General features: G+C 67.9%; 54 protein-coding genes (2 of these 54 running past the window's edge). 27 read left to right on the plus strand and 27 right to left on the minus strand.

Features of this window, described 5'->3' with window-relative positions; all coding sequences use genetic code 11:
* The 4 genes in view from ACPTTC_RS17470 to ACPTTC_RS17485 are tightly spaced (at most 56 nt apart) and all read right to left on the minus strand, a layout consistent with a single transcriptional unit that may run on beyond the window.
* Positions 1–667, minus strand: the 5' portion of a protein-coding gene (locus ACPTTC_RS17470; protein WP_423393207.1) for a multifunctional CCA addition/repair protein. 575 nt of this gene lie to the left of the window's left edge; the window shows 667 of its 1,242 coding nt (coding positions 1–667); its start codon is at positions 665–667; its stop codon lies beyond the left edge, outside the window.
* Positions 664–1,311 carry a glutathione S-transferase family protein gene (locus ACPTTC_RS17475; protein WP_423393208.1) on the minus strand — a complete coding sequence of 216 codons (648 nt, stop codon included), beginning with the start codon at positions 1,309–1,311 and terminating at the stop codon, positions 664–666. The genes ACPTTC_RS17470 and ACPTTC_RS17475 overlap by 4 nt, the downstream gene beginning before the upstream one ends.
* 47 nt (positions 1,312–1,358) lie before the next feature.
* Positions 1,359–2,318: a complex I NDUFA9 subunit family protein gene (locus ACPTTC_RS17480; protein ID WP_423393209.1), complete on the minus strand. Its 960-nt coding sequence runs from the start codon at positions 2,316–2,318 to the stop codon at positions 1,359–1,361.
* Between the two features lie 56 nt (positions 2,319–2,374).
* Entirely contained in the window at positions 2,375–4,327 is a 1,953-nt protein-coding gene (locus ACPTTC_RS17485; RefSeq protein ID WP_423393210.1) for a transglycosylase SLT domain-containing protein, read from the minus strand.
* An 8-nt stretch (positions 4,328–4,335) separates the two neighbouring features.
* Here ACPTTC_RS17485 and ACPTTC_RS17490 point away from each other — a divergent pair, with 8 nt between their 5' ends.
* Positions 4,336–4,944 carry a 5-formyltetrahydrofolate cyclo-ligase gene (locus ACPTTC_RS17490; RefSeq protein WP_423393211.1) on the plus strand — a complete coding sequence of 203 codons (609 nt, stop codon included), beginning with the start codon at positions 4,336–4,338 and terminating at the stop codon, positions 4,942–4,944.
* Between the two features lie 72 nt (positions 4,945–5,016).
* On the opposite strand, the gene ACPTTC_RS17495 is transcribed toward ACPTTC_RS17490, so the two are convergent.
* Positions 5,017–5,529, minus strand: coding sequence for a winged helix DNA-binding protein (locus tag ACPTTC_RS17495; RefSeq protein ID WP_011546427.1), 513 nt, complete (start codon positions 5,527–5,529; stop codon positions 5,017–5,019).
* Positions 5,530–5,677: 148 nt separating this feature from the next.
* Between ACPTTC_RS17495 and pxpB the strand changes: the two genes are divergently transcribed.
* The 3 genes from pxpB to pxpA all read left to right on the plus strand — a co-directional run bounded on the left by pxpB (position 5,678) and on the right by pxpA (position 8,236).
* Complete coding sequence (pxpB, locus tag ACPTTC_RS17500) at positions 5,678–6,334, plus strand: 5-oxoprolinase subunit PxpB (RefSeq protein ID WP_226198606.1); 657 nt, start codon at positions 5,678–5,680, stop codon at positions 6,332–6,334.
* Complete coding sequence (locus tag ACPTTC_RS17505) at positions 6,331–7,398, plus strand: biotin-dependent carboxyltransferase family protein (RefSeq protein ID WP_423393212.1); 1,068 nt, start codon at positions 6,331–6,333, stop codon at positions 7,396–7,398. The genes pxpB and ACPTTC_RS17505 overlap by 4 nt, the downstream gene beginning before the upstream one ends.
* 73 nt (positions 7,399–7,471) lie before the next feature.
* Complete coding sequence (gene pxpA, locus ACPTTC_RS17510) at positions 7,472–8,236, plus strand: 5-oxoprolinase subunit PxpA (protein ID WP_226198608.1); 765 nt, start codon at positions 7,472–7,474, stop codon at positions 8,234–8,236.
* 560 nt (positions 8,237–8,796) lie between these two features.
* Here pxpA and ACPTTC_RS17515 read toward each other — a convergent pair.
* From ACPTTC_RS17515 to ACPTTC_RS17560, 10 genes are all read right to left on the minus strand, one after another.
* The gene (locus ACPTTC_RS17515) at positions 8,797–9,942 is read right to left on the minus strand and encodes a TraB/GumN family protein (RefSeq protein ID WP_226198609.1); all 1,146 of its coding nucleotides are present in this window, start codon (positions 9,940–9,942) and stop codon (positions 8,797–8,799) included.
* The gene (locus ACPTTC_RS17520; protein ID WP_226198610.1) at positions 9,935–10,951 is read right to left on the minus strand and encodes a peptide ABC transporter ATP-binding protein; all 1,017 of its coding nucleotides are present in this window, start codon (positions 10,949–10,951) and stop codon (positions 9,935–9,937) included. Before ACPTTC_RS17520 ends, ACPTTC_RS17515 begins: the two co-directional genes overlap by 8 nt.
* Positions 10,948–11,943: an ABC transporter ATP-binding protein gene (locus ACPTTC_RS17525; RefSeq protein ID WP_226198611.1), complete on the minus strand. Its 996-nt coding sequence runs from the start codon at positions 11,941–11,943 to the stop codon at positions 10,948–10,950. The genes ACPTTC_RS17520 and ACPTTC_RS17525 overlap by 4 nt, the downstream gene beginning before the upstream one ends.
* Before the next feature lie 2 nt (positions 11,944–11,945).
* Entirely contained in the window at positions 11,946–12,863 is a 918-nt protein-coding gene (locus ACPTTC_RS17530) for an ABC transporter permease subunit (protein ID WP_226198612.1), read from the minus strand.
* A gap of 4 nt (positions 12,864–12,867) precedes the next feature.
* Positions 12,868–13,878, minus strand: coding sequence for an ABC transporter permease subunit (locus tag ACPTTC_RS17535; RefSeq protein ID WP_423393213.1), 1,011 nt, complete (start codon positions 13,876–13,878; stop codon positions 12,868–12,870).
* A 110-nt stretch (positions 13,879–13,988) separates the two neighbouring features.
* Positions 13,989–15,617: an ABC transporter substrate-binding protein gene (locus ACPTTC_RS17540; protein ID WP_423393214.1), complete on the minus strand. Its 1,629-nt coding sequence runs from the start codon at positions 15,615–15,617 to the stop codon at positions 13,989–13,991.
* Between the two features lie 319 nt (positions 15,618–15,936).
* Complete coding sequence (locus ACPTTC_RS17545; protein ID WP_423393215.1) at positions 15,937–17,244, minus strand: MFS transporter; 1,308 nt, start codon at positions 17,242–17,244, stop codon at positions 15,937–15,939.
* A 191-nt stretch (positions 17,245–17,435) separates the two neighbouring features.
* Positions 17,436–17,747, minus strand: a complete 312-nt coding sequence (locus ACPTTC_RS17550) for a high-potential iron-sulfur protein (protein ID WP_175015387.1) — start codon at positions 17,745–17,747, stop codon at positions 17,436–17,438.
* 139 nt (positions 17,748–17,886) lie between these two features.
* Positions 17,887–18,996, minus strand: coding sequence for an NAD(P)/FAD-dependent oxidoreductase (locus ACPTTC_RS17555; RefSeq protein WP_423393216.1), 1,110 nt, complete (start codon positions 18,994–18,996; stop codon positions 17,887–17,889).
* Positions 18,997–19,156: 160 nt separating this feature from the next.
* A complete protein-coding gene (locus tag ACPTTC_RS17560) occupies positions 19,157–20,137 on the minus strand; it encodes an AAA family ATPase (protein ID WP_423393217.1) in 981 nt (326 codons plus the stop codon).
* 226 nt (positions 20,138–20,363) lie between these two features.
* On the opposite strand from ACPTTC_RS17560, the gene ACPTTC_RS17565 reads away from it, so the two are divergent.
* The 10 genes from ACPTTC_RS17565 to ACPTTC_RS17610 all read left to right on the plus strand — a co-directional run bounded on the left by ACPTTC_RS17565 (position 20,364) and on the right by ACPTTC_RS17610 (position 30,107).
* Entirely contained in the window at positions 20,364–21,083 is a 720-nt protein-coding gene (locus ACPTTC_RS17565) for a nitroreductase (RefSeq protein WP_423393218.1), read from the plus strand.
* A 146-nt stretch (positions 21,084–21,229) separates the two neighbouring features.
* Entirely contained in the window at positions 21,230–21,718 is a 489-nt protein-coding gene (locus ACPTTC_RS17570; RefSeq protein WP_423393219.1) for a hypothetical protein, read from the plus strand.
* 5 nt (positions 21,719–21,723) lie between these two features.
* Complete coding sequence (locus ACPTTC_RS17575) at positions 21,724–22,539, plus strand: endonuclease/exonuclease/phosphatase family protein (protein WP_175971029.1); 816 nt, start codon at positions 21,724–21,726, stop codon at positions 22,537–22,539.
* Positions 22,540–22,653: 114 nt separating this feature from the next.
* Positions 22,654–23,301, plus strand: coding sequence for a LysE family translocator (locus ACPTTC_RS17580; RefSeq protein ID WP_423393220.1), 648 nt, complete (start codon positions 22,654–22,656; stop codon positions 23,299–23,301).
* Positions 23,302–23,535: 234 nt separating this feature from the next.
* Positions 23,536–24,306, plus strand: coding sequence for a ferredoxin--NADP reductase (locus tag ACPTTC_RS17585; protein ID WP_059812432.1), 771 nt, complete (start codon positions 23,536–23,538; stop codon positions 24,304–24,306).
* A 414-nt stretch (positions 24,307–24,720) separates the two neighbouring features.
* The gene (rqpS, locus tag ACPTTC_RS17590) at positions 24,721–25,536 is read left to right on the plus strand and encodes a quorum system sensor histidine kinase RqpS (RefSeq protein ID WP_423393221.1); all 816 of its coding nucleotides are present in this window, start codon (positions 24,721–24,723) and stop codon (positions 25,534–25,536) included.
* A gap of 7 nt (positions 25,537–25,543) precedes the next feature.
* The gene (gene rqpR, locus ACPTTC_RS17595; RefSeq protein WP_107312671.1) at positions 25,544–26,200 is read left to right on the plus strand and encodes a response regulator transcription factor RqpR; all 657 of its coding nucleotides are present in this window, start codon (positions 25,544–25,546) and stop codon (positions 26,198–26,200) included.
* Between the two features lie 216 nt (positions 26,201–26,416).
* Positions 26,417–27,823 (plus strand): amino acid permease, encoded by a 1,407-nt coding sequence (locus ACPTTC_RS17600; RefSeq protein WP_423393222.1) that lies wholly within the window; start codon positions 26,417–26,419, stop codon positions 27,821–27,823.
* A 545-nt stretch (positions 27,824–28,368) separates the two neighbouring features.
* Positions 28,369–28,872: a hypothetical protein gene (locus ACPTTC_RS17605; protein ID WP_175971034.1), complete on the plus strand. Its 504-nt coding sequence runs from the start codon at positions 28,369–28,371 to the stop codon at positions 28,870–28,872.
* A 209-nt stretch (positions 28,873–29,081) separates the two neighbouring features.
* Positions 29,082–30,107, plus strand: a complete 1,026-nt coding sequence (locus ACPTTC_RS17610; RefSeq protein WP_085041961.1) for an XdhC family protein — start codon at positions 29,082–29,084, stop codon at positions 30,105–30,107.
* A gap of 110 nt (positions 30,108–30,217) precedes the next feature.
* Here the strand turns inward: ACPTTC_RS17610 and ACPTTC_RS17615 are convergent, their stop codons facing one another.
* The 6 genes from ACPTTC_RS17615 to fliE form a co-directional block, all read right to left on the minus strand.
* On the minus strand, positions 30,218–30,952 hold the full coding sequence (locus tag ACPTTC_RS17615) for a PepSY-associated TM helix domain-containing protein (RefSeq protein WP_423393223.1): 735 nt from the start codon (positions 30,950–30,952) through the stop codon (positions 30,218–30,220).
* 269 nt (positions 30,953–31,221) lie between these two features.
* Positions 31,222–31,539 (minus strand): EscU/YscU/HrcU family type III secretion system export apparatus switch protein, encoded by a 318-nt coding sequence (locus ACPTTC_RS17620; RefSeq protein ID WP_226198621.1) that lies wholly within the window; start codon positions 31,537–31,539, stop codon positions 31,222–31,224.
* A complete protein-coding gene (locus ACPTTC_RS17625) occupies positions 31,536–32,864 on the minus strand; it encodes a flagellar hook-length control protein FliK (protein WP_423393224.1) in 1,329 nt (442 codons plus the stop codon). Before ACPTTC_RS17625 ends, ACPTTC_RS17620 begins: the two co-directional genes overlap by 4 nt.
* A 129-nt stretch (positions 32,865–32,993) precedes the next feature.
* Entirely contained in the window at positions 32,994–33,326 is a 333-nt protein-coding gene (locus ACPTTC_RS17630; RefSeq protein WP_226198623.1) for a flagellar protein FliT, read from the minus strand.
* The gene (fliS, locus tag ACPTTC_RS17635) at positions 33,323–33,757 is read right to left on the minus strand and encodes a flagellar export chaperone FliS (RefSeq protein ID WP_205788887.1); all 435 of its coding nucleotides are present in this window, start codon (positions 33,755–33,757) and stop codon (positions 33,323–33,325) included. The genes ACPTTC_RS17630 and fliS overlap by 4 nt, the downstream gene beginning before the upstream one ends.
* Positions 33,758–33,951: 194 nt before the next feature.
* Positions 33,952–34,296, minus strand: coding sequence for a flagellar hook-basal body complex protein FliE (gene fliE / locus ACPTTC_RS17640; protein ID WP_011353512.1), 345 nt, complete (start codon positions 34,294–34,296; stop codon positions 33,952–33,954).
* 249 nt (positions 34,297–34,545) lie between these two features.
* On the opposite strand from fliE, the gene fliF reads away from it, so the two are divergent.
* Genes fliF through ACPTTC_RS17670 form a run of 6 tightly spaced genes read left to right on the plus strand, consistent with a single transcriptional unit; the run spans position 34,546 to position 41,365 of the window.
* Entirely contained in the window at positions 34,546–36,309 is a 1,764-nt protein-coding gene (gene fliF / locus ACPTTC_RS17645) for a flagellar basal-body MS-ring/collar protein FliF (protein WP_423393225.1), read from the plus strand.
* Positions 36,299–37,294, plus strand: a complete 996-nt coding sequence (gene fliG / locus ACPTTC_RS17650; protein ID WP_011353514.1) for a flagellar motor switch protein FliG — start codon at positions 36,299–36,301, stop codon at positions 37,292–37,294. The genes fliF and fliG overlap by 11 nt, the downstream gene beginning before the upstream one ends.
* Positions 37,287–37,970 (plus strand): flagellar assembly protein FliH, encoded by a 684-nt coding sequence (gene fliH / locus ACPTTC_RS17655; RefSeq protein WP_226198625.1) that lies wholly within the window; start codon positions 37,287–37,289, stop codon positions 37,968–37,970. The genes fliG and fliH overlap by 8 nt, the downstream gene beginning before the upstream one ends.
* Before the next feature lie 32 nt (positions 37,971–38,002).
* Entirely contained in the window at positions 38,003–39,526 is a 1,524-nt protein-coding gene (gene fliI, locus ACPTTC_RS17660; RefSeq protein ID WP_423393375.1) for a flagellar protein export ATPase FliI, read from the plus strand.
* Between the two features lie 5 nt (positions 39,527–39,531).
* A complete protein-coding gene (gene fliJ, locus ACPTTC_RS17665) occupies positions 39,532–39,990 on the plus strand; it encodes a flagellar export protein FliJ (protein WP_423393226.1) in 459 nt (152 codons plus the stop codon).
* Between the two features lie 31 nt (positions 39,991–40,021).
* Positions 40,022–41,365, plus strand: a complete 1,344-nt coding sequence (locus tag ACPTTC_RS17670; protein ID WP_423393227.1) for a flagellar hook-length control protein FliK — start codon at positions 40,022–40,024, stop codon at positions 41,363–41,365.
* Between the two features lie 21 nt (positions 41,366–41,386).
* On the opposite strand, the gene ACPTTC_RS17675 is transcribed toward ACPTTC_RS17670, so the two are convergent.
* Positions 41,387–43,027: a GMC family oxidoreductase gene (locus tag ACPTTC_RS17675; RefSeq protein WP_423393228.1), complete on the minus strand. Its 1,641-nt coding sequence runs from the start codon at positions 43,025–43,027 to the stop codon at positions 41,387–41,389.
* Positions 43,028–44,014: 987 nt separating this feature from the next.
* On the opposite strand from ACPTTC_RS17675, the gene ACPTTC_RS17680 reads away from it, so the two are divergent.
* Complete coding sequence (locus tag ACPTTC_RS17680) at positions 44,015–45,457, plus strand: coniferyl aldehyde dehydrogenase (protein WP_175951266.1); 1,443 nt, start codon at positions 44,015–44,017, stop codon at positions 45,455–45,457.
* Positions 45,458–45,529: 72 nt separating this feature from the next.
* On the opposite strand, the gene ACPTTC_RS17685 is transcribed toward ACPTTC_RS17680, so the two are convergent.
* Both ACPTTC_RS17685 and ACPTTC_RS17690 read right to left on the minus strand, forming a co-directional pair.
* Positions 45,530–46,552 carry a serine/threonine protein kinase gene (locus tag ACPTTC_RS17685; protein ID WP_423393229.1) on the minus strand — a complete coding sequence of 341 codons (1,023 nt, stop codon included), beginning with the start codon at positions 46,550–46,552 and terminating at the stop codon, positions 45,530–45,532.
* 58 nt (positions 46,553–46,610) lie between these two features.
* Positions 46,611–46,823, minus strand: a complete 213-nt coding sequence (locus tag ACPTTC_RS17690) for a hypothetical protein (protein WP_004198969.1) — start codon at positions 46,821–46,823, stop codon at positions 46,611–46,613.
* Positions 46,824–47,614: 791 nt separating this feature from the next.
* On the opposite strand from ACPTTC_RS17690, the gene ACPTTC_RS17695 reads away from it, so the two are divergent.
* On the plus strand, positions 47,615–48,496 hold the full coding sequence (locus ACPTTC_RS17695; RefSeq protein WP_423393230.1) for a DMT family transporter: 882 nt from the start codon (positions 47,615–47,617) through the stop codon (positions 48,494–48,496).
* Between the two features lie 302 nt (positions 48,497–48,798).
* Positions 48,799–48,984, plus strand: coding sequence for a hypothetical protein (locus ACPTTC_RS17700; RefSeq protein WP_011353526.1), 186 nt, complete (start codon positions 48,799–48,801; stop codon positions 48,982–48,984).
* A 110-nt stretch (positions 48,985–49,094) separates the two neighbouring features.
* Here ACPTTC_RS17700 and mgrA read toward each other — a convergent pair whose 3' ends face one another.
* Entirely contained in the window at positions 49,095–50,138 is a 1,044-nt protein-coding gene (gene mgrA / locus ACPTTC_RS17705) for an L-glyceraldehyde 3-phosphate reductase (RefSeq protein WP_423393231.1), read from the minus strand.
* 193 nt (positions 50,139–50,331) lie between these two features.
* Between mgrA and ACPTTC_RS17710 the strand changes: the two genes are divergently transcribed.
* A complete protein-coding gene (locus ACPTTC_RS17710) occupies positions 50,332–50,538 on the plus strand; it encodes a DUF3185 family protein (RefSeq protein ID WP_011353528.1) in 207 nt (68 codons plus the stop codon).
* A gap of 147 nt (positions 50,539–50,685) precedes the next feature.
* On the opposite strand, the gene ACPTTC_RS17715 is transcribed toward ACPTTC_RS17710, so the two are convergent.
* Complete coding sequence (locus ACPTTC_RS17715; protein WP_175951262.1) at positions 50,686–51,459, minus strand: phytanoyl-CoA dioxygenase family protein; 774 nt, start codon at positions 51,457–51,459, stop codon at positions 50,686–50,688.
* 352 nt (positions 51,460–51,811) lie between these two features.
* Between ACPTTC_RS17715 and ACPTTC_RS17720 the strand changes: the two genes are divergently transcribed.
* Entirely contained in the window at positions 51,812–52,153 is a 342-nt protein-coding gene (locus ACPTTC_RS17720; RefSeq protein WP_226198633.1) for a hypothetical protein, read from the plus strand.
* A gap of 130 nt (positions 52,154–52,283) precedes the next feature.
* On the opposite strand, the gene metK is transcribed toward ACPTTC_RS17720, so the two are convergent.
* Positions 52,284–53,471, minus strand: coding sequence for a methionine adenosyltransferase (gene metK / locus ACPTTC_RS17725; RefSeq protein WP_011353531.1), 1,188 nt, complete (start codon positions 53,469–53,471; stop codon positions 52,284–52,286).
* Between the two features lie 265 nt (positions 53,472–53,736).
* On the opposite strand from metK, the gene lpxL reads away from it, so the two are divergent.
* Together lpxL and dapF are read left to right on the plus strand one after the other, a co-directional pair.
* Complete coding sequence (gene lpxL / locus ACPTTC_RS17730) at positions 53,737–54,621, plus strand: lauroyl acyltransferase LpxL (protein WP_423393232.1); 885 nt, start codon at positions 53,737–53,739, stop codon at positions 54,619–54,621.
* A gap of 263 nt (positions 54,622–54,884) precedes the next feature.
* Positions 54,885–54,913 carry the 5' portion of a diaminopimelate epimerase gene (dapF, locus tag ACPTTC_RS17735; RefSeq protein ID WP_423393233.1) on the plus strand. Its footprint extends 841 nt past the window's final position, so the window shows 29 of its 870 coding nt (coding positions 1–29); the start codon lies at positions 54,885–54,887; its stop codon lies beyond the right edge, outside the window.

Raw genomic sequence — 54,913 nt, forward strand, 5'->3', positions numbered from 1 at the left:
GCTGCGGCACGCCCCACAACGCATCGACTTCGGGCAGCACGCGCGCGAGCGCACCGCATTCGCGCAGCACCGCGAACATCCGCGACGGCTTCGCCTCCATCAGCCCGCGCGCGATTTCCTGCCACACGCGCTCGGGCACGAGCGCGTCGACCTCGCCCGCGTCGACCATCCGCCGCATCAGCGCGAGCGTTTCATCCGCGACCGTGAAATCCGCGAACCGCGCGGCGAAGCGCGCGATGCGCAGGATCCGCACCGGATCCTCGACGAACGCATCGCTCACATGTCGGAACACGCGCGCGCGCAGGTCGGCCTGCCCGTCGAACGGATCGATCACGGGCCCGACCAGTTCGCCCTCCGGGCTCACCTCGCGCGCCATCGCGTTGATCGTCAGGTCGCGCCGCGCGAGATCCTCGTCGAGCGTCACGTCCGGCGCGTAGTGAAACTGGAAGCCGTGATAGCCGGCCGCCGTCTTGCGCTCGGTGCGCGCGAGCGCGTACTCCTCCTGCGTCCGCGGATGCAGGAATACCGGGAAATCCTTGCCGACCGGCCGGAAACCCTGCGCGGCCATCTGCTCGGGGGTCGCGCCCACCACCACGTAGTCGCGGTCCTGCACGGGCATGCCGAGCAATGCGTCGCGGATGGCGCCGCCTACAGCGTAGATATTCATGGCGTCGGCTCGTACTCGGCAATCACGCTCGTTTCGCGGCGCGCGGCGTCGATCCAGCGCTGGACGGCCGGCAGCGCCGTCACGCGGGCCGCATAACCGGCCGCTTCCGGCGACAGGCCCGGCGCGTACGTATTGAAGCGCATCACGACGGGCGCGTACATGGCATCGGCGATCCCGAATTCGCCGAACAGGAACGGCCCGCCCGACGCCTCGAGACACGCGCTCCACAGCGCATCGATGCGTGCGACATCGGCGAGCGCGTCGGGCGTCGCACCGCGCCCCGGCATCGACGCGCGCACGTTCATCCCCATCTGCGTGCGCAGCGCCGCGAAACCCGAATGCATCTCGGCCGCGACGCAGCGCGCATGCGCGCGCTCGAGCGGGTCGGCCGGCCACATCGGAAACTGCGGATAGCGTTCGGCGAGCGTCTCGGCGATCGCGAGCGAATCCCAGATCGCGACGCCGTGGTCGTCGACCAGGCACGGCACCTTGCCGGACGGCGAATACTCGCGGATGCGTGCGGCCGTGTCATCGCGGCGCAGCTCGATCGCGATCTCGTCGAACGGGATGCCGAAATGCGCGAGCAGCAGCCACGGGCGCATCGACCACGACGAGTAGTTCTTGTCTCCAATGACGAGTTTCATGACGGTGTTCCGGATAACGCGAAGGTGGAAAGGAAGACGCTGCCGGCCTAGCGGCGCGAGCGGAACCAGTCGAACCGGGAGCGCTGCGCGGCCTGGCCGAGATACGCGGGCGCGATGCTTTCGAGACTCGCGGGCGAGATCCCGAGCTCCGGCGCGAGCGGCCCCGACAGCACGTTCGGCACCGACATCGTCGCGAGGTTGTCGCGCGTGAGCACGGGCTCGCCGGGCAGGCATTCGAACACGCTCGCCTGCAGCCGCGCGAGCGCGTCGGGCAGCCGTACGATGCGTGCCTGCCGGCCGACCAGCGTGCCGCAATAGCGCACCAGCTGCTCGAGCGTGTAGACGGTCGGGCCGCCGAGTTCGTAGGTCTTGCCGTGTGCGGCCGCGAGATCGAGCACGTTGACGAACGCGCGCACGACATCGCCGACGAAGACGGGCTGGAAGCGTGCGTCGGGCATCGCGAGCGGCAGCACGGGCACGGTGCGCTGCAGGTTCGCGAACGTGTTGAGGAACGCATCGCCGGGGCCGAACACGACCGACGGGCGGAAGATCGTCAGCGCGAGCGAGTCGGTCGCCGCGATCGCATGCAGCGCGGCCTCGCCGTCGCCCTTCGAGCGCTGGTACATGCTCGCGCCGCGCGAATCGGCGCCGAGCGCGCTCATGTGCAGTACGCGCTGCACGCCCACCTCGGTGCAGGCGGTCGCGAGCGCGGCCGGCAGCGTGACATGCGCGCGCTCGAAGCCGGGCCCGTACGGCGTACCGCGGCCGCCGTGCAGCACGCCGACCAGGTTGATCGCCGCATGCGCGCCGGCGACGAAGCGCGCGAGCGTGCGCGTGTCGAGCGCTTCGAGCTCGACGATTTCGACCGGCAGCATCTGCAGGTGGCGCGCGTGGTCGCGCCGGCGCGTGCCGATCCGTACCTGCTTGCCGGATTCGATCAGCGCATTGACGAGCCGGCTGCCGATGAAGCCGGTGCCGCCCAGCAGCGCGACGGTCTGGCGATCCATGTTCGAGGCCTCGAAAGAACACTGCCGCGTCTCGCGCGGCAGTGTGAAGTTGCGTATCAGGGCGAGATCATGCCTAGACGTTTCTTCAACGACTGCGGCTTGCCCTCGAAGAGCGCCGCGTAGTAGACGGTGTTCGACAGCACGTTCTTCACGTAGTCGCGCGTCTCGTTGAACGGAATCGTTTCTGCGAAGATCGCGCCTTCGACCGGCTGCGTCAACACCTGGCGCCACTGGCGCGGCCGGCCCGGGCCCGCGTTGTAGCCGGCCGTGGCGAGCACCGGCGAGCTGTCGAAGTTGTTGTAGATGTCCGCCAGATACCAGGTGCCGAGCTGGATGTTGGTATCGATGTCGTGCATCTGCGTGCGCGAGATCGTGCCCAGGCCGAGCTTTTTCGCGACCATCTGCGCGGTGGCCGGCATCAGCTGCATCAGGCCGCCCGCGCCCACCGACGAACGCGCGCTCGTGATGAAGCGCGACTCCTGGCGGATCAGCCCGTACGCCCATTCGGTGTCGAGGCCCGTCGACTGCGCGTAGCGTTCGACGATATTGCGGTACGGCGACGGGTAGCGCAGCGTGAAGTCGTGCTCGGCTTTCGTGCGGTCGGCCGTGTTGACCGTGCGGTCGAGCAGGTCGACGCGCTTGCCGTATTCGGCCGCGGCCAGCAGCTGGCGATCGGTCATCCCGCGCAGCGGCCAGTTCCATTCGCGGTTGCCTTCGAGGCGCAGGTTCAGCGCATAGAAACGCTGCGCAAGCGCGAAGCCCGGAATCTTGCTCATCGCGTCGATCTCGGCGTCGCTCACCTTCGTGCGCGGCGGGATCGTCGTGCGCTGGCCGAGCTCTTCGCCGGCGAGCTGCCCGTAGAAGTTGAACTGGCCCGCCACCTGCTCGAACTCCTGGTTCGCCTGCAGCGTGTCGCCGCTCTGCTTGAGCGCGCGCGCATGCCAGTAGATCCAGGCCGGATCGTCGCGCAGCGACGGCGGCATCTGCTCGATCGACCAGCGCACCATCGGCCAGTTGCCGGCGAGCAGCGCGGCGCGCGTGCGCCATTCGTAGCCCGGGTTCGACAGCGGCGCATTCGCGGATTTCGCATACCAGACCGATGCGAGCGGCGAGCGCTTGATCGCGCCCTGGTAGCCGATCGCGCCCCACGCGATCGCCTGCTCCTGCTTGGTCAGCGAGGCGGCGACCGACGTCAGCATCCCGGCTGCCGCGTCCGGATCGTTGCGCGCCATGCGGCCGAGCGCGATCAGCGCGAGCTGGTGCGAGGTCGCGTCGGGGCCGACGCCGCGCGCGAGGTACAGCGGCGGCGCGCTCGTCGCCTGGTCGAAGCCGACCGGGCGCGGGCCGAGCGCATCGACGATCTTGCCGCCGAGCGTCGTGTAGTTCTGCTCGTACGCGAGGCGCGCCTGCTGCCACACGTCGTCGCTCGTGAACTGCTGGTTGACCGTCAGCGCGGTGATCAGGTCGACGCACGCGTCGCCGTAGTTCTTCGGCTCGACGAGCAGCGCGCGTGCCGCATCGGCGACGTTCTCGCCGCGCGCCGCGCGCGATTCGAGCGCATAGCACTTGACCTGCGTGTCGTCGTCGAGCACGAAGCGCTTGTATTGCTCGTCGAAGTTGCGCCAGTCGTGGCGCGCGCCGAGCACGAGCAGGTAGTCGTTGCGCAGGCGGTCGGCGATCGCCTGGCCGTCGTAGCGCTGCAGGAACGACTGCACGGGCGCGTCCGGCGCGTCCACGCGCGCGCGGCCCGTCGAATCGAACAGCTGCGGCTTGATCTGGAAATACTCGACGTAGGACGGTACCGGATAGTTCGGGATCATCGACGCGAGCTGCGCGGCTTTCGCAGCGTCGTTGCGACGCGCGGCTTCACGAAGCTGCACGAAGGTCTGGTCGTCCCCGGCGACCGTATCGTCGTTCGGCGCGGCGCACGCGGCCGTGCCCGCGACGAGCGCGGCGGCCGAAAGCGTCAGCGCGACCGCGCGATATACTCGGAAAAGGCTGTTCGACATCGATTTGAATGGAGCACGAAGTGAGCGAAAGCATAGCACGCAACCCTGTGCCAAACCCGAAGGTTGCGCTACGCAAAACGCTGTCCGGCGCACGGCGCGACGCCGCGTCGCAACCCGCCGCGAACGGCGCGCTCGACGCGCGGCTGCGCACGCTGCTCGAGCGGCTCGCGCCGCGCACGGTCGGGTTCTACTGGCCGCTGCCGGGCGAATTCGATGCGCGCGATGCGGTGCTCGCGTGGTGCGCGGCCGGCGCCGGCAGGCAGGCCGCGCTGCCCGTGATCGACGAGCGGCACACGCCGCTCGAGTTCCATGCGTGGGACGCGCACACGCCGATGCGCGAAGGTCATCACCGGATTCCGGAACCGGCGTCGGGAATCGTCGTCGTGCCCGACCTTTTGCTGATTCCCTGCGTGGGATTCGATCTGCAGCGCTACCGGCTCGGCTACGGCGGCGGCTACTACGACCGCACGCTCGCCGCATGGCCGGGCAGCGAGCCGCCCGTGACGGTCGGCATCGCCTATGAAGCGTGCCGGGTCGATGCGCTGCCGGCCGAAGCGCACGATCTCGCGCTGCGCTGGATCGTGACCGACGGCGCGCTGTACCCGGCCGCCGGATGATACGGCGGGCGGCGCCGCATCGGTCGTCGCCCCGCCCGTCCGCGCACCGCCGCGCGCCCCCGGCGCAACCGTTTACAGCGACGCCGCCGCGCGCGCGGCCGTGTCGTAGAGGCCCGATGCGTGGCGCAGCAACTGCGCCGCGTCGCCGATCTGCTCGTTGGTGAGCCCGCTGTCCTTCAGCGTCTCGATCAGGCAGTGCTCGCGCACCTCGCGGTACTTCAGGCACAGGTCGCGGCCCGCGTCGGTCGCGAAGAAGAACACTTCCTTGCCGCTCTTCTCGCTCTTCACATAGCCGCGGGCGATCAGTTTTTTCAGCGCATAGGTCGCGACGTGCGTATCCTCGATGTTGAGCACGAAGCAAATGTCGGCGAGCTTCTTCTTGCGTTCGCGATGGCTGACGTGATGCAGCAGCGACACCTCGACCGCCGTCATGTCCTTCGCGCCGGCCGCCGACATGCAGCGCACCATCCACCGGTTGAACGCGTTGCCTGCCATGATGAGCCCGTATTCGAGTTCCGACAGCTCCGCGCTCGAATCGGAAACGAGGTGTTCGGATGACACGATCTTGGTCGCAGGACGCTTCATGGAAAGGCGGAGCAAGCCGGTTGACAGGGTGTGCCGAGTGTACGCCAGAAGCCCCGGCATACGGGCTAGGCGAAAACGCTTATTGGGAAGTTGTCGATATTTTATTGACAATGTGCGCTAACATTGCCGTCCGAACCGTGCCAGTCCGATGACGCAACCCCGCATTTATCCGCTCGGCGATGCCGCCCTCGTCTGCGAGGTGCCGCCGCCCGCCACGCTCGATTGCCAGCGCCGCGTCTGGGCCGTTGCCGCGGTCGCGCGCGCGTGGCCCGACGTGATCGACGTCGTGCCCGGCATGAACAACCTGACGATCGTATTCGACCCGCTCGCCACGACGGCCGAGTCGCTCACGCCGGCGCTGCGCGACGCGTGGGAGACCGCCGACGTCGAACACGCGGACGGCCGCGAGGTCGAGATCCCGGTCGAGTACGGCGGCGCCGCCGGCCCCGATCTGCCGGCCGTCGCCGCCCATACCGGCCTGTCGGCCGACGAGGTCGTCGCGCGCCACGCCGCCGGCGCCTACGTCGTGTTCTTCGTCGGGTTCCAGCCGGGCTTCGCGTATCTCGGCGGGCTCGACGCCGCGCTGCACATGCCGCGCCGCGCGGCGCCGCGCCTCGAGGTGCCGGCCGGCTCGGTCGGCATCGGCGGTGCGCAGACGGGCATCTACCCGACCACGTCGCCCGGCGGCTGGCAACTGATCGGCCGCACGTCGCACGTGCTGTTCGATCCGGCGCGGCCGCAGCCGACGCTGCTGCTGCCCGGCGACCGAGTCCGCTTCACCATCGCGGGAGTCGACGCACGATGACCCAGAGCAACGCACCGGGCACCATCGAGGTGGTGCGAGCCGGCCCGCTGACCACCGTGCAGGATCTCGGGCGCCGCGGCGCGCGCCATCTCGGCGTCGCGCAGGGTGGCGCGCTCGACGGCCTCGCGCTCGAAGTCGGCAACCGGCTGGTCGGCAACCGCCCCGATGCGGCGGCCATCGAGATCACGATCGGTCCGGCCGCCTTCCGCTTCACACGCGCGACCCGCATCGCGATCACCGGCACCGAGTTCGGTGCAACACTCGACGGCCGGCGCGTATATTCATGGTGGAGCCTGCCGGTCGAGGCCGGGCAGACGCTCGTGCTGCCCGCCGCGAAACGCGGGATGCGCGGCTACCTGTGCATCGCCGGCGGCATCGACGTGCTGCCGATGCTCGGCTCGCGCAGCACCGATCTCGCATCGCGCTTCGGGGGCCTCGGCGGCCGCGCGCTGCGCGACGGCGATCGCCTCCCGGTCGGCGTGCTTCCGGCCGGGATGGGTTGCCTCGCGGCCGACGCACCCGAATTCGGCGTCAAGGCGCCGGCATGGTGCGCGTTCGTGCGCGTCGACGAGCCGCCGCGCCGTCACCGCCCTGCGCATGCGCCGTGGGCGATGCCCGTGCGCGTGCTGCCGGGCCCCGACTACGCGTCGTTCGCCGCCGATTCGCAGCAGGCGTTCTGGGACGAGGAATGGCTTGTCACGGCCAACAGCAACCGCATGGGCTATCGGCTTGCCGGCGTCGAACTCGTGCGCGAGCGGCCGGCCGAGTTGCTGTCGCACGCGGTGCTGCCCGGCACGATCCAGGTGCCGCCGAACGGCCAGCCGATCGTGCTGATGCACGATGCGCAGACCACCGGCGGCTACCCGAAGATCGGCACGGTGATCCGTGCGGACCTGTGGAAACTCGCGCAGGCGCGGCTCAACCTGCCGATCCGCTTCGTGCGCACGACACCCGACGCCGCGCGCGCCGCGCTGGCCGCGGAACGTGCCTATCTGCGGCAGATCGACGTCGCGATCGACATGCGCGAGGAAGCGCGCCGCCGCGCCCACTCGCGTGCGGCGTGACAATAGCGGTAGCAATACCGAACGCAGTAGCAGTAGAGAGGACGGGCCACGCAATCCGTGGACGAGGAACATCATGGAAATCGATCTGAATGCCGATCTCGGCGAAGGATGCGGTTCGGACGAGGCGCTGCTCGACCTCGTGACGTCCGCGAACATCGCATGCGGGTGGCATGCGGGCGGGGCGAACGCGATGCGCGATTGCGTGCGCTGGGCCGTGCAGAAAGGCGTGGCGATCGGCGCGCACCCGAGCTTTCACGATCCGGAGAATTTCGGCCGCAAGGAAATGCAGTTGCCGGCCAGCGACATTTACACGGGCGTGCTGTACCAGCTCGGCGCGCTGTCGGCGATCACGCAGGCCGAAGGCGGGCGCATCGCGCACGTGAAACCGCACGGCGCGCTGTACAACCAGGCCGCGCGCGACCCGATGATCGCCGATGCGGTGGTGTCCGCGATCCGCGATTTCGATCCGTCGCTCGCGGTGTTCGGGCTCGCGAACAGCGTGTTCGTCGCGGCCGCGCGGCACGCGGGGCTCGCCGCGGTGGAGGAAGTGTTCGCCGATCGCGGCTACCGCGCGGACGGCTCGCTCGTGCCGCGCAACCAGCCCGGCGCACTGATCGACGATGAGGACACGATGATCGCGCGCACGCTGGACATGGTGCGCAGCCGGCAGGTGCGTGCGATCGACGGCGAATGGGTGATGCTCAATGCGCAGACCGTCTGCCTGCACGGTGACGGGCCGCATGCGCTGGTATTCGCGAAACGGATTCGCGCCGCGCTCGAGGCGGTGGGCGTCGACGTGGTCGCACCCGGCATGCTGCAGGCCGACGAACGCGCGTGATCCGGCCGATCCTGCAAGCGGGCGCACCATCCGTCGTACAAAAGAAAAAAGCGCCCTCGTGGCGCTTTTCCGTTGGCGCAATCGCTGCGGCTTCGCCGTCTGTCGATTCGCCCCCCGAAACCGTCTTGCGACGGTGACCGGAAATATATTCCGGATTAAAAAACGTCCGCCGCCGCCCGATTACTGCCTTTCCCCGGTGGGACGACGGAACGTCGATTATCCCGCAAGTCGGCCTGCATGCCTTGTTGTTGTCCGACGATGATTGGCCCCGCCGTGCATGCAGACACTTCCGCGGCCGGCACGTGCATCACGTGCCGGCAACGCGCTAACCCCGCGCTTTATTTTCTGCTACCCCGTAGAACTTTTTCTATTCTTTTCATTTTTTCAACTTGTGGATCGAAGGATAGATATTGGCAGATCGGGATGTCAATCGTTTGAAACGCTATTTTCTGACGATTTGAGGGTTTTCCTTATCGAACAGCGTGCCCATACAGGCGTTTGAGCCGGGCGCACGACGTCAATCAAACAGGGGAAGATCGGTTCGGGCGCGGCGGCGGCGATCAGTTCGCGTCGACGCTGTAACCTTGTTGACGCAACAATTCGAGCACGCCGCGCGGGCCGCCCAGATGCAGCGCGCCGATCGCGACGAACAGCGGCCGGTTCGGTGCGGCGATTGCCGTCATGCGTGCAACGAAGCGGCGGTTGCGCTCGTACACGATCTTGTTGTCGATCGACGCCGACAACGCCTTCGAACGCGCGAGCCGCTCGCCCTTCGCGACCGCCCACGCCGAGATCGCATCGGCGTCGCCAATTCGCCACAGTCGGTGCAGCGCCTTGATGTCGTCGGCGTTCTGCGCGGGCGTCTGCACCATGTCCTGCGCGAGCATCTCGCGCTGCTCGGCAAGCGTCAGCCCGGTGAACGCGCGCATCTGTTCGGCGAGCGTCTCGAGCCCGATCACGCGGCCGCCCTTCTTCTTCAGGAACACGTTCTGCAACTGCGCCTCGGTGCCGTATTCGGTCTGCAGGCCGGCCGACAGCGAATCGTAGGTCTCGACGACGAGCGCCGCGAGCCATGGCCGCATCTTGCGGATCTCGGCGAGCGCGGCCGGATTGCCGCGCAGGCGCGCCGCGAGCCGCTGCCACAGCGGCTCGGGCAGCAGGCGCTGCAGGCACGGGTAGCGGCATACGCCGTACTTCGACACGTCGTCCTGCGATTCGAGCAGGTCGTCGGGCGACAGCTCGAGCGCGAGCGTCGGCGACGCGGCGAGCGCGGCGAGGATGCGCGGCCGGAACGGCTGCGCGCTCGGGTAATCGGATGGGTCGCCCGTGTGTAGCGTGCCGAGCACGTAGAGCGTGACCTTGCCCTTGGTCGCCACGTAAAACGGCATGCGCGCGGGCTGCACGCGCACGGTGCCGCGCGACACCGTGCCGTCCGACACGGCGGGCGCGTGGAAGCCCGGCAGGCTCATGCCGGGCGGCGGGACTTGCGACGGATGGATCGGTGAAGTGGCCGGCGCGCGCCCTTCGGCGCGCGCGGATTCGACGGGAACCACGAGGCTGGCCGCCACGCACGCGCCGGCCAGCGCCGCGCCCGTGACGGTACGCACGCTCCAGCGCCGCGCGTAGCGGTACGCGCGCATCACGCGTGCGCTGCTTGCCCCCGCACGGCGCACGCCGGACGCGCGCGCCGCCAACGCTTCAGGCATTCGCCTCCCCTACCTCCTCGGCCCGATGGCAGGCTACGCGCCGGCCGTCGACCTCGCGCAACTGCGGCTCCTCCGCACGGCAGCGCTCGACCGCATACGGGCAGCGCTGGTGGAACGCGCAGCCTGACGGCGGATTGAGCGGCGACGGCAGTTCGCCCTGCAGCTTGATCTGCACGCGGCGGTCTTCCTCGAAGATCGCCGGCGTCGCCGACATCAGCGCGCGCGTGTACGGATGACGCGGCCGGGCGTAGATCGTTGCCTTGTCGCCCAGCTCCGCGACGCTGCCGAAGTACATCACCATCACGTCGTCCGCAACGTGCTCGACCACCGACAGGTTGTGCGAGATGAACACGTAGCTCGTCTTGAACTGCTCCTGCAGATCCATGAACAGGTTCAGGATCTGCGCCTGAATCGACACGTCGAGCGCGGACACCGGCTCGTCGGCGACGACGATGCGCGGATCGAGGATCATCGCGCGCGCGATCGCGACACGCTGGCGCTGGCCGCCCGAGAACATGTGCGGATAACGCTTCGCGTGCTCGGGCCGCAGGCCGACCGTGCGCATGATCTGCGCGATGCGCTGCGCGCGTTCGGCGGCCGTCAGGTTCGCGTTGATCTCGAGCGGCTCGGAAAGCGTCTGTTCGACGGTCTTGCGCGGGTTGAGCGACGCGAACGGGTTCTGGAACACCATCTGCACGCGGCGGCGCAGGTCGGCGACCGTCTCGCGGCTTGCGCCGGCCACGTTCTTGCCGTCGATCGTCAGGCTGCCCGACGTCGGCGTTTCGATCATCGTCAGCTGGCGGGCGAGCGTCGACTTCCCGCAGCCCGATTCGCCGACGACGGCGAGCGTCTTGCCGCGCTTGAGCGAGAACGACACGCCGTTCAGCGCCTTCACCGTGCCCTGCCCGAACATCCCGCGCTTCACCGAATAGTGTTTCGCGAGTCCGTCGGCCACCAGCACGGCTTCCTCGTCGTGCGGCGTGGCACGCGTTTGATTGACTGCATTCATCGTGCGCCTCCCGTCAGGTCGAGGTTGGAAACGTTGAGCGGCTTGATGCAGCGTGCGCGCATCGCATCGTTGCCGGACACCAGCGTGTCGAGCGCCGGCCGCGCCTTGCGGCAGTCGTCGACGACGTACTTGCAGCGCGGCGCGAACAGGCACCCGGACGGGCGATCATCGCGGCCCGGCACCATGCCGGGCAATGCGGCAAGGCGACGCGCCCCCTTATTGTGCTCGGGAATCGCCGCGAGCAGCGCTTCGGTGTACGGATGATGCGGCGCGCGGAAGATGTCGGGCACGCTGTTCGTCTCGATCACCTCGCCCGCGTACATCACCGCCACGCGCTGCGCGACCTCCGACACCACGGCCAGGTCGTGCGAGATCAGCACGAGCGCCATCCCGCGCTCCTTCTGCAGCTTCACGAGCAGGTCCATGATCTGCGCCTGGATCGTCACGTCGAGCGCGGTGGTCGGCTCGTCGGCGATCAGGAGCTTCGGGTTGCACGCCACCGCCATCGCGATCATCACGCGCTGGTTCATCCCGCCCGACATCTGGTGCGGGAACGACGCGATGCGGTTCTTCGCATCGGGAATGCCGACCTGGTCGAGCAGCTCGAGCGCGCGCCGGTGCAGCGCGTCGCCGCGCAGGCCCTCGTGCAGCTTCAGCACTTCCTTGATCTGATAGCCGACCGTATAGCTCGGGTTCAGGCTCGTCAGCGCGTCCTGGAACACCATCGCGATGTCCTTGCCGACGATCTTGCGGCGCGCTTTCGGCGACGCCTTCAGCAGGTCGACACCGTTGAACGTGACCTCGTCGGCCGTCACCTTGCCCGGCGCGTCGATCAGGCCCATCAGCGCCATCATCGTCACGCTCTTGCCCGAGCCCGATTCGCCGACGACGCCCACCACCTCGCCCGGCGCGATCGACAGGTTGATCCGGTCGACCGCGGGCAGGCCGTTGAAGTTCACCGCGAGATTGCGGATGGTCAGAAGATTGTTCATGGTCACGCCATCCGTTTCAGCTTGGGGTCGAGCGCGTCACGCAGCCCGTCGCCGAGCAGGTTGATCGCGAGCACCGAAATCAGGATCGACAGGCCCGGCATCGTCACGATCCACCATGCGTTGTCGATGTAGTCGCGCGCGGAAGCCAGCATCGCGCCCCACTCGGCGGTCGGCGGTTGCACGCCGAGGCCGAGGAAGCCGAGCGCGGCCGCGTCGAGGATCGCCGACGAGAAGCCGAGCGTCGCCTGCACGATCAGCGGCGCCGTGCAGTTCGGCAGCACCTGCGAGAACATCAGGCGCAGCGTGCCGGCACCGGCCACGCGCGACGCCGTCACGTACTCCTTCTGCAGCTCGCCGAGCGCCGACGCGCGCGTCAGACGCACGTAGGCCGGCAGCGCGACGATCGCGATCGCGAACATCGTGTTGGTGAGGCCCGGGCCGATGATCGCGACGACCGCGACCGCAAGCAGCAGCGACGGCAGCGCGAGCAACACGTCCATGATGCGCATCACGGGCGTGTCGGCCCACTTCTGGAAGAACGCGGCGACGAGCCCGAGCACGATGCCGGGGATCAGCGCGAGCACGACCGACACGAAGCCGATCCAGAACGACATCCGCGCGCCGAACATCAGCCGCGAAAGAATGTCGCGGCCCGCTTCGTCGGTGCCGAGGATGAATTTCCAGTTGCCGCCTTCGAGCCACGCGGGCGGGATCTTCACGAAGTCGCGGTATTGCTCGACCGGGCTGTGCGGCGCGAGCAGCGGGGCGAGCAGCGCGACCAGGATCAGCACGAGCACGACGATGCCGGCGCCGACGGCGCCGCGGTTGCGCGAGAAGTTGGCCCAGAACTCGCGCAGCGCGAGCGCACGGCCGCCGGCCGGCGCGGATTCGGTCGGCAGGGTATTTTGCAGATTGCTCATGGGATTACCTCGTGTGGCGGATGCGCGGATTCAGCACGCCGTACAGCAGGTCGACGACCAGGTTCACGACGATCACGAGCGTCGCGATCAGCAGGATGCCGCCCTGCACGACCGGATAGTCGCGGCGGCCGATCGCATCGATCAGCCACTTGCCGACACCGGGCCACGAAAAGAGCGTCTCGGTCAGCACGGCGCCCGCGAGCAGCGTGCCGATCTGCAGGCCGATCACGGTGACGACCGGGATCAGCGCATTGCGCAGCGCATGCACGACGACCACGCGCGCGGGCGACAGCCCCTTCGCGCGCGCGGTGCGGATGTAGTCCTCGCGCAGCACTTCGAGCATCGACGAGCGCGTCATCCGCGCGATCACCGCGAGCGGGATCGTGCCGAGCACGATCGCGGGCAGGATCAGGTGACTGACCGCCGACTTGAACGAGCCTTCGTCCGGCGCGAGCAGCGCGTCGATCAGCATGAAGCCCGTCGGGTGCGGGAAGTCGTATTCGACGGCGATGCGCCCCGACACGGGCGTCCAGCCGAGGTATGACGAAAACACCATGATGAGGATCAGCCCCCACCAGAAGATCGGCATCGAGTAGCCGGTGAGCGCAGTGCCCATCACGCCATGGTCGACGACCGAGCCGCGCCGCAACGCGGCGATCACGCCGGCCGGCAGCCCGACCGCGAGCGCGAACACGAGTGCGCACAGCGACAGCTCGACGGTCGCCGGGAAGCGCGCGAAGAACTCGCCCGCCACGCTCGTGTTGGTGATGATCGACGTGCCGAGGTCGCCATGAAACGCCCGGCCGATGTAGTGGAGGTACTGCATGGGCAGCGGCTGGTCGAGCCCGAGGCGTTTCATCGCCTCCGCGTGCATCGCGGGATCGACGCCGCGCTCGCCCATCATCACTTCGATGGGGTCGCCCGGTATCAGGTGAATCAGCGCAAACGCCAGGATGGTGATACCGATGAAGGTCGGGATCACCATGCCCACGCGGCGCAACACGAATGTGAACATGATGCGTCTCGTATTTTCTGGTGGGAAATGTGCGACCGGCGACGGGAAGCTTTTGGCCTCCCGCCGCCGGATGAATTAGCCGGTCTTCGCGACAGCTTACGACAGGCGTGTTACTTCACGCTAACACCGTCGAAGCGGGCATAGCCGAGCGGCTCGATACGCATGTCGACCACGTTCTTGCGAACCGGCTGGTAGACCGTCGAGTTCGCGATCGGCGAGAACGGCAGCTGTTGCGCGAAGATCTGCTGAGCCTGCGTGTAGAGCTTCGTCCGCGCGTCCTGGCCCGTCGTCGTGCGGCCCTTCTGGATCAGCTCGTCGAACGGCTTGTAGCACCAGTGCGAGAAGTTGTTGCCCTTGACCGCCTCGCAGCCGAGCAGCGTGCCGAGCCAGTTGTCCGGATCGCCGTTGTCGCCGGTCCAGCCGATCAGCATCGTGTCCTGCTCGCCCGAGTGCGCGCGCTTGATGTACTCGCCCCACTCGTACGTGACGATCTTCGCCTTCACGCCGATCTTCGCCCAGTCGGCCTGGATCATCTCGGCCATCAGGCGGGCGTTCGGGTTGTACGCGCGCTGCACGGGCATCGCCCACAGCGTGATCTCGAAACCGTTCGGGAAGCCGGCCTTCGCGAGCAGCGCCTTCGCCTTCGCGGTGTCGTACGCGGGCATCTTCAGGTTCTTGTCGTACGACCATTGGGTCGGCGGCATCGGCGCGGAAGCAGCCTGACCGGCGCCCTGGTAGACGGACTCGAGGATCGCCTTCTTGTTGATCGCCATGTCGAGCGCCTGACGCACCTCGAGCTTGTCGACCGGCTTGTGCTCGACGTTGTACGCGAGATAGCCGAGGTTGAAGCCTGCCTGCGACGGCATGTCGACGCCCGCATCGGCCTTCAGCGTCGCGATGTCGGCCGGACGCGGATAGGTCATCACCTGGCATTCGTTGCGCTTGATCTTCTGCACGCGCACGCCCGGATCAGGCGTGATCGAGAAGATCAGCTTCGAGATCTTCACCTCGCCCTTCTTCCAGTAATCAGGATTGCCATCGAATCGGATCGTCGCGTCCTTCGTGTAGCTGCGGAAGATGAACGGGCCCGTGCCGATCGGCTTCTGGTTGATGTCGGCGGCCTTGCCTGCCTTCATCAGCTGGTCGCCGTATTCGGCCGACAGGATCGACGCGAATTCCATCGCCATGTTCTGGATGAACGGCGCATTCGGCTCGGCGAGCGTGAACTTCACGGTGTACGGATCGACCTTCTCGACCTTCGTGATCAGCTTGTCGAGGCCCATGTCGGTGAAGTACGGGAACGACACCGGGTACGCCTTGCGGAACGCCTGGTTCGGATCGAGCATGCGCTGGAACGTGAACAGCACGTCGTCCGCGTTGAATTCACGCGTCGGCTTGAAGAAGTCGGTCGTGTGGAACTTCACGCCATGCCGCAGGTGGAACGTGTACACCTTGCCGTCCGGCGACACATCCCACTTCTCGGCAAGGCCCGGCTCGACCTTCGTGCCGCCGCGCTCGAATTCGACGAGACGGTTGTAAACGGTAAACGTGGCGGCGGTGAAATCGACGCCGGTCGTGAATTGCGCGGAATCGAAACCCGCCGGGCTGCCTTCTGAGCAGTAGACGAGCGTTTTGTTCGGGATCTGTGCGAATGCAGAACCCGCGACGCCGAGCGATGCCGCTGCCACGCCTGCCATGGCGGTAACACGCAGGGTGTGCAACAGACGGTTGTATTCCATGTTTCCTCCAGGTCTCCAGATCGGAACCGGCCCGCCCGGGGCCGGCGTACGCGGATATTACTTGAGCTAACGATGTGGCAACAAGCTGGAGAAAAAACTCTTCTAGACGCCCGCGCGGGTTTTTGCGGATGTTTAGTGTGGGTAAAAAATGCGACAACGCGCGCGAGCGACAATTCCGTTCATCTCGCGCAAGTTTCGTTCGACAACTAAACAATTCGGGCGCGAACACGAAGGCTCGATGCCCCGTTTTCCCGTGTTCCGCAGCACATCATTGCGTTTTACGAAACGATCCGTTGATCGTCTTCAAATCGTCATGTCGTCACGCCGGCGCGTCGAGATCGGCGCTGCGCGCGGGCACGAACGCGACCGCGACGATCGACAGCGCGATCCCGGCCATCACGTAGTAGGTCGGCGCGAGCGGCGTGCCGGTGACCTTGATCAGCCACGTGACGATGAACTGCCCGAAGCCGCCGAACAGCATCACCGCGACGTTGTAGGCGATCGACAGCCCGGTCGAGCGCACGTTGGCCGGAAACAGCTCGGCGATCATCGCGCCGAACGGCCCGTAGTAGCCCGCGAGCGTGACCGACAGCACGGCCTGCACCGCGATCAGCCGCGCGATGCTCGGCGCCGCGTCGAGCCATGCGAACAGCGGATACATCAGCGCGAGCGTCAGCACCAGCGACCACAGCGACAGCCCCTTGCGGCCGATGCGATCCGACCACGCGCCTGCGATCGGCGACAGCACCATCAGCAGCAGGTTGCCGACGATCACCGCGTAGAACGATTCCGCGTAGGGCAGCTTCAGCTGCTTCACCGCGAAGGTCGGCAGATAGCTGATCAGCACGTAGATCGTCACGGTCAGCGCGATCACGGAGCCGAGCCCGCACAGCACCTCGCGCGGGTGGCGCGTGAACACTTCGCCGAGCGTCGCGCGGCGCGCGCTTTGCTGCGCATGCAGGAACGCTTCGGAATCGGCGAGATGGCGGCGGATGTAGAAACCGATCGGGCCGATCACGAGCCCGAGGACGAACGGCACGCGCCAGCCCCAGCTGCGCAGCGCGTCGTGCGACAGCCCGCGCGTGACGGCCGCGCCGACGAGCGCGCCGATCAGCAGCGCGGCCGCCTGGCTCGCCATCTGCCAGCTGCCGTAGAAGCCGCGTTTCGAGAATGGCGCAGCCTCGATCAGCAGCGCCGTCGCGCTGCCGAATTCGCCGCCCGCGGAGAAGCCTTGCAGCAGACGGCCGAGCACGATCAGGATCGGGCCGCCGATGCCGATCGCCGCATACGGCGGCGCGACCGCGAGCAGGAAGATGCCGGCCGTCATCAGGAGGATCACGAGCGACAGCGCGGCCTTGCGGCCGGCGCGATCCGCGTACAGCCCGAACACGATGCCGCCGATCGGGCGCATGAAGAACGCGACGCCGAACGTCGCGGTGGTCAGCAGCAGCGACGAATATTCGCTGGAGGTCGGGAAAAACAGCTCGGCGATCACGACCGTCATGAAGCCGAACACCGTGAAGTCGTACCACTCGAGCGCGTTGCCGATCACGGCGGCCGCGACCGCTCGCCGGTTCAGCGCACGCTCGGGCCGCGTCGTTTTCGTTGAATTCGCAATCGTCGCCATGCGTGCCTCGTTCTCGTCAGTTCGCCGTGTCGGGCTGCGCGGCGCGCAGGGTGCCCGCGGCGCGCTGGTTTGCAGCGAGTGTAGAAAGCGACGGAACCGTTTTCAAGCAATAAAAAACGCCCGCCATCCATCGACGGCGGGCGTTTTGCGGTTTTCGCCACAATGCGGCATCGCACGATGCCGCATGGCCCTCAACCCATCTTCGAGAAGGCGCTGCACCAGCCCTTCGCCGACACCTGCTTGCCGGGGAAGGCGCCGCACGGGCCCGAGGCCGAGCCCTTCTTGCCCTGGTACAGCATGCAGGCCGCGCAATCCTGGCCTGCCGCGTATTTCGGGTACTTCGCCTTGTCGACCTTCGTGGCATCGGCCTTGTAGCCGAGTGCCGTCGCGGTCGGGTCGCTCTCCGTGAGCATCGGCGCATCAGCCAGCGCTTCGCGCGACAGCGCCAGCGCGGACACGGCACCAATGCTCGTGATCAGGAAACTCCGACGGGATGTTTTCATGGGGGACTCGCTCCAACGTTATCGGTTTGAAAGCTGTTCTGGCGACAGCCGTTCGACAGAATAACGCTCAAGCGAATGGTTGTGCGCGCCGAAATGTCATAGATAAGAAATTCGACACGCCGGGCGAGTGCGCGCCGCGTCAGCGGTAGGCCGCCATGTCGCCCACGCGCTGTGCAAGCGCCAGCGACGCGGTGAGCCCCGGCGACTCGATGCCGAACAGGTTCACGAGACCGCGCACGCCATGCTGCGCGGCGCCCTGCACGATGAAATCGGCCGGCGGCTCGCCGGGCCCCGCGACTTTCGGCCGGATGCCCGCGTATGCCGGCTGCAGCGCGTCGTCGGGCAAGCCCGGCCAGAATGCGCGAATCGACGCGTAGAACGCGGTCGCGCGCGCGGGATCGACTTCGTAGCGCAGCGTATCGACCCATTCGACGTCCGGGCCGAAGCGCGCCTGCCCGCCGAGATCGAGCGTCAGGTGCACGCCGAGCCCCGCGCGGTCGGGCATCGGGTAGATCAGGTGCGAAAACGGTGCGCGCCCCGACAGGCTGAAGTAGTTGCCGCGCGCGAGATAGAGGGGCGGCACCCAGCGCGGGTCGAGGCCGCGCGTGCGGCGCGCCAGCGCCTGGGCGCCGAGGCCCGCGCTGTTGATCACGCAGGCGGCCTCGATCTCGGTCGGCGCGTCGCCGCCCGTGCGCACGACGAAGCGCCCGCCGCGCAGCACGTCGATCGATTCGACCGGGGATTTCAGCGCACACACCGCGCCGTCGCGCTGCGCGTCGCCGAGCAGCGCGAGCATCAGCTGGTGGCTGTCGACGATGCCGGTGGACGGCGAGAACAGCGCCTCGACGCATTCGAGCGCGGGCTCGAGCGTCTGCGCCTCGGCGCGCGTGAGCGGCATCAGGTCGAGCACGCCGTTTTCGGCCGCGCGTGCGGCGATTGCCTTCAACTGCTTCACCTGCGCGACGCTCGTGGCGACGAGCAGCTTGCCGGCACGCCGGTGCGGCACGTGATGCGTCTCGCAGAATTCGTACAGCAGGTCGCGCCCGTGCACGCACGACGTCGCCTTCAGCGACCCGCGCGGATAGTAGAGCCCCGCATGGATCACTTCGCTGTTGCGCGAACTCGTACCGGTGCCGATTGCATCGGCAGCCTCGAGCACGAGCGTTTCGCGCCCGCGCGCGGCCAGTTCGCGCGCAATCGCAAGACCGACGACACCCGCGCCGATCACGACACAATCCATCTGCTCCATGACGTTTCGCGCCGCTAGCGCGTCGAGGGGAGAGAAGAGAATTGTACGTCCCGGTTCATCCGCTTGCCGAAGGTCGTGCGGCGTATCGCGACGACGCCGTGCATGACGTACGACGCACGGCACGGCGCGCGCCGGCTGCCACCGTGCGCGCGCCGCTCGCTCAGAAGCCGATCGGCCGGCGCTTCGCGGCCCCCTCGTCGGCACGGATGTCGCGCGGCCCGATTGCATCGCGGCCGTCGAGCCGCGCGGCGCCGAATGCGTGCAGCAGCGCGCGGCGCATCGTGCGCGGCGGGGTCGCGGCCAGCACGTCGAGCGCATCGTCGCCGAGGGTGTCCGGGAAGCGCCGCCCCCACGCATGCGACGTGCGGATCTCGTCGTAGATCGTCTGCGCGATCCGGCGCGCGCCGGCCGCATCAGGCGGCTCGATCTCGTACACGTTCATCCGGTTCAGCAGCGGCTCCGGAATCGCGTGTGCGTCGTTCGCGGTCGCGACCCAGATCACGTTGCCCGCATCGATCGGCACTTCCGCGAATTCGTCGATGAACGCACGCGCGGTGTCGTGCTCGAGCAACGCGTACAGCGCGCCGAGCGGATCGTACTGCGCGTCGCTGCCGGCCTTGTCGATCTCGTCGACCGCGATCACCGGGTTCGCGTAGCTGCCGTTCACGAGCGCATCGAACACCTTGCCGGGCTTCGCGTTCTTCCATTGCGACGATGCCCCCGACAGGATCCAGCCGGCCGTCAACGAACTCATCGGTACGTAGTGGTACGCGGTGCCGAGCAGTTGCGCGAGCGCCTTCGCGAAGTGCGTCTTGCCGATGCCCGGGGGCCCGAGCAGCAGGATCGGCATCAGTTCGAGCCGGTCGTCCGTTTCGAGGCACAGCGCGACCTGCTTGCGCACGTCGTCGAGCGGCTCGGCGAAATTGGGCAATGTCTCGCCGAGCGCGTCGAACGACGGCATCCGGTTCGGCTTCACGCAGAAGCGCAGGTTGCCCGTCTTGAGCATCCTCTCGTAGGTGGCGCGCAGTGCGTCGCTCGCGCTCTCGTTCAGGTCGCTCAGCGCCGTCTCGACCTGCTCGAGGTCGTACACCGTGCTGAAGGACGCCACCGCCAGTTCCTGTTTCACCATCGCCGTCGTCATACCAACCTCGCTGCCGCTTGCCGTCACATGACCATCAGACCCTTACGATTTCAGTGTAGCGATCCCGCATCCCCGCGCAAGCAAGCAGCCGCGCGCGTCTGCTGCTAACACTCGCGCGCGCTGCATGCCGGCGCGCCGCGGCGTATCATCGTCGGTTCACCCACCGCCGCACCGGCCTTGCCGACGGCGCCCGCGCGGCGCGTCGGCCCGTCCCGAAGGTATGCCGATGTCCGTCCCCACTGCTTTCCCGCGCGTCGATGCCGATGCGATCGACGCCGTCGATGCGGCGCTCACGTCGCGCCGCGCGATCCGCGCATTCCTGCCGACACCCGTGCCGCGCGACACGATCGAAGCGATCCTCGAAACCGCGAGTCGCGCGCCGTCGGGCACCAACATCCAGCCGTGGCGCGTGTACGTCGCGACCGGCGCCACGCGCGATGCACTCGCCGCCGCGCTTACCGCGGCCCACGACGATCCCGCGCGCGACGAAAAATATGTCGCCGAGTACGACTACTACCCGCGCGAATGGGTGTCGCCCTATATCGACCGGCGCCGCAAGGTCGGCTGGGACCTGTACGGCCTGTTGAACATCGGCCGCGACGAGAAGGCGCGCATGCATGCGCAGCACGCACGCAACTTCCGCTTCTTCGATGCACCGGTCGCACTGTTCTTCACGCTCGACCGCGTGATGACCTACGGCGCATGGCTCGACTGCGGGATGTTCCTGCAAGGCGTGATGACGGCCGCACGGGCACGCGGGCTCGATACCTGCCCGCAAGCCGCGTTCGTGCCGTTTCACCGGATCGTCACCGAACACCTCGGCATTCCCGCCAACGAACAGCTGGTCTGCGGCATGTCGCTCGGCCATGCGGACCCCGACGCGATCGAGAACCGCCTCGTCACCGAGCGCGCGCCGGTCGCCGAGTTCACGCGCTTTTTCGCTTGAAAACGCATGACGCGGCCCTACCTTTCGAACAGGACCGCATCGTGCGGCGAACCTGCCGCGGCGCGTCCTGTCACATCGCGATCGAAATCGATCGGGCGTAAGATGTGCGTCCGTTCCCCGCTATTCCGCGTTTCCGGAGACGTTTCATGCTGAAACACGGCCTGGCCATCCTGCTCGCGAGCGTCGTGCTCGCCGCCCATGCGCAGAGCCCCGCGCCGGCTTCCGTCGCGTGGGAGATCCAGGTCGTGCGCGACGGTCAGAGCATCGACACGTTCCAGCAGCGCACCACCGTGGGTCAGGCCCGTACCGATACCCATCGCTATCCGTCCGCCGTGCCGGTCGGCTGCGGCAATGCCGCGCGCGTCGTGCCGACCGAGCGCTCGCGCTCGGTGACGGTCGCGCCGCTCGCCGTCGATGCCGGCGCGAACACGGTGTCGCTCGCGCTCGACGTGCAGGAAACGATCGACGACGAAGGCGCGAAGCCGGCCGATCCGTGCGTGCCCGCTTCGCCGCGGCAAATCGTCGCGAGCCACCCGGGCCTGACGGTCGGCGGCGACGCGTGGACCGACTGGACGCTCGTCGAACAGCATCCGCACCTCGTGTACCGCGTGCGTGCGCACGTCGCGAAGGATTGAGCGTCATGTCCGCCGATGCCCTGTCCCTGCCGTTCGCCGAACCGCACGCCGCACCCGACGAAATCACCGCGGTGAGCTGGAACCTGCACAAGGGTCGCTCGCCGCTCGGCTTCACCGCGTGGAACGCGATGCGCAACTGGATGCAGTCGACGCACGCCGACGTGTATTTCCTGCAGGAAGCGATGGCGCGCCGCATGCCGCGCCCGATGCTCGCCCCCGGCTTCGGCGCGCCGATGGACGACGCGGTCGACGACGTCTGGCACTGCCAGGCCACCGAGATCGCGCATGCGCTCGACTGGCAGATCGCGCTCGGGCCGAACGTGTTCAAGCCGTCGTGGCGGCACGGCAATGCGATCCTGTCGCCGCACCCGCTCGATCTCGGCGGCCGCTGGGACATCTCCGCGCACCGCTTCGAGCGGCGCGGGCTGCTGGTCGCGCGCGCGACGCTCGCGGGCGCGCGCCCGGTCACGCTGCTGTGCGCGCACCTCGCGCTCACCCGCGCCGCGCGGCTGCGCCAGATGCACTGGATCGCGCACTGGATCGTGCGCAACGCAGGCGATGGCCCGCTGATGCTCGCCGGCGACTTCAACGACTGGCGCAACGACTCGGTCGCGCTGTTCGGCGAGATCGGGCTGTCCGAGGTCGCGACGCTGCTCGGCGAATCGGGCCGCACGTTCCCCGCGTTCTCGCCGGCGCTCGCACTCGACAAGATGTTCGTGCGCGGGCTGACGCCGCTCGAATGGCGCGCCCCGTCCGGCGAGGCCGCGTGGCTGTCGGACCACCTGCCGTACATCGCGCGCCTGCGCCTCGATCCGCAATAACGTTCCCGGCCTCGGCCCGAGATCAGCCGGATCGCGCACCGCCAAAGCGCGGCTGCACGGCGCGCGCTACATTGACGCCTTGCCCATTCCGCCAAGCCCCGCCGCCGCGCCGCCATGACCTACCTGCCGATCCTGCTGCAAATCGCCGCCGTCTATCTCGTCGCGGCGATCACCCCCGGCCCGAATTTCTTCATGATTTCGCAACTGTCGCTCGCGGGCCGGCGCAGCCTCGGCGCCACCTCGGCGCTCGGCGTCGGCACCGCGTCGGTCGCATGGGCGACGCTCGCGATGCTCGGCCTCGCGGCCGTGCTGCACCAGGTCGAATGGCTGTACGAGGCGATCCGGATCGGCGGCGCCGTGTACCTCGTGTATTTCGGCTTCAAGCTGCTGCGCTCGGGCGTGCGCCGCGATACGATGCCGGCCGACGCGACCGACGAACGCGCGCCGCTGGCCGCGCCGCACGCGCGCGACTACCTGCGCGCCTATCGCAGCGGACTGTTCACGTGCCTGACGAACCCGAAATCTTGCGCGTTCTGGACCAGCGTGTTCGCGGCGATGCTGCCCGCGCACGTGCCGCTGTGGTTCAACGGCGCGGTGCTGGTGACGATCGGCGTGCTGTCGGCCGGCTGGTATTCGTGCGTCGCCTACCTGTTCGCGAGCCCGCGCGCGCAACGCGGCTACCGGCGCATGCGGCGCCCGCTCGACGCGCTGTGCGGCGTGGCGCTCGTCGGCCTGGGCGCGAAACTCGCGGCCGAGCGCTGATAAACCGAAAGCTGATTGAAATGATTCGTTGCGCCAAATCCGCGCGGCCACGGGGGTCAAGCCCGCGATCCGCGTCAACAGGGTAAAATAACGAGTTCCTCAATCGTCTGTCATCGAGAAGGCGCGTGTCCGACGCGCCGGCCGGCCGATCCGTGATCGGGCCGTCGCACTCGGTTTTTTGCCCGTTTTTGGGCCCGTTACTCGCGTTCGCTACGCGCGTCCGTTTTCAAAGCCATGAGCAAATACGACACCGCCACCGTCCAATCCGTCCATCACTGGACCGACACGCTGTTCAGCTTCACCTGCACCCGTGAGGCGAGCCTGCGCTTCAACAACGGCGAATTCACGATGGTCGGCCTCGAGGTCGACGGCAAGCCGCTCGCGCGTGCCTACTCGATCGTCAGCCCGAACTACGAAGAGCATCTCGAATTCTTCAGCATCAAGGTGCAGAACGGCCCGCTGACGTCGCGCCTGCAGCACCTGAAGGTGGGCGACACGGTGCTGATCGGCAAGAAGCCGACGGGCACGCTGGTCGCCGACAACCTGCTGCCGGGCAAGACGCTGTGGATGCTGTCGACGGGCACGGGCCTCGCGCCGTTCATGTCGATCATCCGCGATCCGGACATCTACGAGCGCTTCGACAAGGTGATCCTGACGCACACGTGCCGCCTGAAGGGCGAGCTCGCGTACATGGACTACATCAAGCATGACCTGCCGGGCCACGAGTACCTTGGCGACATCATCAAGGAAAAGCTCGTCTACTACCCGACGGTCACGCGCGAAGCGTTCGACAACGAAGGCCGGATCACCGACCTGATCGCAACGGGCAAGCTGTTCACGGATCTCGGCGTCCCGCCGTTCTCGCCGGAAAACGACCGCGTGATGCTGTGCGGCAGCACCGCGATGCTGAAGGACACGACCGACCTGCTGAAGCAGGCCGGCCTCGTCGAAGGCAAGAACAGCGCGCCGGGCCATTACGTGATCGAGCGCGCGTTCGTGGACTGATCGATCCCCAAATTTGCGCGCCATCAAGAACCGGAGCGAAAGCTCCGGTTTTTTTTCGTCCCTACTTGGCGAATTCGTAACAAGTTGGGATCATCTCATCTCAAATAGTTACATTTGGATACGTCATCGTCCGGTGCTCGGGTGTCAGTGTTTTTCCTACAACACGTTCATTCCGATTGTTCACATTTACCCTTAAATGTCCGCCCGACATGACCTTTTCAGAAATTTTGAGATATTATTCGCCGCGCGTGGTTGCCGTTCGGATGACAGTGAAAGGGTCGGATGCAAGTGTTACAAGACGTAACTTTTGTTACCTCGGCAGGGGGCAATTCTCTGGCGGCGACCGTCATCGAAACGGCAGCCGATCCACGCAGCCAGCCGGTGTCTGAACCGCTTCTGACAGCAGGGAGAGTCATGGATACGTCGCTTAACGCGCCCTTGGGCGCCCACGCCCCGTTCCCGTCGCAACAGCGCATGCCAGGCTGCGTCGCGACTCCGCCCATTACCGACGCCGCGTCGAAACGCGACGCCCGCGCCGCGCGGATCGCAGCGCTGTCTGCCCAGTTGCTCGCCGCCGACGAAGCGGCCCGCCGTCATCTGGCCGGCGAGTTGCACGACGGGCTCGGTGCCGAACTCACCGCCGCGCGTTTCGCGCTCGCAAACGTTCAAACGTGGCTGCCGGCCGATGCGCCGGATGGTTGCCTGCGCGCGCTGGCGCTTGCGCAGCAGGCGCTCGACGCCGCGACCGACGCGAATCGCCGGCTGATCGACGAGCGCGACACGCCGGCGCTCGACGCAGGCTTGGTCGGCGCGCTCTCGTCGTGGGCCGACACCCACGCGGCACGCACGGGCCTGCACACCAGCTTCGTCTGTGCGGCCGACGCGCGCCTGACGCAAATCGCCGGCGTCAGCGCGCTCGCGGTGTTCCGCGTCGCGCAGGAAGCGTTGTCGAACGTCGCGAAGCACGCACGCGCGACGTCGGTCGACGTGCGGATCGCCACCGACGGCACGCACCTGTCACTGATTGTCTCCGACGATGGGACCGGTTTCTCCCGGCGCCGCCGCCCCGGCTACGGTCTCGCCGGCATGCGCGCCCGCTGCGAGGCGTTCGGCGGCAGCTTCGAGACGGCCACGCCGGAAACCGGCCACGGCACGCGCGTCACCGCGCGCTTCGCTTGGGATTCGCTGCTCGCGGTGCCCGTCGCGGCCCGCCGCGCGTCGCTTTCGTGAGGTCGTCATGAGCCTGAACATCCTGCTCGTGGACGATCACGCGATCGTCCGGCAAGGGATCCGCCAGTTGCTGATCGACCGTGGCGTCGCACGCGACGTCACCGAGGCCGAGAACGGCGGCGACGCCATGGCCGCCGTCGACAAGCAGGAATTCGACGTGATCCTGCTCGACATCTCGCTGCCGGACACGAACGGCATCGAAGTGCTCAAGCGTCTCAAGCGCAAGCTGCCGCGCACGCCGGTGCTGATGTTCTCGATGTACCGCGAGGATCAGTACGCGGTACGCGCGCTGAAGGCCGGCGCCGCCGGCTATCTGTCGAAGACGGTCAACGCCGCGCAGATGATCGGCGCGATCCAGCAGGTCGCGGCCGGCCGCAAGTACGTGAGCCCCGCGATGGCCGAGGCGCTCGCCGAATACGTGTCGTTCGAGAACGAGCCGCTGCCGCACGAGAAGCTGTCCGACCGCGAATACCAGACGCTGTGCATGCTCGCGTCGGGCAAGCGGCTCACCGACATCGCGAACACGCTGTCGCTGTCCGTGAAGACGGTGAGCGTGTACCGGTCGCGGCTGCTCGAGAAGATGCGGCTGTCGAACAATGCGGAACTCACGTTCTACGTGATGAGCAACCGGCTCGTCGACATGGCGCCCACGGCCGGCGCCTGATTTCGCCGCCCTGCCCGATTCGTCCGGCCCAGCGACGCGGCGCATGCCGCGCCGCCGCCCGCTGCCGCCCGTCTGGCGCGCAAGCGCTTGTTTTATCGGACGATTTCTCGAGGCGCCGCTGCGCCGCAGCGGGTTTTGCGCGCCAAATCGGCTAAAATCGCGGGTTTTCACTCAGTCAGCGCTATCGCGCCCGCGCGCGCTGGCGATTCATCCGCAATGTCACTCTTCCGCAAGAAAAACGTCGATCGCATGATCGCCGGCGCGCATGCCGCCGGGCTCAAGAAAGCGCTCGGCGCGATCGACCTCACCTTCCTCGGCATCGGCGCGATCATCGGCACCGGCATCTTCGTGCTGACCGGTACCGGCGCCGTGCAGGCCGGCCCCGCGCTGATGCTGTCGTTCGTGATCGCCGCGATCGCGTGCGGCCTCGCGGCGCTGTCGTACGCGGAATTCGCGTCGACGATCCCCGTCGCCGGCTCGATCTACACGTATTCGTACGCCACCCTCGGCGAGCTCGTCGCGTGGATCATCGGCTGGGACCTGATGCTCGAATACGGCCTCGCGTCGTCGGCCGTGTCGGTCGGCTGGTCGGGCTACCTGCAGTCGCTGCTGCAGGGCTTCGGGCTGTCGCTGCCCACCGTGCTGACGGCGGCGCCCGGCGCGGTGCCGGGCGTCATCACGTGGTTCAACCTGCCCGCGTTCCTCGTGATGATCGTGATCACGACGCTGCTGTCGATCGGCATCCGCGAATCGACCCGCATCAACAACATCATGGTGTTCATCAAGGTGTCGGTCGTGCTGCTCGTGATCGCGGTCGGCCTGTTCCACGTGACGCCCGCGAACTGGAAGCCGTTCATGCCGCACGGCTGGAACGGCGTGTTCGGCGCGGCGGCCGTGATGTTCTTCGCGTTCATCGGCTTCGACGCGGTGTCGTCCGCCGCCGAGGAAGTGAAGAATCCGAAACGCGACCTGCCGATCGGCATCATCGCGTCGCTCGCGGTGTGCGCGGTGCTGTACGTGACGGTCGCCGCGGTCGCGACCGGCATCGTGCCATCGGCCCAGTACGCGAACATCTCGCACCCGATCTCGTACGCGCTGCAGATGGCCGGCGAGACGTGGGTCGCGGGCTTCATCGATCTCGGCGCGGTGCTCGGCATGCTGACCGTGATCCTCGTGATGAGCTACGGCCAGACGCGCGTGATCTTCGCGATGTCGCGCGACGGGCTGCTGCCCGCGGCGCTGTCGCGCGTGCACCCGCGCTACGCGACGCCGTTCCTGACGACCTGGCTCGTCGGCCTGTTCTTCGGGCTGATCGCCGCGCTGGTGCCGCTCAACGTGCTCGCCGAACTGATCAACATCGGCACGCTCGCGGCGTTCTCGATGGTGTCGATCGCCGTGCTCGTGCTGCGTCGCACGCACCCCGACCTGCCGCGTGCGTTCCGCTGCCCCGGCGTGCCCGTGGTGCCGATCCTCGCGGTCGCGTCGTGCCTGTTCCTGATGCTGAACCTGCGACCCGTCACGTGGGCCGCGTTCGGCATCTGGCTCGTGATCGGCCTCGTGATCTACTTCGTGTACTCCCGCCACCACTCGAAGCTCGCGCACGGTCACCACGACGCGCACTGAGCGCCGCCGTGCCGCACGCGGCACGGTGCGCAGCCGCGGGGCCGGATACCGGCCCCGCCCCCTCCCCGCCCTTCCTTCACGCGTCACGCCGCCACGTTGCTTTTCCTGCAACGATCCGCGCGTCAATTCCCGTTCCCATTGGCTGTTTTTCGAATGCCGGCATATTCGCTTCAGATCAGCGCATTAATCGATTGAAAACGTAATGCGATTGAATTGAATATGAATAGCACAAAATAATTGCGCAACCGGCATTGAACTCTTGCATCCGCCAAACTAGCATTCAGTCGGTCGACCGCGCGAACCCGCACAGTCCATACCAGACCGGGATTGCGACGCAGCATGAGCGCCGCGCGATGCAATCGACTTCATCGAAACGCATTTCCATTAAACAGAAATTCATCGCGTATTCATAAACAATTTTTCAGCATCTTTTTAATTAATCAAAATTAAAACCGGATAATCCGGTTGCCGGTATTGTATTGCCTCCGTCCGGAGGCATGTCGCTGCACCTGTCCGAAGTTCAACAAGAACCAGAGAGGTCTGTCATGAGCAATACATTGGTCAACGTCACGGCGAAGGTCGAAATCAACGCGGCCAACCAGACGATCGCGGGGCTCAGGGATTATCAAAGCAAGAACTGGGCGATCGGGCTGAACGGGGATACGCTGGCACCGGACGGTTTCCTGACGTTCTTCACCGAGCGCAACCTGCCGTTCAGCTACTACGTCCGCGCACGTGGCGTCTCGGTCGGCGAGCCGAGCGCATACCAGGCGAACATCGAGACGCTGACGCAGCACATCGCCGCGATTCGTGCGTCGGAGACGAACCAGGTCCAGGCGACGATCCGCGAGCTCGAGCTGTACAAGTCGAGGAACTGGGCGATCGGCCTGAACGGGACGACGCTGCAACCGGACAATTTCCTGCCGTTCTTCGGCACCCGCTCCGTGCCGTTCGAGTACTACGTGCGCAGCGGCGGCGTCGAGCTTGGCACGTCGAACGCGTATGACAACAACATCCGCGCCCTGACGCAGTACCTGGGCTCGCTCTGACGGAGCACCCCGCCGGGTGGATGTATCCGCCCGGCGGCCTGCCGGCGGCCCGTCCCGGGCCGCCCTGTCCGCCTTCCTCGCTGCTCCGTCTCCCCCTTCCCCGTTTTGCGCGTTCCCCGTCGCCTGCACGCTTGCCGCGGCCGGTTCATAATCGCGCCATCGAACGGCGGCCCGCATCGGCGGTGTCGCCCGGCAACAGGAAGAAGATGATGGAAAGCGTCGATCTCGATGTATTGAAATCCAGCGCGCGCTGGCTCGAAGAAGGGCGCCGCGTGCTGCTGGTGACGGTCGTGAAGACGTGGGGCTCGTCGCCCCGCCCCGAAGGCGCGATGCTCGCGGTGCGCGAGGACGGGCTCGTGGTCGGCTCCGTGTCCGGCGGGTGTATCGAGGACGACCTGATCGCCCGCGTGCACGCGAGCGGGATCGCGGCCGACGCGCGCCCGGAAGCGCTCAAGTACGGCGTGACGGCCGAGGAGGCGCACCGCTTCGGGCTGCCGTGCGGCGGCACGATCCAGCTCGTGCTCGAGCCGCTCACGCGCGACAGCGGGATTGCCGCGCTGTGCGCGGAAGTCGAGGCCGGCCGCCTCGTCACGCGCACGATGACGCTCGCGACGGGCCGCGCATCGCTGTCACCCGCGCAGGCGGCCGACGGGCTCGCGTTCGACGGCGAGCGGCTCGTGACGATCCACGGGCCGCGCTATCGAATGCTCGTGATCGGCGCCGGCCAGTTGTCGCGCTATCTGTGCCAGATCGCGGTCGGGCTCGACTACCAGGTGACGGTGTGCGATCCGCGCGAGGAATACACGGATGCGTGGGACGTGCCGGGTACGCGTGTCGTGCACACGATGCCCGACGATACGGTGCTCGACATGAATCTCGATGCACGGTCGGCCGTGATCGCGCTCACGCACGATCCGAAGCTCGACGATCTCGCGCTGATGGAGGCGCTGAAGACGCCCGCGTTCTACGTGGGCGCGCTCGGTTCGCGGCGCAACAACGCGGCGCGGCGCGAGCGGCTGCGCGAATTCGACCTGAGCGAAGCGGAACTGGGCCGGCTGCACGGGCCGGCCGGCATTTATATCGGCAGCCGGACGCCGCCGGAAATCGCGATCTCGATCCTCGCCGAGATCACCGCCGCGAAGAACAACGTGTCGCTGCCGACGATCCTGCAGGTCGAGGGCGCGAAGGCCGCGCGCGAAATCGCGGCGAACAGCGGCGCGGCCTGCGGCCTCTGATCGCTAACGGCTCCGGCACGCGGTCGCGCCGGGCACGCCTTCCCGACGAGCGAAGCGGACGAAACCAATGAAACGGCACGCGCCGGCGCCAGGCCGACGCGTGCCGCCGATCAGGTCAGGCCCGCGGCCAGCGCCGCGGCGACCGAACCGACCACCAGCACGACGCCCACCGTGCGGCGCTTGTTCAGCTCGGTCCACAGCAGCACGCCGGTCAGCGACAGCAGGATCAGCGAGCCTGCAATCGTGTCCATCAGCAGCACCCAGCCGAGATTCATCCCGACGCCGCGATGCAGGTTGTTCAGCGTGGTCAGGAACGTGTTGCCCGTGCGCTTCACCGCGACGTAGCCGTTGCCGACCCAGTATTCGGCCTGCAGGTTCTGGTGCGGTCCGAACAGGCCCATCTGCCAGTGCTCCGGCTGCATCACGCGTTTGTCGCCCCACGCGACGGGCTGCGCGGGTTCCTGGCGCATGCGGCCCGGCTTGCCGTCGAAATGCAGTTCGTGCTGCAGCCACTTCGTCATCGCGGCGGGCGTCTTCGGCGCCGGATCGGGCAGCGCGATCTGCATCTCCTCGACCTGCGGCTCGCCGGTCGAAATCTTCAGCGGCGGCGCGCGGTGGTTGAGCAGCACGCCCGTCACGCCAAACAGCAGCCCGAGCACCGCGCCCCACAGGCCGACCCAGCCATGCACCTTGCGCAGCCACTTGATGAAGGTTGCGCGGCGCGAACGCTGGCGGCGCGCGGCCAGTTCGTCGTCAGTCAGCGGGCGGGCCGCCGGGTGCAGCACGGTGACACCCGCGCGGGCAGTACCCGTCTGGGGCGGATTGATCGTTTCGGGCGCGTTCACGCGAAAGGGTCCATTCGTTCAAAACAACGGGCGGCGCGCAGAGCCTGCGCGCCGCCCGAGCGGCATGAAAATGAGAATGGATATCATTACACAAATCGATAGCCGGCTCAATCCGCCCGGTTACATGGCGGCGAGCCCCGCGACAGGGCGAATTCCGACGAAGCAGACACATTGCTTCATGATGCGGGAAGATAGGAAGGGAATATCGACAGAATGACCTTGCAAGGCCAAGACGGCATTTCGTAAGAAATCGCACGATGCCGAGCCGTTCAACGCAGCGGCGGCAGCGGAAAGCGCGGTGCGGCGTCGTCCGGCGCGGGTTCGGTACGGTCGAGCGCGTACAGCCACGCGAGCAGATCCGCGACCGCCTGGTAGAGCTGCGGCGGAATCCGGTCGTCGAGGTCGACCTGCATCAGCAGGGACACCATCTCCGGCGCCGTATGCACGTACAACCCCGCATCGTGCGCGCGCGCGACGATCATCTCGGCGAGCGCGCCGTAGCCCTTCGCGACCACGCGCGGCGCGGCATCACCGCCCTTCGGATCGTAGACGAGCGCGGCTGCGCGCTTGCGGGACGCCATGCTCATTGCAACGTCTCCTCGTCGGTATCGGGCGCACGCGTCGTCGGGCCGCCGGCCGAGGCTGAACCGCGTGCATACGCGGCCGCCGCCGCCTGGGCCGCAAACAGGTCGAAGCCGTCCGGGCCGTCGTCGACCGCGCGGATCGACAGCCCGCCCACCTTGAGCCCCGACACTTCGAGCCGCTGCCGCAGTGCCGCCTCGTGCCGGGTGAGACGGTCGGCCCCTGTCTGGTTCGCACGCAGCCGCGCGACGAGTTGCGTGCCGTTCAGCACCAGCTCCGCGTCGACCGTGCCGAGCGACGGCAACGTCAGCGTGAGGCGCGTGCGCCAGGCGATGCCGTCGCCCGAGTCGCCGTCGCCGCGCGGCGCGCGGCTGCCCGGATCGTCGGGCTCGATCGTCCAGTCGAGCCGCGCGCCGGGCCATGCCTCGCCGGCCCAGCGAAACTGGTCGGTCGCGAGCGCGTCGAGCTGCTGCCTGACGAGCGGCACCGCGGCCGGATGCACGGGCGCAAGCGTCTGCGCCTGGGAATCGGACGATGCGGCGGCCAGTTCGGCTCGCGCGGGCGTCCAGCGTGCATCGGGCCGATCGCCGAGCAGATCGGCCGTCTCGGGCGGCAGCGACGCCCCTTGCCGCGCACCCGACGGCAGGGCCGGTGCGGGATCGCGAGCCGCCGCGCCGCCCTGGGCGGGCGTGCCCGGCTGCGCCGCTGCGCGCGCGGTCGCCGGCAACGGCGAGCGCTGCGCGAGCAGCTCGTCGAGCGGGTCGGTCGAGCCGTGCTGTGCGGCATCCGGGTCAGCCGGCGCGAGCGCGGCCGCGAGGCGTGCCTGCGGCTCGCGCATCAACGCCGCGAGCGGACGCTGACCGGCCAGCCACTGCGCGAGATGGGATTCATAGAAGAGGCCGCTTTCGCTCACCGCCTGCGCGAGCGCTGCGCGCAGCGCGGCAACCGGCAAAGTCGTAGCCGCTTCGCGCGCCGCGGAAGCCGGCGTGGAAGACGCAGCCGGATCGGGCGCGGCCGGCGCGGCCGCGTCGGTCAGCAGCACGGTGGGGTCAGCCAGCAGCGGCGCACGCCCGGCAATGGCCGGCGTCGAGTCGCCGCCCGCGCGCGAGATCGCGTCGAGCACGCGCCCGACATCGGACAGCGCGGTCTGGGTGGAAGCGGGCGGCGCGGCAGGCGGACTGCCGGCCGGAGGCGTGGACGGCGCGCCGGTGCCCGGCGTGCCGACCTGTGAGGTCGCGCCGCCGCCGGCGGGCGCCGACACGGTGCCGGTCAGCAAGCTGTCGAGGCGGCTCGCCAGCAGTGCGGCCGCAACGGGGTCGATACCGGTCATGATCGGAGCCTGGTCACCTCAGCCACATCGTGGCGAATCCGGGAACGACACACCGGTGCCGTCCGCGGGAACTGCGCGTCTGCCGCAACGGGCTCGTGCGCCCCGCGCCCGTTTCCCCGGAAACGGGCCCTACCCGCGCGCGCGGTAGAGATCGGTCAATACCTGGGTCGAGCGCCGCGCCTCGAACAGCGCGGACAGCCGCGCGACGTCCGGGCTCGCGAGATCGCGGATCGCGGCGTCGTCGGCCAGGATGCGGCGGATCAGGTCAAGCTTGCGGCCGAGATCCGATTCGTCGAGCACGACGCCCGGGTCGGCTTCCTTCAGCCCGTCGACCAGCTGCATGAATTCGGCCTGCAACCCCGGCAACGCGCTCCAGTCGGCGCTGCGGGCGGCGCCCAGCATCCGGCCCGACACGGCGGCAAGCGCCTCGTAACGTTCGAAGTATTCGGCCTTGCGATTCATCTCGATGCTTCCACTGCCTGTTGCGCGGCCATCCGCGCGACTTCCGGGGCGATTCCCGTCCATGCTTCCTCGAGCGTCGCGAGCAGCCCGTCGACCTCGACCAGCATCGCGTCGCTCGCCTGCGCATTGGCCTCGAGCAGACGCCGGCTGATATACGCATACAGCGCGTCCAGCCGCTCCGCGATCTCGCCGCCCGCGTCGCGGTTCAGCGATGCCTTCAGCCCGCTGTCGACGATCCGGATCGCCTTGCCGATCGCTTCGCCGCGCGCGGATACATTGCCCTGCTGCAAATGCATGCGCGCCAGCGCAACCGCCTGCCGCGCGCCCTGGTACAGCATCGCGATCAACCGGTGCGGGGAGGCGCCCATCACCCCCGTCTCGACGCCGACACGCGCGTATGCACTGGCTCCAGCGTGTCCTGGGGAAAACATGCGCTTCTCCTTGTTGTGCGTTGGCTATACGGGAACCGCCGCCGTGCATCGCACGACGCGGCCTTCACCGGAGTTATCGGAAGGGATTTGGAAAGCTTTAGGCAAGCGGAGCATGCCGCCTGGCGCGGCAAGGCCGGCCCGCAGGCCCGCCCGGATGGCCGTGCGCGGAGCGCTTTCCCCGGATAGCCGTCCTGTCAGACCGACATCTGCATGATGTCGTTGTAAGCGCTCACTAGCTTGTTGCGGACCTGGAGCCCGAACTGGAAGCCGATGTTGGCTTTCTGCATGTCGACCATCACGTCGTTCAGCGACACGTTCGGCGCGCCGACCTCGAACGCCTGCGCCTCGCCGAGCGCGTGCTGCTGGTCGCCGCTGATCTTGTCGAGCGACGCCTTCATCGCGCTCGCGAAGGTGCTGGCCGTCGCCGCGCCCGAGCCGGCCAGTGCCGCCGTCGGGCTCGCGACGCCGCCGGACGCCTGCGCGGCCATCGACTGCATCTGTTGCAACACCGAACCGATTCCGCTGACGTTCGCAGTCATGCTGTCCCCAAAACTGAGAGAAGAGACCCGGACGCACCGGGAGATCCGCCGGCGCTGCACCACGCGCACCATGCCGGATTCCGAAAAAGGATAGCAGCGCGCCGCGCGTCAAAGCCGAGAAAGTACGGGGGAAACCCCGCTCTTTTCGGTCGATCGGAATACGGCCCGGATCACGATAATCGCATCGTGTCATTGTCCGCCCGCTCGTCCGAGCGAGCTCAGTCGTCCCGCTCCGGAGAAACTCGACGCATGGATTCGCAGGCCAACTCGCTGATCAACCCAGACGCCCGCGCGGGCCTCGCCAGCCCGGCGCCCGGCGCCGCCGCGGCCGCCGCGTTGCCGGGCGCGGGTGGCGCAGGCGCGGACTTCGGGCTTGGCGGCTTCGCGGAACGCATCCCCGGCATCTCGCGGATGAAGGGCAACCCGAAGCTGCCGTTCCTGATCGCTGTCGCGTTCGCGGTCGCCGTCATCACCGCGCTCGTGCTGTGGAGCCGCGCGCCCGACTACCGCGTGCTGTACAGCAACCTGTCGGATCGCGACGGCGGTGCCATCATCGCCGCGCTCCAGCAAGCAAACGTTCCCTACAAGTTCGCCGATGCCGGCGGCGCGATCCTCGTGCCGTCGAACCAGGTGCATGAAACGCGCCTGAAGCTCGCCGCGATGGGGCTGCCCAAGGGCGGCTCGGTCGGCTTCGAGCTGATGGACAACCAGAAATTCGGCATCAGCCAGTTCGCCGAACAGATCAACTACCAGCGCGCGCTCGAAGGCGAGCTGCAGCGCACCATCGAATCGATCAACGCCGTGCGCGGCGCGCGCGTGCATCTCGCGATCCCGAAGCCGTCGGTGTTCGTGCGTGACAAGGAAGCGCCGAGCGCGTCGGTGTTCGTCGACCTCTACCCGGGCCGCGTGCTCGACGAGGGCCAGGTTCAGGCCATCACGCGAATGGTGTCGTCCGGCGTGCCCGACATGCCCGCGAAAAACGTGACGATCGTCGACCAGGACGGCAACCTGCTGACCCAGACCGCGTCGGCATCCGGCCTCGACGCGAGCCAGCTCAAGTACGTGCAGCAGGTCGAGCACAACACGCAGAAGCGCATCGACGCGATCCTCGCGCCGATCTTCGGCGCCGGCAACGCGCGCTCGCAGGTCAGCGCGGACCTCGATTTCTCGAAGGTCGAGCAGACGTCGGAAAGCTACGGCCCGAACGGCGTGCCGCAGCAGGCCGCGATCCGCAGCCAGCAGACCAGCAGCTCGACCGAGCTCGCGCAGGGCGGCGCGTCGGGCGTGCCGGGCGCGCTGTCGAACACGCCGCCGCAGCCGGCTTCCGCGCCGATCGTCGCCGGCAACGGCCCGAACGCGCCGCAGGCGACGCCGGTGAGCGACCGCAAGGACCAGACGACCAACTACGAGCTCGACAAGACGATCCGCCATCTCGAGCAGCCGATGGGCAGCGTGAAGCGGCTGTCGGTCGCGGTCGTCGTCAACTACCAGCCGGTCGCCGACGCGAAGGGCCACGTGACGATGCAGCCGCTGCCGCCCGCGAAGCTCGCGCAGGTCGAACAGCTCGTGAAGGACGCGATGGGCTACGACGAGAAGCGCGGCGACTCGGTGAACGTCGTGAACAGCGCGTTCTCGACCGCGAGCGACCCGTACGCCGACCTGCCGTGGTGGCGCCAGCCGGACATGATCGCGATGGCGAAGGAAGCGGCGAAGTGGCTCGGTATCGCGGCGGCCGCGGCGGCGCTCTACTTCATGTTCGTGCGCCCGGCGATGCGCCGCGCGTTCCCGCCGCCCGAGCCGGTCGCGCCGGCGCTCGCCGCGCCGGAAGACCCGGTCGCGCTCGACGGCCTGCCGGCGCCGGAAAAAGCCGAGGAACCCGACGCGCTGCTGCTCGGCTTCGAGAGCGAGAAGAACCGTTACGAACGCAACCTCGACTACGCGCGCACGATCGCCCGCCAGGATCCGAAGATCGTCGCCACCGTCGTGAAGAACTGGGTGTCCGATGAACGCTGAAGGCTTGACCAAGAGCGCGCTCCTGCTGATGTCGATCGGCGAGGAAGAGGCCGCGCAGGTATTCAAGTTCCTCGCGCCGCGCGAGGTCCAGAAGATCGGCGCCGCGATGGCCGCGCTGAAGAACGTCACGCGCGAGCAGGTCGAGGACGTGCTGCACGAATTCGCGAAGGAAGCGGAGCAGCACACCGCGCTGTCGCTCGATTCGAGCGACTACATCCGCTCGGTGCTGACCAAGGCGCTCGGCGAGGACAAGGCCGGCGTGCTGATCGACCGCATCCTGCAGGGCAGCGACACGAGCGGCATCGAGGGCCTGAAGTGGATGGATTCCGGCGCCGTGGCCGAGCTGATCAAGAACGAGCATCCGCAGATCATCGCGACGATCCTCGTGCACCTCGACCGCGACCAGGCGTCGGAAATCGCGTCGTGCTTCACCGAGCGGCTGCGTAACGACGTGATCCTGCGGATCGCGACGCTCGACGGCATCCAGCCGGCAGCGCTGCGCGAGCTCGACGACGTGCTGACGGGCCTGCTGTCCGGCAGCGACAACCTGAAGCGCAGCCCGATGGGCGGCATCCGCACCGCGGCCGAGATCCTGAACTTCATGACGAGCGTGCATGAGGAAGGCGTGCTCGAAAGCGTGCGCCAGTACGACGCCGAACTCGCGCAGAAGATCATCGACCAGATGTTCGTGTTCGAGAACCTGCTCGACCTCGAGGACCGCGCGATCCAGATGGTGCTCAAGGAAGTCGAGTCGGAAACGCTGATCATCGCGCTGAAAGGCGCGCCGCCGGCACTGCGCCAGAAGTTCCTCGCGAACATGTCGCAGCGCGCGGCCGAACTGCTCGCCGAGGATCTCGACGCGCGCGGCCCGGTACGCGTGTCCGACGTCGAGACGCAGCAGCGCCGCATCCTGCAGATCGTGCGCAACCTGGCCGAGAGCGGCGCGATCGCGATCGGCGGCAAGGCGGAAGACGCGTATGTCTGATTCGGCGAGCGATCGCGCGGGCACCCTCACCGCGTACCAGCGGTGGGAGATGGCGTCGTTCGACCCGCCGCCGCCCCCGCCGCCGCCCGACGACGCGGCCGCCGCCGCCGCCGCGCTCGCCGAGGAACTGCAGCGCGTGCGCGACGCCGCACATGCCGAAGGCCATGCGGCCGGCCACGTCGAAGGCCAGGCGCTCGGCTACCAGGCCGGTTTCGAGCAGGGTCGCGCACAGGGTTTCGAGGCCGGCCAGGCCGACGCACGCGAACAGGCCGCGCAGCTCGCGGCGCTCGCCGCGTCGTTCCGCGAGGCCGTGTCGGCCGTCGAACACGATCTTGCCGCCGACATCGCGCAGCTCGCGCTCGACATCGCGCAGCAGGTCGTGCGCCAGCACGTGAAGCACGACCCGGCCGCGCTGGTTGCCGCCGTGCGCGACGTGCTCGCCGCCGAACCCGCGCTGTCCGGCGCGCCGCATCTCGCGGTGAACCCGGCCGACCTGCCCGTCGTCGAAGCCTACCTGCAGGACGATCTCGATGCGCTCGGCTGGAACGTGCGCACCGACGCGTCGATCGAGCGCGGCGGCTGCCGCGCGCACGCCGCGACCGGCGAGGTCGACGCGACGCTGCCCACGCGCTGGCAGCGCGTCGCCGCCGCGATCGGCAAGGTGAGCACGTGGTGACGCGGCCGCCCGAGGCGCTCGCGCACGACGGCATGACGCCGCTGGAGCGCGAACTCGCGCTCGCGTCGTTCGGCCCGCACGCGCACGACGCCGCGCCGGACACCGCACAACACCCCACCCCGCACGCCACCGCTGCAGCGGCCGATGCACCCGGCGCCGCACCGCGCGCACCGCACAACCCGCATCTCGCGCACTGGCGCAGCCACCTGAACGGGCTCGCCGCGCGCAGCCACCACGCGTTGCCGCTGCGGCCGTGCGGGCGCCTGACGCGCGCGGCCGGCCTCGTGCTCGAGGCGATCGGGCTGCGCCTGTCGGTCGGCGCCGAATGCACGATCGAACTGCCGCCCGGCAGCACGCTGCCGCACGCGCAAGCCGAAGTCGTCGGCTTCGCCGGCGATCGCCTGTTCCTGATGCCGACCACCGACGTCGCGGGCGTGCTGCCCGGCGCGCGCGTGTGGCCGCTCGAAAGCGCGCCCGTCGCCGATCCGCTCGCGGGCGCGAAGCGGCTGCCGGTCGGCTGGGAGATGCTCGGGCGCGTCGTCGACGCGTCGGGCCGCCCGCTCGACGGCCTCGGCCCACTCGCATCGAAGGTCGACGCGCCGCTGTCGGCGCCGTCGATCAACCCGCTCGAGCGCGAACCGATCCACCACGTGCTCGACGTCGGCGTGCGCGCGATCAACGCACTGCTCACCGTCGGCCGCGGGCAGCGGATGGGCCTGTTCGCGGGTTCGGGCGTCGGCAAGTCGGTGCTGCTCGGCACGATGGCGCGCTACACGAGCGCGGAAGTGATCGTGATCGGGCTGATCGGCGAACGCGGCCGCGAAGTGAAGGAATTCATCGAACAGATCCTCGGCGAGGACGGGCTCGCGCGCTCGGTCGTCGTCGCGGCGCCGGCCGACGTGTCGCCGCTGCTGCGGATGCAGGGCGCAGCCTACGCGACGTCGCTCGCCGAGTATTTCCGCGACCAGGGCAAGCACGTGCTGCTGCTGATGGATTCGCTCACGCGCTACGCGATGGCGCAGCGCGAGATCGCGCTGGCGATCGGCGAGCCGCCCGCGACGAAGGGCTACCCGCCGTCGGTGTTCGCGAAGCTGCCCGCGCTCGTCGAGCGCACCGGCAACGGGCCGGAAGGCGGCGGCTCGATTACCGCGTTCTACACGGTGCTGACCGAAGGCGACGACCAGCAGGACCCGATCGCCGATTCGGCGCGCGCGATCCTCGACGGCCACATCGTGCTGTCACGCACGCTCGCCGAGGCCGGCCACTACCCGGCGATCGACATCGAGGCGTCGATCAGCCGCGCGATGACCGCGCTGATCGACGAAACGCATCTCGACCATGTCCGGCAGTTCAAGCAGATGCTGTCGCGCTACCAGCGCAATCGCGACCTGATCGCGGTCGGCGCGTATGCGCCCGGCCGCGACGCGCAGCTCGACCGCGCGATCGCGCTCTATCCGCGCATCGAGGCGTTCCTGCAGCAAGGCTTTCGCGAATGCGCGCCGTTCGCGTCGAGCCTTGCCGGGCTCGATGCCCTGTTCGACGCTTACGGAGGCTGATCCAGATGGCACCCGGCTTTCCCCTTCAGTTGCTGCTCGACCGCGCGCAGGAGGATCTCGACTCCGCCGCGAAGCAGCTCGGCACCGCGCAGCGCGACCGCACCGCGGCCGCCGAGCAGCTCGACGCGCTGCTGCGCTACCGCGACGAATACCATGCGCGCTTCTCGCAATCCGCGCAGCACGGGATGCCGGCCGGCAACTGGCGCAATTTCCAGGCGTTCATCGACACGCTCGAGGCCGCGATCGCGCAGCAGCGCAGCGTGCTGGCCGCGGCCGAAGTCCGCATCGACGAGGCACGCCCGAACTGGCAACAGAAGAAACGCACCGTCGGTTCGTTTGAAATCCTGCAGGCGCGCGGCGTCGCGCAGGAAGCGAAGCGCGACGCCCGGCGCGAACAGCGCGACGCCGACGAACACGCCGCGAAGATCCTGCGCATGCGGGCCGATGCGGCCCGTTCGTCGTAACCGACCACCGCATTCGAACGAGAGAACCGTCATGCCTCCCCTGCCCCTGCTCGGCGCGCTGCTCGACACCGCCGGCGCCGCACTCAAGGCCGCCCGCGGCTCGGGTCCGTCCGGCGCCGCCGGCAACGATGCCGCGACCGCCACGACCGCCGCGCCGTTCGCACAGACGCTGAAGCAAAGCGTCATCACCCGTCGCGATGCGTCGGATTCCGGTGTGCCGGACGCTTCGACGAAACAGGCTTCGTCGAAGCCGGCCGCCGGCACGAAGCCGTCCGCTACCGATGACGACGACGCGACCGACGATACGACCACGAGCGCCGCCACCAACCCTGACGCCGCCGCGCTCGCGGCTGCCGTGGCCGTGCAGGCGCAACTGCAGGCGCGCACGGACAACGCGACGCCGGCCGATGCGGCAGCCGCCGCGGCCGCCGCGGCCGCCGCGCAAAAGACGGCCGTGTCCGGCCAACCCGACGCCACGGCTACGCTGGCGGATCACGCGGCCACCCAGCCGGCCACACCGGCATCGAGCCGCGATGCGCTGCAGGAAGCGCTCGCCAAGCTGACGGGCGGCTCGGGTGCGATCGCCATGCCCGCGACCGGCACGACGGCGTCGACACCCGCCTCGACCGCAGCGACCGGCACCGCCGCGCCGCTGACACCGAAGGTGCCGACCTTCGAGCGCACGCTCGCCGATGCGAAGGGCGCGCTCGCCACCCAGCAAACGCCGGTGCAAGCCACCGCGCAAGCGCTGCAGGCCAACGCGAACGCGCAGTCGGGTGAGCAGCACGCGCTCGCGGCAGCCGGCGACGCGGCGGACCCGGCCGCCAGCGCGACGCTCGCGGCCGGCGCCACGGCTGCGGCCGCGGCCCAGGCGAACCTGCAGCTGTCGCCGGCCGCGAGTGCGATCGCCGCGGCAAACGCGCACGTGCTCGCGCCGCACGTCGGCACGCCGGACTGGACGGACGCGCTGAGCCAGAAGGTCGTGTTCCTGTCGAATGCGCACCAGCAGAGCGCCGAGCTGACGCTCAATCCGGCCGATCTCGGGCCGCTGCAGGTCGTGCTGCGCGTCGCGGACAACAACGCGCACGCGCTGTTCGTGTCGCAGCACGCGCAAGTGCGCGAAGCGGTCGAAGCCGCGCTGCCGAAGCTGCGCGAGGCCATGGAAGCGGGCGGGCTCGGGCTCGGCAGCGCAACCGTCAGCGACGGCGGCTTCGCTTCGCAGCAGCAGAACCCGCAACAAACCTTCGCCGGCGGCCAGTCGTCCCGGCGCGGGAACGGCGGATCGTCAGCCGCCGATGCACCGGTCGACGTTGTGCAATCCGCACCGGCCGCCGCAAGCGTGAGCCGCGCCGGCCTCGTCGATACGTTTGCCTGAGCATGACCCGGTGCGCGCCGCTCAGCGGCCGTGCACCGCCGCGGCTGCCTCGCCGCGCGGCGCCGCGCCCTTGCGCGCGGCGACGATGAAGTCCGCCGCGCGTTCGCCGATCATCACCGACGGCGCATTCGTGTTCCCGCCGACCAGCGTCGGCATCACCGACGCATCCACCACGCGCAACCCTTCGACGCCGCGCACGCGCAGTTGCGGATCGACGACCGCGCGCGCGTCCGAACCCATCCGGCAGGTGCCGACCGGGTGGTAGATCGTGTCGGCATGCTCGACGATCGTCTTGCGCAGCTCCGCCTCGCTCTGGTCGGCCCGCGTGTACAGCTCGCGCCCGCCCTGCGACGCGAGCGGCGCCTGCGACAGGATCTTGCGCATCGCCTGCGTACCGCGCACGAGCAGGTCGAGATCGCGCGAATCGCTGAAGAAGCGCGGATCGATCAGCGGCGCGTCGCGCGCGTCGCCGCTCGCGAGCGCCACCGTGCCGCGGCTGAACGGCCGCAGCGCGCACACGTGCAGCGAATAGCCGAAGCCCCAGTGCATCTTGCGGTTGTGGTCGTCCACGAGCGCCGTGCAGAAATGCAGTTGCAGGTCGGGACGCTCGAGCGACGGATCGCTCTTGATGAAGCCGCCGGCCTCCGCGACGTTGCTCGTCATCATCCCGGTGCGGCTCGAGAAATAGCGCGCGAGCGCGGGCGTCATCTTCGCGATCCCGCGCAGGCACACGCCGACCAGTTCCGATGAATTCACGCGCGTATTGATGATGAAATCGATATGGTCGATCAGGTTCGCGCCGACATCCGGCGCATCCTGCACGACCGCGATCCCGTGCCGGCGCAGTTGCTCCGCCGGGCCGATCCCCGAACACATCAGCAGTTGCGGCGAATTGAACGCGCCGGCCGACAGGATCACTTCCGCGCGCGCGTCGAGCGTCTCGACCCGCCCGTTGCGCGCCACCGCGACGCCGGCCGCGCGCTTGCCGTCGAACGTGACGCGCAGCACCGTCGCATCGGTGATCACGTGCAGGTTCGGCCGGTTGCGGCCGTAGATATACGCGCGGGCGACGCTGCAGCGCGAGCCGTCGCGATGCGTGACCTGATAGAAGCCGACGCCTTCCTGCGTCGCGCCGTTGAAATCGTCGTTCAGCGGATAGCCGGCCGCATGCGCGGCCTGGATGAATCGTTCGGAGAACGGATTGCGAAAGCGCAGATCCGACACTGTGAGCGGGCCGTCCGCGCCGTGCCACGCATCGGCGCCGCGCTGATTGCCTTCCGCGCGGCGGAAATACGGCAGCACGTCCTGCCAACCCCAGCCGGTCGCGCCGAGCTGCGCCCATTCGTCGTAGTCGCCCTGGTGACCGCGCGTGTAGATCATCGCGTTGATCGCACTCGAGCCGCCCATCCCGCGCCCGCGCGGCTGGTAGCCGCGCCGCCCGCCGAGGCCCGGTTGCGGCACCGTCTCGTAGCCGTAGTTCGTGCCGAGCTTGAACGGCACCAGCGCCGCGATGCCGACCGGCATGTTGACGAGCAGGTTGCGCTCCGTGTGCGAGCCGGCTTCGATCAGCGCGATCGTCGCATCGGGGCAGGCATCGGCGAGACGGCCTGCCAGGCTCGCCCCGCCCGAACCGCCGCCGACGATGATGTAGTCGTATTGCATGTCACGTCTCCGTCGTGTCATGGAAGCCGCCCGGCACCGCCGCGCGACCGCGTCTCCTCTTATAGGGTCTGTTTACATCGGGAACGCACATGCGAACGCTCGAAATTGCTCGTCCCCCAAGGGGACAAGCAACGAGCGACGCCGCCATACGGGCGATTTCGGGCATTCCCGTGACATGAACGCTTTAATTGGGGGTTGCCCCGAGAAGGGCCGCTCGCCACGTCGCGCTCCTTGGCGATACGTCGGTGTTCGCGGCATCGCGCGCCTCGCGAGCGGCCCTTCTCGGGGCAACGCATGCGCGTTCCATCTGTAAACAGCCCCAAGTGTTCGGGCATTGTAGGAATGGCCGTCGCGCGCGCGGCGTGCGGATTCAAGAGCGATTCCTCTAAACGCCCGCGTGAACTAAATTTAAGATGTATCGATTCGCTTTGCGCGATGCGCCGGCCGCCAGAAGCCGATCCACCGCGAAACGGGAGTGACGACGATGCAGCGCCAGGTTCTGCAGGCTACGTGCCGACCGGGTTGTCCGGATGCGCTGCGCGCAGCCCGCATTTCATTTCAAACGGCTGCCCGCGCGGAGAGGCTCGGCGTCGTGCGCGCAGTCGACCGGAATCGAACGGCACGTGTCGTCGCCGACCGTTTGGACGGTTTGTCGCCGCAGCGGCACGATGCGCTGCGGCACGATTTGGCGTACACGTCGCGCCGCCCTGCTTCGGTCCACCGGCCGGCGCGCGTGGCGCAGCGATGCGTGCCTGTCGGCGGCCACATCGTGCCGGACGCGCATGCGCCGCAGAGCGGTTTCCGGATGCGCACACCGTCGCGTGGATGCGACGCCCGCTGCACGCTTCAACCGGTTTACGAGCACACGTCGCATCCGGCCCGCGCCGCGCGACACGCACCACCCCGATCCGCGTCGCCGCGCTCGCCGAGCGTGCGCGTGCGGCGTGACGGCCGGCCGACCAGCCGGGCCCAACTGGAGGAGACGACATGAAAAACGACCTGCCCGAACTCGCCCCGCAAGCACTGCCGTCGGTGGATGCGCTGACGTCGCTGCTGCGCGACCAGCGCGCGGCCTACCTGCGCGCGCCGTATCCGGCATGGGAAACGCGCGTGCAGCACCTGCGCGCGCTGCGCACGATGCTGATCGACCATGCGGATGCACTCGCCGAAGCGATCAGTGCCGATTTCGGTCATCGCGCGAAGCAGGAAGTGCTGCTGTCGGAAATCTGGATGGCGAAGGAAGAGATCGACGACGCGCTCAAGCACGGCAAGCGCTGGATGAAACCGATCCGCAAACCGATGAACAAGTGGCTGCGCCCGGCGCGCGCGAAGGTGATTCCGCAGCCGCTCGGCGTGGTCGGCATCGTCGTGCCGTGGAACTACCCGGTGCTGCTCGCGGCCGGCCCGCTGATCTGCGCGCTCGCGGCCGGCAATCGCGCGATCATCAAGATGTCCGAACTGACGCCGCGCACGTCGGCACTGTTCGAGCAGCTCATTGCCAGGACCTTCACACGCGACCACGTCGCGGTCGTGAACGGCGATGCCGAAGTGGGCGCCGCGTTCAGCGGGCTGCCGTTCGATCATCTGCTGTTCACCGGCTCGACGCACGTCGGCCGCCACGTGATGCGCGCGGCCGCCGACAACCTCACGCCCGTCACGCTCGAACTCGGCGGCAAGTCGCCGGCGATCGTCGGCCCGAACGCGCGCTTCGATGCAGCCGTCGACGCGATCGTCGCGGGCAAGACGCTGAACGCAGGCCAGACCTGCATCGCGCCGGACTACGTGCTGCTGCCGCGCGGGATGGAAGCCGCGTTCATCGAGCGCGCGCGCGCACGATTCGCGAAGATGTATCCCGACCTGTCGGCCAACGGCGACTACACGACGATCGTGTCGCCGCGCCACTACGCGCGGCTCCAGCAGCTCGCGAGCGACGCGCAGGCGGCCGGCGCGCAGCTGCATCCGCTGTCCGACGCACAATCGGATCCCGCATCGCGCCGCTTCGTGCCGTGCGCGGTCACGCAGGTGCCGGCCGCATCGCAACTGATGCAGGAGGAAATCTTCGGGCCGCTGCTGCCGCTCGTGCCGTACGAACGGCTCGACGAAGCGATCGCCTACGTGAATGCACGCCCGCGTCCGCTCGCGCTCTACCTGTTCGACGAGGACGGCGGCACGATCGACCGCGTGATGCGCGAAACGATCTCGGGCGGCGTGTCGATCAACGAAACGCTGATGCACATCGCGTGCGGCAGTTTGCCGTTCGGGGGTGTCGGTGCGAGCGGCATGGGCGCCTATCACGGCTACGACGGCTTCGTGACGTTCTCGAAGATGAAGCCGGTGCTCACGCAGGCGCGCCTGAACGCGCGCAACCTGCTCGCGCCGCCGTACGGCAAGCGCTTCGCCGCGCTGATCAAGCTGATGCTGAAGTTCTGAGTGGAACGGGCCGCGCGCATCGCGCCGCGGCCCGCGCAAGCCTGCCGCGCGGCGAGGGCGCCGCGCGCGCCATCACACGGGCCAGAGCGGCCCTTCCTGCATCGCGCCGATCTGCTCGCGCAACTCGAGCACGCGTGCTTCCCAGTAACGATGCGTGTTGAACCACGGGAACGCGGCCGGAAATGCGGGATCGTCCCAGCGTCGCGCGAGCCATGCCGCGTAGTGGATCAGCCGCAACGTGCGCAGCGCTTCGACGAGATGCAGCTCGCGCGGCTCGAATTCGCAGAAATCCTCGTAGCCGGCCAGCAGGTCCGCCAGCGCACGCGACGCGCCTTCGCGATCGCCCGGCAGCAACAGCCACAGATCCTGGATCGCGGGCGCCATCCGGCTGTCGTCGAAGTCGACGAAGTGCGGGCCGGCATCGGTCCACAGCACGTTGCTCGGATGACAGTCGCCGTGCGTGCGCAGCAGGCGGAGTTCGCCCGCCCGCTCGAACGCCGCCTCGACGCCTTCGAGCGCGAGCGTCACGGCCGTCTCGTACGCGGGCCGCACATCGGCCGGAATGAAATCGTGCGCCAGCAGGTAGTCGCGCGGCTCGTAGCCGAACGTATTGATGTCGAGCACGGGGCGCGCGACATACGGCTGCGTCGCGCCGACCGCATGGATCCGGCCGATGAAGCGGCCGAGCCATTCGAGCGTGTCGCTGCGATCGAGATCGGGCGCGCGGCCGCCGCGCCGCTCGAAGATCGACAAGCGGAAGCCGTCGAACGCGTGCAGCGTGCGGCCATCGAATGCGCGCGCAGGGACCACCGGAATCTCGCTAGCGGCGAGTTCGGCGACGAACGCGTGCTCTTCGAGGATCGCTTCGTCCGACCAGCGAGCCGGACGGTAGAACTTCGCGACGACCGGCGGACCGTCTTCGATGCCGACCTGATAGACGCGGTTTTCGTAGCTGTTGAGCGCGAGCAGGCGCCCGTCGGTGCGCAGGCCGGCCGGTATCAGCACGCTGTCGAGCGCGTCGAGCACGCACTCGGGCGTGAGTCCGGCGAACGGCGGGCCGGCGGGAGAAGCGGGAGCGGAAGTGACGTCTTTCATGCCCCGCATTGTGCCGCCAGCCGGGCCGAAAGACGAGCGCCCGGTGTGATGGATGCGCTCAGTGAAGCGCCGCGCCGGCCGGCAGCACGGATTCGCCGGTGTCGATCAGATCCTCGAGAAAGAACGGCTCGGTGTTGAGTTCCTTCGACTCGCCCGGTACGCCCGCGTACCAGGTCACCATGGCCATGTCGCCCAGGATGCGCTGGACGATGCCGCGCGCGCCCTTCGGCACCGCGATATGGGTAGTGCAGACAATCGACCCGACATGCATGATGGTTCCCCACTCTTGAATCTTGAAACCCGGCTCGCTGGCGAGCCGGCAAATGCACGATCCGCGCGCTCTCGTCGGAGCGTGGCGCGTGATCCCATTGTTCACGGTTTATCGAAGCGCGAAAAGAAGAAGAAGCAGGCGAAGTGCCGCGAATTCGTCGAATGTCTCCAATCAACCACTGCGCCGGGCAAGCGCTTGCCCGCCCGGTTACCCCCATCATACCCTGTCGAATGTGACCGCCCGCCGAATCCCCGGCATCACCGCGGCGCGCACGTGACGCCCACGCTGCGCGCATCGTGGGTCCGGTGCCGGGTCACCTGGCAATGTCGTGCGACTGCGGTTGCCGAATCACGCGACACCGTCATCGTGTTCCCCCTGCCTCGAACGCAGCCAGCGCACCGACCGTTGCGCACGCACCGCCTTCCGCCCTTCGTCATCCGATGCCGCCGACAGGTGTTGCGTCCGATACCGGCCTTGCGGTACCTTGAATGCTCATTCGCGTTCAAACGCATTCCGACACGATGCATCCGCTCACGTCCGCCCTCGCAAAATCCCGGCCGCAGTTCGACTCGCGGCCGCAGGCGTGCGCGCATCCGTCGGTCCTTCCGCCTCCTGTCGCACCGCCGCTCGTCGGCGCCGCGCCGCCCCCTGCGGCGGCACGCGCCGGCTGACCGGCCGGCTTCCATTTCGTCTTCCATTCGCTCTCAGGCCTGCATTCGTGCGTCGTGACGCACGGCGCGTTGCAGCGTGCGCGGATGGAACGTTCCGATCCGTTCGACAGGTGGATTCACATGGTTTCGTTCAAACGCGCGCTCGCCGCGCATGGAGCGACGTCGCTCTTCGTGCTGCTGTGGAGCAGCGGCGCGATCTTCGCTGAACTCGGTCTGCGTCACGCATCCGCGTTCGTCTTTCTCACTGCGCGTTTCGCACTCGCATCGCTCGTGCTGGTCGGGCTGGCCTTCCTGCGCAAACGCTGGCTGCCGCCGCGCGGCGAGCGGCGCATGGCCGTGCTGACCGGCGTGCTGATGATGGGCGGCTATTCGATCTTCTACCTGCTCGCGCTCGAACGCGGGATCGCGCCGGGCGTGCTCGCGACGATCCTCGGCGTCCAGCCGATCCTCACGCTCGCGATCGTCGAGCGGCGCTGGCAACCCGTACGTGTCGCGGGGCTCGCGCTGTCGCTGGCCGGCCTCGCGCTCGTCGTGTTCCGCGGCGCAGGGGACGGCGGCCTGTCGCTCGCGGGCATCGCGTGCGCGCTCGCCGCGCTCGTCGCGCTGACCGCCGGCTCGCTGCTGCAAAAGCGCATCCGTGCGGCGCCCGCCGACGTGCTGCCGCTGCAGAATGCGATCGGCTTCGCGCTGTGCGTGGCGATCGCGCCGTTCCGGCCGGTGTCGTTCGACATCAGCTGGACACTCGCGATCTCGCTGCTGTGGCTCGGCATCGTGATTTCGGTGATCGCGCAACTGCTGTTCTACCGGTTGATGCAGCGCGGCGATCTCGTCAACGTGACGAGCCTGTTCTATCTCGTGCCTGTCGTCACCACGCTGATGGATGCCGTGTGGCTCGGCAACCGGCCCGAGCCGCTCGCGCTCGCCGGCATGGGCGCGATCATCGCGGGGCTCGCGCTCGTGTTCCGCGCGCCGGCCGGCCGTGTGCAACCCGACCGCGCTTGAGCGTGCGTGCCGCCGCGCCCGCGGGTGCGGCGGCACGCACCGGACACATACGACGATTCCGCGGAAATCGAAAGACATAGGAAAGATACGCGCAAGGTGTTCGTCGAACTTGCGGGAAAAATGCGCGATTCCCGGGGCTTTCCGCTGATTTTTAATGGTTCGGATAGCGAAAAGCGCTGCCGGTTGCCTATACTCGAATTGACCGCCCCGCTCGCAATCGGGTCGGATCCATACTAGAAACACCCGGCATGGGGCCGGAGCAAGCGCCCAGGCGCCCACTCCGGCCGACCTTGGAGACACGCATGACGACCTACTTCACGATCGGCGACTTCATCCTGTTGATTCCGATGGCGCTGGCCGGAGCGCTGTTTCTCGGCGCGGTGCCGTGCGCAACCGAATTCCGCCACAACCTGCTGCGCGTGCTGGGCGTCATCCTCGGCGTCGGTGTCGCGGTATTGCTCGTCGAAGGCCTGCCTGCGCTGATCTAGCGGCGCATCACCCATGCGCGGCATGCATCGCTGCATTGCAGCGATGCGATGTGCCGCGAGCAAGCCATTGATACGGCACGCGATGTTTCGCATGCCGTATCGACTGCCGGTCAGATCGCCTGATCGGTGGACGGCTTTTCCCACAGATTGATGCCGCCTTCCGTCGCGTAACGATCGATCTCAGCGAGTTCCTCCGCCGAGAATTCGAGGTTCTTCAGTGCGCCGACGTTTTCACGCACCTGCTCCGCACGGCTCGCGCCGATCAGTGCGGACGTCACGCGGCCGTTGCGCAACACCCATGCAAGCGCCATCTGCGCGAGACTCTGCCCGCGCCGTTCCGCGATCGCGTTGAGCTTGCGCACGTGCTCGAGGTTGTCCGCGCTCAGGTGATCCTGCTTCAGCGAACCGCCGCCCGGCTTGTTCACGCGCGCATCGGCCGGCACGCCGTTCAGGTACTTCGACGTGAGCAGCCCCTGCGCGAGCGGCGTGAACGCAATGCTGCCCGTGCCGATCTCGTCGAGCGTGCCGAGCAGTTCGGTTTCGACCCAGCGGTTCAGCAGGTTGTACGACGGCTGGTGGATCAGCAGCGGCACCTTGTACTGCGCGAGCAGCTCGGCCATCTCGCGCGTCTTCGCCGCCGAGTATGACGAAATGCCGATGTACAGCGCCTTGCCCTGCTGCACGGCCGACGCGAGCGCGCCCGCCGTTTCCTCGAGCGGCGTATGCGCGTCGAAGCGATGCGAATAGAAGATGTCGACATAGTCGAGCCCCATTCGCTGCAGGCTCTGGTCGAGGCTCGCGAGCACGTACTTGCGCGACCCGCCGCCGCTGCCGTACGGCCCCGGCCACATGTCCCAGCCGGCCTTCGTCGAGATCAGCAGCTCGTCGCGATACGGCCGGAAATCCTCCTTCAGCAGCCGGCCGAAGTTGGTTTCCGCGCTGCCGTACGGCGGCCCGTAGTTGTTCGCGAGATCGAAGTGGTTGATGCCGAGGTCGAACGCGGTGCGCAGGATCTCGCGCTGCGTCGCGATCGGCGTCGTGTCGCCGAAGTTGTGCCACAGGCCGAGCGACAGCGCGGGCAGTTTGAGCCCGGATTTGCCGCAGGTGCGGTATTGCATGTCGGCATAACGTTCGGAAGCTGCTTCGTAGGCCATGAGTCGGTTCCGTCAGGACATCGGGAGAGGGGACGCGCGCCCGCCGCGCACACGGCGCGGCGGCGGCGAAGGAGTCATACGACGACTATGGTAGCGAAAGCGGCCGGAACGTGCTCGGCCGCACGGCGATGGACGCGGCCACGGCCGTCGCCTACACTGCGGCGTCTCGAATCACCGTTTCAGCGAGGTTGGTATGTCCCGGGTCATCTCGGTTGCGCTGCTCGTCGGCGGCGTCGTGCTGCTGTATTTCGGCGGCCAGTCGTTCCATTCGATCAACGACAACGTGTCGCGCTTCTTCACCGGTTCGCCCGCGACGAAGACGATCCTGCTGATCGTGGGCGGCGCCGTCGCATCGTTCATCGGCCTGATCGGCCTCGCGATGCCGGGCGGCAAGCGCTGAACGCGCAGCCGCGCGATGCACGCATGGCCCGCGTTCACGATCGGGCACATCAAACGAAACGGGCGGCCAGGCCGCCCGTTGCTTCAAACGCCCGCGATGCGCCGCATCGCGCGACCGCGGCGGTGTCACCGCTCGTCCGATCCGAACCTAGAACTGCACTTCCGGCTTCGACGCCGAACGCGTGCCCGGCACCGGCCGGTTGCTTGCACCGTGGTACGTATACACGAGCGAAAACTTCACCTGGTCGGAACGGTTCTGCCCGGCCGAATGCAGCGTGTTGCAGTGGAAGAACACGACGTCGCCCGTCTGCAGTGACGGGCACGTGGCCGCGTCGATCATCTTCCGGTTCTCCGGCAGGTCGCCGCGGAAAAACTTCGCATCGTCGAACGCTTCAGGCCCGAACTCGGCCGTATGCGACCCCGGTACGAGCCACAGTGCGCCGTTCTCGTTCGTTTCCGGCCCGAGCGCGAGCCACACCGACACCATGTCCGGGCGCTCGAACGACCAGTAGCGGAAATCGCGATGCCAGCCGGTCAGGCTGCCGTACGCGGGATGCTTCGTCATCATGCAGTTGTGATGCGCGCGCGACAGCACCGGCTCTTCACCGAAATACGCCCGCATCCACGCACCGATTTCGGGTGCGATCGCGCGCTCGGCGAAGGCCGGATCGCGTGAATACGCATCGAGCAGCCGCCGCACCGTATGCCCGCCCGGCGCATGCTTGGACTCGGGTGCGCCCGGGTAGCGCAGGTCCGCCTCGAACTCGATCGGTTCGGCCGCCTCCCTCAGTTGGCGCTCCGCGACCTGCCTGAGCGCCGCGCACTGCGCCTCGCCGACGAGGCCACGCGCGACGACGAAGCCGCGCTCGCGCAATTCCGCGACTTGTGCGCGGATCGATTCCGACTGCAATGGAGACGACATGGGATGCCAGACGTTTATTGTGTGAATGTGACGATTGTAAATCGGCGCCGGATGCGGCGAACAGCGCCATTGTCGTGCGCAGGGGCATGCCAATCGCGGATTTGATCCGGCTCAAGGGAACTGTGCGGCGCGGCGCCGGCCTCACCGACAGGCGGTATGCGGCACACGCCTTGCGGCACAAGGGTTTATCGCGACTTTTGCCCGTCATGAATCCCCTGTAGCCTGTCGCGGCCTGTCAATTCTGGCGGGCGCGGCGCGCAGCGAGTATCGGTAAGATCCGTTGCGCCATCCGAGGCCGTTCATACCAGTGCGCTCTCAAGGGCGCCATCCATACAAGCGAAGCATCGTTCACATGCCATTCCGTCTGACTTCCCGTCTCAGCCGCGCTGCGAAGCGCGTTGTGCCGCCCGCTCCTGCCCGCTCGCTGCGCCATCACCGCGCACGCACGCGGGCGCTGGCCGAGCGTACGCCCGCACATAGCCGGCTGGACGGTATCCGTGCGTGGTTCCACGCATTTTTCTCGATGATGAGCGCGCAGGCGTTCTCGCGCCGCGCCGGCCTGCGCTCGCTGCTGCAGAAGCCGTCGTCGCTGCGCGCGCTCGCGCTGCGCCGCACGCTCGGCCCGCAGCGCCGCATCAACCGCCCGCGCCGCCTCGCGGCCAGCAACGGCTGGTTCGGGTTCGGCGCGCGCTGAGCGCACGCCGGCGGGCACCGTGCGCGACGATCGCCGTCGCGCTGCGGCCCGATTGTCCGATTGCCCCGGCGATCGGAACCCATAAAAAAACCCGGCAATGCCGGGTTTTTTTATTTGAGGCGAACGACGCTTACGCGACGCGTGCCGTCGGCTCGACACCGGCCGCTTCGGCCAGGGCGAGCGCCTTGTCGGTCGCTTCCCACGAGAATTCCGGCTCTTCGCGGCCGAAGTGGCCGTAAGCAGCGGTCTTCTCGTAGATCGGGCGCAGCAGGTCGAGCATCTTGATGATGCCCTTCGGACGCAGGTCGAAATGCTCGCGCACGAGCTTCGTGATCACCGCATCCGACACGCGGCCCGTGCCGAACGTGTTGACCATCACCGAGGTCGGCTCGGCGACGCCGATCGCGTACGACACCTGGATCAGCGCGCGCGACGCGAGGCCGGCGGCGACGATGTTCTTCGCGACGTAGCGGCCTGCGTACGCAGCCGAACGGTCGACCTTCGACGGATCCTTGCCCGAGAACGCGCCGCCGCCGTGCGGCGCGGCGCCGCCGTACGTGTCGACGATGATCTTGCGGCCGGTCAGGCCGCAGTCGCCCTGCGGGCCGCCGATCACGAACCGGCCGGTCGGGTTCACCAGGAACTTGATGTCGCCCTTGATCAGGTCGGCCGGCAGCGTCGGCTTGATGATTTCCTCGATCACGGCTTCGCGCAGCGCGGGCAACTCGATGTCCGGTGCGTGCTGCGTCGACAGCACGACGGTGTCGATCGAATGCGGCTTGCCGTCGACGTAGCGGACCGTCACCTGCGACTTCGCGTCCGGGCGCAGCCATTGCAGGCGGCCGTCGCGGCGCAGGCTGGCCTGACGCTCGACGAGGCGGTGCGACAGGTAGATCGGCAGCGGCATCAGTTCCGGCGTTTCATCGCACGCGTAACCGAACATCAAGCCCTGGTCGCCCGCGCCTTGGTCGAGGTTGTCGTCGTGCGCACGATCGACGCCCTGGGCGATGTCCGGCGACTGCTTGTCGTACGCGACGAGCACCGCGCAACCCTTGTAGTCGATGCCGTAGTCGGTGTTGTCGTAGCCGATGCGCTTGATGGTGTCGCGCGCGATCTGGATGTAGTCGATGTTGGCCGTCGTGGTGATTTCACCGGCCAGGACGACGAGACCCGTATTGCACAGCGTTTCCGCCGCGACGCGGGAATACTTGTCTTGCTCGAGGATGGCGTCGAGGATCGCGTCCGAGATTTGGTCCGCGACTTTGTCCGGATGGCCTTCGGAGACGGATTCGGACGTGAAGAGATAATCGTTTGCCACTTTTTCAGGCTCCTGTGTGGTTACGGTTGGTTTCACGTAGCCAGCTTCGTTGGGCCTGAAGCGGCGACGCTTTAGCGGATTACCAGGACCGGACAGCGCATGTAACGCTAACCGGCTTCGCCCCGCAAGTTGTCAGTTAACTCGGCGAAGCCCGTATTATAGCGGCTTTCCTGAATTGTCACAGAGCGCCGCCCGTGCTGCATCTTCCGCTGTTTCACCACCCTGTTCGCAAAGCGCCGGCCAGCCGGTCCCACGGAGGTTTCGCATGCTAGGTCGTCTAGCCACGCACCTCGCCATTGGCTTGCTGAAACTGCTCGCCCTGTTGCCGTACGGCCTGACCGCACGGTTCGGCGATGGTCTCGGCTGGCTGCTCTACAAGATCCCCAGCCGGCGAAAACGCATCGTACACACCAATCTGAAACTCTGCTTCCCTGATTGGAGCGACGAACGCCGCGAGGAAGTCGCGGGGCAGCATTTCCGCCATGCGATCCGCAGCTACGTCGAGCGCAGCGTGCAGTGGTTCGGCTCGGAGAAAAAACTCGCGAAGCTGATTCAGGTCGACAGCGCGGTCGACCTCGACGATCCGGACCTTCCGCCGACGCTGTTCCTCGGCCTGCATTTCGTCGGCATCGAGGCCGGCTCGATCTGGCTGAACCGTTCGCTGCACCGCCGCTGCGGGTCGCTCTACCAGCCGTTCTCGAACACGGTGCTCGAGGAAGCGGCGAAGCAGGCGCGCGGCCGTTTCGACGCCGAGATGGTCGGGCGCGCGGACAGCGCGCGCGTCGTGCTGCGCTGGCTGCGCGACCGCAAGCCGGTGATGCTCGGCGCCGACATGGACTACGGGCTGCGCAACTCGACGTTCGTCCCGTTCTTCGGCGTGCCTGCGTGCACGCTGACGGCGGTCGGCCGGCTCGCGAAGACGGGCCGCGCGCAGGTCGTGCCGTTCATCGGCGAGGTGCTGCCGAACTACAAGGGCTACCGTCTGAAGGTATTCAAGCCGTGGGATCACTACCCGACCGGCGACGACGATCTCGACGCGCGGCGGATGAACGCATTCCTCGAGGAGCAGATCCCACTGATGCCCGAACAGTATTACTGGGTCCACAAGCGCTTCAAGACGCGCCCGCCCGGCGAGCCGAGCCTCTACTGACCCTGCCGCACGCAACCCGCGGGCACGCCGTCGCGCGCGCCCGCGCTCCCGCCACCTTCGGCTCGCCTTTCGCGCGTGCCCGCCACCGGTCGAACGCAACCTGCCGCGCGAGCCATCGATCGCCCGCGCCCGCGCGGGACGCCCCTGTCGGCTGCATGTATCATTTGCGGTTGAGATCAGCACGACGAACGAGGCCGCCCGGCATGGCGCGGCGTCGCGCGCGGCGCGCTGACCGCCTTGTTCGCCATGGAAATCCGGACCCAGTGAAACTCTCGTTCACCAAGATGCACGG

It is taken from the genome of Burkholderia mycopellens (assembly GCF_964265025.1).
Lineage (GTDB): Bacteria > Pseudomonadota > Gammaproteobacteria > Burkholderiales > Burkholderiaceae > Burkholderia.

What these genes read in the sequence shown, in the direction of transcription:
- ACPTTC_RS17475 (WP_423393208.1), bottom strand. Translation starts at nt 1,311, where the DNA reads ATGAAACTCGTCATTGGAGACAAGAACTACTCGTCGTGGTCGATGCGC.
- ACPTTC_RS17480 (WP_423393209.1), bottom strand. Translation starts at nt 2,318, where the DNA reads ATGGATCGCCAGACCGTCGCGCTGCTGGGCGGCACCGGCTTCATCGGC.
- ACPTTC_RS17485 (WP_423393210.1), bottom strand. Translation starts at nt 4,327, where the DNA reads ATGTCGAACAGCCTTTTCCGAGTATATCGCGCGGTCGCGCTGACGCTT.
- ACPTTC_RS17490 (WP_423393211.1), top strand. Translation starts at nt 4,336, where the DNA reads ATGGAGCACGAAGTGAGCGAAAGCATAGCACGCAACCCTGTGCCAAAC.
- ACPTTC_RS17495 (WP_011546427.1), bottom strand. Translation starts at nt 5,529, where the DNA reads ATGAAGCGTCCTGCGACCAAGATCGTGTCATCCGAACACCTCGTTTCC.
- pxpB (WP_226198606.1), top strand. Translation starts at nt 5,678, where the DNA reads ATGACGCAACCCCGCATTTATCCGCTCGGCGATGCCGCCCTCGTCTGC.
- ACPTTC_RS17505 (WP_423393212.1), top strand. Translation starts at nt 6,331, where the DNA reads ATGACCCAGAGCAACGCACCGGGCACCATCGAGGTGGTGCGAGCCGGC.
- pxpA (WP_226198608.1), top strand. Translation starts at nt 7,472, where the DNA reads ATGGAAATCGATCTGAATGCCGATCTCGGCGAAGGATGCGGTTCGGAC.
- ACPTTC_RS17515 (WP_226198609.1), bottom strand. Translation starts at nt 9,942, where the DNA reads ATGCCTGAAGCGTTGGCGGCGCGCGCGTCCGGCGTGCGCCGTGCGGGG.
- ACPTTC_RS17520 (WP_226198610.1), bottom strand. Translation starts at nt 10,951, where the DNA reads ATGAATGCAGTCAATCAAACGCGTGCCACGCCGCACGACGAGGAAGCC.
- ACPTTC_RS17525 (WP_226198611.1), bottom strand. Translation starts at nt 11,943, where the DNA reads ATGAACAATCTTCTGACCATCCGCAATCTCGCGGTGAACTTCAACGGC.
- ACPTTC_RS17530 (WP_226198612.1), bottom strand. Translation starts at nt 12,863, where the DNA reads ATGAGCAATCTGCAAAATACCCTGCCGACCGAATCCGCGCCGGCCGGC.
- ACPTTC_RS17535 (WP_423393213.1), bottom strand. Translation starts at nt 13,878, where the DNA reads ATGTTCACATTCGTGTTGCGCCGCGTGGGCATGGTGATCCCGACCTTC.
- ACPTTC_RS17540 (WP_423393214.1), bottom strand. Translation starts at nt 15,617, where the DNA reads ATGGAATACAACCGTCTGTTGCACACCCTGCGTGTTACCGCCATGGCA.
- ACPTTC_RS17545 (WP_423393215.1), bottom strand. Translation starts at nt 17,244, where the DNA reads ATGGCGACGATTGCGAATTCAACGAAAACGACGCGGCCCGAGCGTGCG.
- ACPTTC_RS17550 (WP_175015387.1), bottom strand. Translation starts at nt 17,747, where the DNA reads ATGAAAACATCCCGTCGGAGTTTCCTGATCACGAGCATTGGTGCCGTG.
- ACPTTC_RS17555 (WP_423393216.1), bottom strand. Translation starts at nt 18,996, where the DNA reads ATGGAGCAGATGGATTGTGTCGTGATCGGCGCGGGTGTCGTCGGTCTT.
- ACPTTC_RS17560 (WP_423393217.1), bottom strand. Translation starts at nt 20,137, where the DNA reads ATGACGACGGCGATGGTGAAACAGGAACTGGCGGTGGCGTCCTTCAGC.
- ACPTTC_RS17565 (WP_423393218.1), top strand. Translation starts at nt 20,364, where the DNA reads ATGTCCGTCCCCACTGCTTTCCCGCGCGTCGATGCCGATGCGATCGAC.
- ACPTTC_RS17570 (WP_423393219.1), top strand. Translation starts at nt 21,230, where the DNA reads ATGCTGAAACACGGCCTGGCCATCCTGCTCGCGAGCGTCGTGCTCGCC.
- ACPTTC_RS17575 (WP_175971029.1), top strand. Translation starts at nt 21,724, where the DNA reads ATGTCCGCCGATGCCCTGTCCCTGCCGTTCGCCGAACCGCACGCCGCA.
- ACPTTC_RS17580 (WP_423393220.1), top strand. Translation starts at nt 22,654, where the DNA reads ATGACCTACCTGCCGATCCTGCTGCAAATCGCCGCCGTCTATCTCGTC.
- ACPTTC_RS17585 (WP_059812432.1), top strand. Translation starts at nt 23,536, where the DNA reads ATGAGCAAATACGACACCGCCACCGTCCAATCCGTCCATCACTGGACC.
- rqpS (WP_423393221.1), top strand. Translation starts at nt 24,721, where the DNA reads ATGGATACGTCGCTTAACGCGCCCTTGGGCGCCCACGCCCCGTTCCCG.
- rqpR (WP_107312671.1), top strand. Translation starts at nt 25,544, where the DNA reads ATGAGCCTGAACATCCTGCTCGTGGACGATCACGCGATCGTCCGGCAA.
- ACPTTC_RS17600 (WP_423393222.1), top strand. Translation starts at nt 26,417, where the DNA reads ATGTCACTCTTCCGCAAGAAAAACGTCGATCGCATGATCGCCGGCGCG.
- ACPTTC_RS17605 (WP_175971034.1), top strand. Translation starts at nt 28,369, where the DNA reads ATGAGCAATACATTGGTCAACGTCACGGCGAAGGTCGAAATCAACGCG.
- ACPTTC_RS17610 (WP_085041961.1), top strand. Translation starts at nt 29,082, where the DNA reads ATGGAAAGCGTCGATCTCGATGTATTGAAATCCAGCGCGCGCTGGCTC.
- ACPTTC_RS17620 (WP_226198621.1), bottom strand. Translation starts at nt 31,539, where the DNA reads ATGAGCATGGCGTCCCGCAAGCGCGCAGCCGCGCTCGTCTACGATCCG.
- ACPTTC_RS17625 (WP_423393224.1), bottom strand. Translation starts at nt 32,864, where the DNA reads ATGACCGGTATCGACCCCGTTGCGGCCGCACTGCTGGCGAGCCGCCTC.
- ACPTTC_RS17630 (WP_226198623.1), bottom strand. Translation starts at nt 33,326, where the DNA reads ATGAATCGCAAGGCCGAATACTTCGAACGTTACGAGGCGCTTGCCGCC.
- fliS (WP_205788887.1), bottom strand. Translation starts at nt 33,757, where the DNA reads ATGTTTTCCCCAGGACACGCTGGAGCCAGTGCATACGCGCGTGTCGGC.
- fliE (WP_011353512.1), bottom strand. Translation starts at nt 34,296, where the DNA reads ATGACTGCGAACGTCAGCGGAATCGGTTCGGTGTTGCAACAGATGCAG.
- fliF (WP_423393225.1), top strand. Translation starts at nt 34,546, where the DNA reads ATGGATTCGCAGGCCAACTCGCTGATCAACCCAGACGCCCGCGCGGGC.
- fliG (WP_011353514.1), top strand. Translation starts at nt 36,299, where the DNA reads ATGAACGCTGAAGGCTTGACCAAGAGCGCGCTCCTGCTGATGTCGATC.
- fliH (WP_226198625.1), top strand. Translation starts at nt 37,287, where the DNA reads ATGTCTGATTCGGCGAGCGATCGCGCGGGCACCCTCACCGCGTACCAG.
- fliI (WP_423393375.1), top strand. Translation starts at nt 38,003, where the DNA reads ATGACGCCGCTGGAGCGCGAACTCGCGCTCGCGTCGTTCGGCCCGCAC.
- fliJ (WP_423393226.1), top strand. Translation starts at nt 39,532, where the DNA reads ATGGCACCCGGCTTTCCCCTTCAGTTGCTGCTCGACCGCGCGCAGGAG.
- ACPTTC_RS17670 (WP_423393227.1), top strand. Translation starts at nt 40,022, where the DNA reads ATGCCTCCCCTGCCCCTGCTCGGCGCGCTGCTCGACACCGCCGGCGCC.
- ACPTTC_RS17675 (WP_423393228.1), bottom strand. Translation starts at nt 43,027, where the DNA reads ATGCAATACGACTACATCATCGTCGGCGGCGGTTCGGGCGGGGCGAGC.
- ACPTTC_RS17680 (WP_175951266.1), top strand. Translation starts at nt 44,015, where the DNA reads ATGAAAAACGACCTGCCCGAACTCGCCCCGCAAGCACTGCCGTCGGTG.
- ACPTTC_RS17685 (WP_423393229.1), bottom strand. Translation starts at nt 46,552, where the DNA reads ATGAAAGACGTCACTTCCGCTCCCGCTTCTCCCGCCGGCCCGCCGTTC.
- ACPTTC_RS17690 (WP_004198969.1), bottom strand. Translation starts at nt 46,823, where the DNA reads ATGCATGTCGGGTCGATTGTCTGCACTACCCATATCGCGGTGCCGAAG.
- ACPTTC_RS17695 (WP_423393230.1), top strand. Translation starts at nt 47,615, where the DNA reads ATGGTTTCGTTCAAACGCGCGCTCGCCGCGCATGGAGCGACGTCGCTC.
- ACPTTC_RS17700 (WP_011353526.1), top strand. Translation starts at nt 48,799, where the DNA reads ATGACGACCTACTTCACGATCGGCGACTTCATCCTGTTGATTCCGATG.
- mgrA (WP_423393231.1), bottom strand. Translation starts at nt 50,138, where the DNA reads ATGGCCTACGAAGCAGCTTCCGAACGTTATGCCGACATGCAATACCGC.
- ACPTTC_RS17710 (WP_011353528.1), top strand. Translation starts at nt 50,332, where the DNA reads ATGTCCCGGGTCATCTCGGTTGCGCTGCTCGTCGGCGGCGTCGTGCTG.
- ACPTTC_RS17715 (WP_175951262.1), bottom strand. Translation starts at nt 51,459, where the DNA reads ATGTCGTCTCCATTGCAGTCGGAATCGATCCGCGCACAAGTCGCGGAA.
- ACPTTC_RS17720 (WP_226198633.1), top strand. Translation starts at nt 51,812, where the DNA reads ATGCCATTCCGTCTGACTTCCCGTCTCAGCCGCGCTGCGAAGCGCGTT.
- lpxL (WP_423393232.1), top strand. Translation starts at nt 53,737, where the DNA reads ATGCTAGGTCGTCTAGCCACGCACCTCGCCATTGGCTTGCTGAAACTG.